52 protein-coding genes and 7 pseudogenes (1 of these 59 only partly in view) are annotated in these 56,145 nt (G+C 56.8%); 28 read left to right on the top strand and 31 right to left on the bottom strand.

Annotated elements, in window-relative coordinates; genetic code table 11:
* Positions 1–846: the 5' portion of an acyl-CoA dehydrogenase family protein gene (locus XM53_RS17760; protein WP_057795769.1), read on the bottom strand. It extends 324 nt beyond the left edge of the window; only the first 846 of its 1,170 coding nucleotides appear in the window; its start codon is at positions 844–846; its stop codon lies beyond the left edge, outside the window.
* A 261-nt stretch (positions 847–1,107) separates the two neighbouring features.
* Here XM53_RS17760 and pcaF point away from each other — a divergent pair, with 261 nt between their 5' ends.
* The 4 genes and pseudogenes from pcaF to XM53_RS22650 all read left to right on the top strand — a co-directional run bounded on the left by pcaF (position 1,108) and on the right by XM53_RS22650 (position 4,196).
* The gene (gene pcaF, locus XM53_RS17755) at positions 1,108–2,313 is read left to right on the top strand and encodes a 3-oxoadipyl-CoA thiolase (protein ID WP_408006090.1); all 1,206 of its coding nucleotides are present in this window, start codon (positions 1,108–1,110) and stop codon (positions 2,311–2,313) included.
* Positions 2,314–2,362: 49 nt separating this feature from the next.
* Positions 2,363–2,935 (top strand): enoyl-CoA hydratase/isomerase family protein, encoded by a 573-nt coding sequence (locus XM53_RS24070; protein ID WP_082631089.1) that lies wholly within the window; start codon positions 2,363–2,365, stop codon positions 2,933–2,935.
* 101 nt (positions 2,936–3,036) lie between these two features.
* Positions 3,037–3,660: pseudogene (locus XM53_RS24065) on the top strand (3-hydroxyacyl-CoA dehydrogenase family protein).
* A 38-nt stretch (positions 3,661–3,698) separates the two neighbouring features.
* Positions 3,699–4,196, top strand: coding sequence for a 3-hydroxyacyl-CoA dehydrogenase family protein (locus tag XM53_RS22650; RefSeq protein ID WP_236544546.1), 498 nt, complete (start codon positions 3,699–3,701; stop codon positions 4,194–4,196).
* 236 nt (positions 4,197–4,432) lie between these two features.
* On the opposite strand, the pseudogene XM53_RS22645 reads toward XM53_RS22650, so the two are convergent.
* The 5 genes and pseudogenes from XM53_RS22645 to XM53_RS17725 form a co-directional block, all read right to left on the bottom strand.
* Positions 4,433–4,722, bottom strand: a pseudogene (locus XM53_RS22645) (transposase); the annotation flags it as partial.
* A gap of 187 nt (positions 4,723–4,909) precedes the next feature.
* Positions 4,910–5,020 (bottom strand): annotated as a pseudogene (locus XM53_RS22640) (transposase domain-containing protein); the annotation flags it as partial.
* A 195-nt stretch (positions 5,021–5,215) separates the two neighbouring features.
* Positions 5,216–5,815 (bottom strand): SMC-Scp complex subunit ScpB, encoded by a 600-nt coding sequence (gene scpB, locus XM53_RS17730; RefSeq protein WP_057795887.1) that lies wholly within the window; start codon positions 5,813–5,815, stop codon positions 5,216–5,218.
* A 213-nt stretch (positions 5,816–6,028) separates the two neighbouring features.
* Positions 6,029–6,682: pseudogene (locus tag XM53_RS22635) on the bottom strand (DUF1403 family protein); the annotation flags it as partial.
* Positions 6,683–6,961: 279 nt separating this feature from the next.
* A pseudogene (locus XM53_RS17725) lies at positions 6,962–7,750 on the bottom strand (DNA-binding protein); the annotation flags it as partial.
* 5 nt (positions 7,751–7,755) lie between these two features.
* On the opposite strand from XM53_RS17725, the pseudogene XM53_RS17720 reads away from it, so the two are divergent.
* Positions 7,756–8,646 (top strand): annotated as a pseudogene (locus tag XM53_RS17720) (Fic family protein); the annotation flags it as partial.
* A gap of 229 nt (positions 8,647–8,875) precedes the next feature.
* On the opposite strand, the gene repC reads toward XM53_RS17720, so the two are convergent.
* The 4 genes from repC to XM53_RS24120 all read right to left on the bottom strand — a co-directional run bounded on the left by repC (position 8,876) and on the right by XM53_RS24120 (position 13,172).
* Positions 8,876–9,931, bottom strand: coding sequence for a plasmid replication protein RepC (repC, locus tag XM53_RS17715; protein WP_057795756.1), 1,056 nt, complete (start codon positions 9,929–9,931; stop codon positions 8,876–8,878).
* 238 nt (positions 9,932–10,169) lie between these two features.
* Positions 10,170–11,138, bottom strand: coding sequence for a plasmid partitioning protein RepB (gene repB / locus XM53_RS17710; protein ID WP_236544545.1), 969 nt, complete (start codon positions 11,136–11,138; stop codon positions 10,170–10,172).
* Positions 11,138–12,337, bottom strand: coding sequence for a plasmid partitioning protein RepA (repA, locus tag XM53_RS17705; protein ID WP_057795752.1), 1,200 nt, complete (start codon positions 12,335–12,337; stop codon positions 11,138–11,140). The genes repB and repA overlap by 1 nt, the downstream gene beginning before the upstream one ends.
* Before the next feature lie 79 nt (positions 12,338–12,416).
* Positions 12,417–13,172: a hypothetical protein gene (locus tag XM53_RS24120; protein ID WP_456238907.1), complete on the bottom strand. Its 756-nt coding sequence runs from the start codon at positions 13,170–13,172 to the stop codon at positions 12,417–12,419.
* Between the two features lie 212 nt (positions 13,173–13,384).
* On the opposite strand from XM53_RS24120, the gene XM53_RS17695 reads away from it, so the two are divergent.
* Entirely contained in the window at positions 13,385–13,726 is a 342-nt protein-coding gene (locus tag XM53_RS17695; RefSeq protein WP_057795748.1) for a type II toxin-antitoxin system RelE/ParE family toxin, read from the top strand.
* Positions 13,723–14,016, top strand: coding sequence for a helix-turn-helix domain-containing protein (locus XM53_RS17690; RefSeq protein WP_057795746.1), 294 nt, complete (start codon positions 13,723–13,725; stop codon positions 14,014–14,016). The genes XM53_RS17695 and XM53_RS17690 overlap by 4 nt, the downstream gene beginning before the upstream one ends.
* A gap of 126 nt (positions 14,017–14,142) precedes the next feature.
* Here the strand turns inward: XM53_RS17690 and XM53_RS17685 are convergent, their stop codons facing one another.
* Positions 14,143–15,027, bottom strand: a complete 885-nt coding sequence (locus XM53_RS17685; protein WP_057795744.1) for a recombinase family protein — start codon at positions 15,025–15,027, stop codon at positions 14,143–14,145.
* A 58-nt stretch (positions 15,028–15,085) separates the two neighbouring features.
* Positions 15,086–16,183: a tyrosine-type recombinase/integrase gene (locus XM53_RS17680; protein ID WP_057795742.1), complete on the bottom strand. Its 1,098-nt coding sequence runs from the start codon at positions 16,181–16,183 to the stop codon at positions 15,086–15,088.
* A gap of 157 nt (positions 16,184–16,340) precedes the next feature.
* Here XM53_RS17680 and XM53_RS17675 point away from each other — a divergent pair, with 157 nt between their 5' ends.
* The 3 genes from XM53_RS17675 (at position 16,341) to XM53_RS17665 (ending at position 18,885) form a co-directional block, all read left to right on the top strand.
* Entirely contained in the window at positions 16,341–17,294 is a 954-nt protein-coding gene (locus XM53_RS17675; protein ID WP_082631086.1) for a DUF1403 family protein, read from the top strand.
* Entirely contained in the window at positions 17,291–17,890 is a 600-nt protein-coding gene (gene scpB, locus XM53_RS17670) for an SMC-Scp complex subunit ScpB (protein ID WP_057795740.1), read from the top strand. The genes XM53_RS17675 and scpB (XM53_RS17670) overlap by 4 nt, the downstream gene beginning before the upstream one ends.
* A gap of 101 nt (positions 17,891–17,991) precedes the next feature.
* Positions 17,992–18,885 (top strand): hypothetical protein, encoded by an 894-nt coding sequence (locus XM53_RS17665; RefSeq protein WP_057795738.1) that lies wholly within the window; start codon positions 17,992–17,994, stop codon positions 18,883–18,885.
* A 7-nt stretch (positions 18,886–18,892) separates the two neighbouring features.
* On the opposite strand, the gene XM53_RS17660 is transcribed toward XM53_RS17665, so the two are convergent.
* Both XM53_RS17660 and XM53_RS17655 read right to left on the bottom strand, forming a co-directional pair.
* Positions 18,893–19,396, bottom strand: coding sequence for a PIN domain-containing protein (locus XM53_RS17660; RefSeq protein WP_057795736.1), 504 nt, complete (start codon positions 19,394–19,396; stop codon positions 18,893–18,895).
* Positions 19,397–19,404: 8 nt separating this feature from the next.
* A complete protein-coding gene (locus XM53_RS17655; RefSeq protein WP_057795734.1) occupies positions 19,405–20,475 on the bottom strand; it encodes a helix-turn-helix domain-containing protein in 1,071 nt (356 codons plus the stop codon).
* 104 nt (positions 20,476–20,579) lie between these two features.
* Between XM53_RS17655 and XM53_RS17650 the strand changes: the two genes are divergently transcribed.
* The 4 genes from XM53_RS17650 (at position 20,580) to XM53_RS23765 (ending at position 23,476) form a co-directional block, all read left to right on the top strand.
* Positions 20,580–20,804 carry a DUF2188 domain-containing protein gene (locus XM53_RS17650; protein ID WP_057795883.1) on the top strand — a complete coding sequence of 75 codons (225 nt, stop codon included), beginning with the start codon at positions 20,580–20,582 and terminating at the stop codon, positions 20,802–20,804.
* Between the two features lie 7 nt (positions 20,805–20,811).
* Positions 20,812–21,798 (top strand): CBASS cGAMP-activated phospholipase, encoded by a 987-nt coding sequence (locus tag XM53_RS17645; protein ID WP_057795732.1) that lies wholly within the window; start codon positions 20,812–20,814, stop codon positions 21,796–21,798.
* The gene (locus tag XM53_RS17640) at positions 21,795–22,994 is read left to right on the top strand and encodes a nucleotidyltransferase domain-containing protein (protein ID WP_057795730.1); all 1,200 of its coding nucleotides are present in this window, start codon (positions 21,795–21,797) and stop codon (positions 22,992–22,994) included. The genes XM53_RS17645 and XM53_RS17640 overlap by 4 nt, the downstream gene beginning before the upstream one ends.
* A 218-nt stretch (positions 22,995–23,212) precedes the next feature.
* Positions 23,213–23,476, top strand: a complete 264-nt coding sequence (locus XM53_RS23765; protein ID WP_236544544.1) for a hypothetical protein — start codon at positions 23,213–23,215, stop codon at positions 23,474–23,476.
* A 317-nt stretch (positions 23,477–23,793) separates the two neighbouring features.
* On the opposite strand, the gene XM53_RS17630 is transcribed toward XM53_RS23765, so the two are convergent.
* The 3 genes from XM53_RS17630 to XM53_RS23145 are packed head-to-tail and all read right to left on the bottom strand — an operon-like array spanning position 23,794 to position 25,689.
* A complete protein-coding gene (locus tag XM53_RS17630; protein WP_057795726.1) occupies positions 23,794–24,816 on the bottom strand; it encodes an endonuclease/exonuclease/phosphatase family protein in 1,023 nt (340 codons plus the stop codon).
* A gap of 1 nt (position 24,817) precedes the next feature.
* Positions 24,818–25,330, bottom strand: coding sequence for a hypothetical protein (locus XM53_RS17625; RefSeq protein WP_057795724.1), 513 nt, complete (start codon positions 25,328–25,330; stop codon positions 24,818–24,820).
* Positions 25,327–25,689, bottom strand: coding sequence for a hypothetical protein (locus XM53_RS23145; protein ID WP_144435594.1), 363 nt, complete (start codon positions 25,687–25,689; stop codon positions 25,327–25,329). Before XM53_RS23145 ends, XM53_RS17625 begins: the two co-directional genes overlap by 4 nt.
* A gap of 316 nt (positions 25,690–26,005) precedes the next feature.
* Here XM53_RS23145 and XM53_RS17620 point away from each other — a divergent pair, with 316 nt between their 5' ends.
* The 5 genes from XM53_RS17620 to XM53_RS17600 all read left to right on the top strand — a co-directional run bounded on the left by XM53_RS17620 (position 26,006) and on the right by XM53_RS17600 (position 33,967).
* Positions 26,006–26,644, top strand: a complete 639-nt coding sequence (locus XM53_RS17620; RefSeq protein ID WP_201455436.1) for a DUF6088 family protein — start codon at positions 26,006–26,008, stop codon at positions 26,642–26,644.
* Positions 26,641–27,684 carry a nucleotidyl transferase AbiEii/AbiGii toxin family protein gene (locus tag XM53_RS17615; protein WP_057795720.1) on the top strand — a complete coding sequence of 348 codons (1,044 nt, stop codon included), beginning with the start codon at positions 26,641–26,643 and terminating at the stop codon, positions 27,682–27,684. Before XM53_RS17620 ends, XM53_RS17615 begins: the two co-directional genes overlap by 4 nt.
* Before the next feature lie 118 nt (positions 27,685–27,802).
* The gene (locus XM53_RS17610; protein ID WP_057795718.1) at positions 27,803–29,293 is read left to right on the top strand and encodes an LA2681 family HEPN domain-containing protein; all 1,491 of its coding nucleotides are present in this window, start codon (positions 27,803–27,805) and stop codon (positions 29,291–29,293) included.
* Between the two features lie 231 nt (positions 29,294–29,524).
* A complete protein-coding gene (locus tag XM53_RS17605) occupies positions 29,525–32,824 on the top strand; it encodes a DEAD/DEAH box helicase (protein ID WP_160321411.1) in 3,300 nt (1,099 codons plus the stop codon).
* A 12-nt stretch (positions 32,825–32,836) separates the two neighbouring features.
* The gene (locus tag XM53_RS17600) at positions 32,837–33,967 is read left to right on the top strand and encodes a DUF2235 domain-containing protein (protein WP_057795715.1); all 1,131 of its coding nucleotides are present in this window, start codon (positions 32,837–32,839) and stop codon (positions 33,965–33,967) included.
* An 87-nt stretch (positions 33,968–34,054) separates the two neighbouring features.
* On the opposite strand, the gene XM53_RS17595 is transcribed toward XM53_RS17600, so the two are convergent.
* From XM53_RS17595 to XM53_RS24060, 4 genes and pseudogenes are all read right to left on the bottom strand, one after another.
* On the bottom strand, positions 34,055–35,002 hold the full coding sequence (locus XM53_RS17595) for an HNH endonuclease (protein WP_057795713.1): 948 nt from the start codon (positions 35,000–35,002) through the stop codon (positions 34,055–34,057).
* Complete coding sequence (locus XM53_RS22630; protein ID WP_082631084.1) at positions 34,999–37,242, bottom strand: AAA family ATPase; 2,244 nt, start codon at positions 37,240–37,242, stop codon at positions 34,999–35,001. The genes XM53_RS17595 and XM53_RS22630 overlap by 4 nt, the downstream gene beginning before the upstream one ends.
* Positions 37,243–37,496: 254 nt before the next feature.
* Positions 37,497–38,213: a tyrosine-type recombinase/integrase gene (locus XM53_RS17585; RefSeq protein ID WP_144435602.1), complete on the bottom strand. Its 717-nt coding sequence runs from the start codon at positions 38,211–38,213 to the stop codon at positions 37,497–37,499.
* A 24-nt stretch (positions 38,214–38,237) separates the two neighbouring features.
* Positions 38,238–38,345: pseudogene (locus XM53_RS24060) on the bottom strand (tyrosine-type recombinase/integrase); the annotation flags it as partial.
* A gap of 427 nt (positions 38,346–38,772) precedes the next feature.
* Here XM53_RS24060 and XM53_RS23140 point away from each other — a divergent pair.
* A complete protein-coding gene (locus XM53_RS23140) occupies positions 38,773–39,204 on the top strand; it encodes a hypothetical protein (protein WP_144435593.1) in 432 nt (143 codons plus the stop codon).
* Between the two features lie 337 nt (positions 39,205–39,541).
* Here the strand turns inward: XM53_RS23140 and XM53_RS22625 are convergent, their stop codons facing one another.
* The 3 genes from XM53_RS22625 to XM53_RS23585 form a co-directional block, all read right to left on the bottom strand.
* Positions 39,542–39,862, bottom strand: a complete 321-nt coding sequence (locus XM53_RS22625) for an H-NS histone family protein (RefSeq protein WP_160321410.1) — start codon at positions 39,860–39,862, stop codon at positions 39,542–39,544.
* A gap of 203 nt (positions 39,863–40,065) precedes the next feature.
* Positions 40,066–40,377 carry a hypothetical protein gene (locus XM53_RS17570; RefSeq protein WP_057795705.1) on the bottom strand — a complete coding sequence of 104 codons (312 nt, stop codon included), beginning with the start codon at positions 40,375–40,377 and terminating at the stop codon, positions 40,066–40,068.
* A 214-nt stretch (positions 40,378–40,591) separates the two neighbouring features.
* The gene (locus XM53_RS23585) at positions 40,592–41,089 is read right to left on the bottom strand and encodes a dihydrodipicolinate synthase family protein (RefSeq protein ID WP_201455439.1); all 498 of its coding nucleotides are present in this window, start codon (positions 41,087–41,089) and stop codon (positions 40,592–40,594) included.
* 490 nt (positions 41,090–41,579) lie between these two features.
* Between XM53_RS23585 and XM53_RS17560 the strand changes: the two genes are divergently transcribed.
* The 4 genes from XM53_RS17560 (at position 41,580) to XM53_RS17555 (ending at position 44,411) form a co-directional block, all read left to right on the top strand.
* Positions 41,580–42,134 (top strand): helix-turn-helix transcriptional regulator, encoded by a 555-nt coding sequence (locus XM53_RS17560; RefSeq protein ID WP_057795701.1) that lies wholly within the window; start codon positions 41,580–41,582, stop codon positions 42,132–42,134.
* A 223-nt stretch (positions 42,135–42,357) separates the two neighbouring features.
* Entirely contained in the window at positions 42,358–42,534 is a 177-nt protein-coding gene (locus tag XM53_RS23460; RefSeq protein WP_160321409.1) for a hypothetical protein, read from the top strand.
* 569 nt (positions 42,535–43,103) lie between these two features.
* Positions 43,104–43,364: a LysR family transcriptional regulator gene (locus XM53_RS24005; protein WP_328586688.1), complete on the top strand. Its 261-nt coding sequence runs from the start codon at positions 43,104–43,106 to the stop codon at positions 43,362–43,364.
* 60 nt (positions 43,365–43,424) lie between these two features.
* Positions 43,425–44,411: a nucleotidyltransferase family protein gene (locus XM53_RS17555; protein WP_236544543.1), complete on the top strand. Its 987-nt coding sequence runs from the start codon at positions 43,425–43,427 to the stop codon at positions 44,409–44,411.
* Positions 44,412–44,639: 228 nt separating this feature from the next.
* On the opposite strand, the gene XM53_RS17550 is transcribed toward XM53_RS17555, so the two are convergent.
* The gene (locus tag XM53_RS17550) at positions 44,640–46,061 is read right to left on the bottom strand and encodes a phospholipase effector Tle1 domain-containing protein (protein ID WP_057795697.1); all 1,422 of its coding nucleotides are present in this window, start codon (positions 46,059–46,061) and stop codon (positions 44,640–44,642) included.
* A gap of 192 nt (positions 46,062–46,253) precedes the next feature.
* Between XM53_RS17550 and XM53_RS17545 the strand changes: the two genes are divergently transcribed.
* Positions 46,254–46,496, top strand: coding sequence for a WGR domain-containing protein (locus tag XM53_RS17545; protein ID WP_057795695.1), 243 nt, complete (start codon positions 46,254–46,256; stop codon positions 46,494–46,496).
* Positions 46,497–46,692: 196 nt separating this feature from the next.
* Here XM53_RS17545 and XM53_RS23135 read toward each other — a convergent pair whose 3' ends face one another.
* A complete protein-coding gene (locus XM53_RS23135) occupies positions 46,693–46,956 on the bottom strand; it encodes a hypothetical protein (RefSeq protein WP_144435592.1) in 264 nt (87 codons plus the stop codon).
* A gap of 470 nt (positions 46,957–47,426) precedes the next feature.
* Between XM53_RS23135 and XM53_RS17540 the strand changes: the two genes are divergently transcribed.
* From XM53_RS17540 to XM53_RS17530, 3 genes are all read left to right on the top strand, one after another.
* The gene (locus XM53_RS17540; RefSeq protein ID WP_057795693.1) at positions 47,427–47,834 is read left to right on the top strand and encodes a hypothetical protein; all 408 of its coding nucleotides are present in this window, start codon (positions 47,427–47,429) and stop codon (positions 47,832–47,834) included.
* A 541-nt stretch (positions 47,835–48,375) separates the two neighbouring features.
* On the top strand, positions 48,376–48,810 hold the full coding sequence (locus XM53_RS17535; RefSeq protein ID WP_057795691.1) for a hypothetical protein: 435 nt from the start codon (positions 48,376–48,378) through the stop codon (positions 48,808–48,810).
* Positions 48,811–49,287: 477 nt separating this feature from the next.
* The gene (locus XM53_RS17530; RefSeq protein ID WP_057795689.1) at positions 49,288–49,725 is read left to right on the top strand and encodes a hypothetical protein; all 438 of its coding nucleotides are present in this window, start codon (positions 49,288–49,290) and stop codon (positions 49,723–49,725) included.
* A 63-nt stretch (positions 49,726–49,788) separates the two neighbouring features.
* Here XM53_RS17530 and XM53_RS17525 read toward each other — a convergent pair whose 3' ends face one another.
* The 5 genes from XM53_RS17525 to XM53_RS17500 form a co-directional block, all read right to left on the bottom strand.
* Positions 49,789–52,041, bottom strand: a complete 2,253-nt coding sequence (locus XM53_RS17525) for an AAA family ATPase (protein ID WP_057795687.1) — start codon at positions 52,039–52,041, stop codon at positions 49,789–49,791.
* Positions 52,038–52,592 carry a hypothetical protein gene (locus tag XM53_RS17520; protein ID WP_057795685.1) on the bottom strand — a complete coding sequence of 185 codons (555 nt, stop codon included), beginning with the start codon at positions 52,590–52,592 and terminating at the stop codon, positions 52,038–52,040. Before XM53_RS17520 ends, XM53_RS17525 begins: the two co-directional genes overlap by 4 nt.
* Before the next feature lie 86 nt (positions 52,593–52,678).
* Positions 52,679–53,170: a hypothetical protein gene (locus XM53_RS17515; RefSeq protein WP_057795683.1), complete on the bottom strand. Its 492-nt coding sequence runs from the start codon at positions 53,168–53,170 to the stop codon at positions 52,679–52,681.
* Positions 53,171–53,578: 408 nt separating this feature from the next.
* A complete protein-coding gene (locus XM53_RS17505; protein WP_144435590.1) occupies positions 53,579–54,985 on the bottom strand; it encodes a site-specific integrase in 1,407 nt (468 codons plus the stop codon).
* 270 nt (positions 54,986–55,255) lie between these two features.
* Positions 55,256–55,696 carry a hypothetical protein gene (locus tag XM53_RS17500; RefSeq protein ID WP_057795677.1) on the bottom strand — a complete coding sequence of 147 codons (441 nt, stop codon included), beginning with the start codon at positions 55,694–55,696 and terminating at the stop codon, positions 55,256–55,258.
* Positions 55,697–56,145 lie beyond the last annotated feature (449 nt).

The following is a 56,145-nucleotide window of genomic DNA, read 5'->3' as shown; positions in this document are numbered from 1 at the left end:
CTGGATCATCTGAAGATCGATGATTTTTCGGCCAAATTGCTCGCGCTCGCAGGCGTATCGCAGGCTTTCTTCGATCAGCCGTGCGGCGATTCCTGTGCATAGCGCCGCGATATGAAGCCGCCCTTTGTCCAGCACCTTCATGGAGGTGACAAAGCCGTTTCCTTCCGCGCCGCCCAGCAGGGCCGAAGCCGGTACGCGGCAATCATCGAAGACCACGTCACAGGTGAGCGCCCCCGACTGACCCATCTTCTTGTCCGGCGGTCCCAGGGTGATTCCGCGCGTCTGCGCGTCCACCAGAAAGCACGAGATGCTGCGTGATTTTCGTTCCGGTGCGGTGCGGGCCATCACCGTAAAAAGCTGGGCGTTGGGTGCGTTGGTGATATAGCGCTTGGTTCCGTTCAAGACATAGTGGTCCCCGTCACGGACTGCAGAGGTGCGGATCGACATGGCATCGGATCCGGAATCCGGTTCGGTCAGGCAGAAAGAGCCGACAATCTCGCCCGAGGCGAGTTTCGGCAGGTAATGCCGTTTTTGCTCTTCCGTTCCGGCAATCACGATGGATTGCGAGCCGATGCCGATATTGGTGCCCGCCGCTGACCGGAAGGCAGGCGCTGTACGGCCCAGTTCGAACACCAGGCGCACCTCATCCTCCATCGAGAACCCCAGCCCGCCATACTCTTCGGAAATGGAAAGACCATAAAGGCCCATTTCCTTCATCTCGTTCAATATATCGTCCGGGATTTTGCTGGTTTGGGCCACAAGCTCTTCGGCCGGAATCAGGCGCTCATTGACATATTTGCGCACCGTGTCGAGGATTTGATTAAGAACGTCGGGATCGGTCGGCATGAACTTTTCCTTAGCTGTAACAGGGCCGGTAGCGGAAGATATGGCATCGCCCTTCCAGCAGCCGGGAGCAATTTCTCCCAGAATTACGTCTCGTCCAGGTCATACGACAAATCTTTTGATCTTCTGTTCCGCATAGCGGGGCATGCGTTGCATTCGGTATGCGGAACTGAAATTCATTTCGGTTGCCCTGCCTCGCCGCAGAAATAGCCTGCGGCCGGTATCGTATTCCGCGCCTCGGCGCCAACAAAGGACACCTCTGTGATGGACGCCTTTCTCGTCGACTATATCCGCACCCCGATCGGCCGCTACGGTGGCGCGCTCTCATCCATTCGCCCCGACGATCTGGGCGCGAATGTGCTGCGCCAGTTGCTGGCGCGCCATGGGGGATTGCCGGCCGACAGGATCGACGAGGTGGTTCTGGGCTGTTCCAATCAGGCCGGCGAAGACAACCGCAATGTCGCCCGCATGGCCACGCTTTTGGCTGGGTTGCCGGAAACATTGCCCGCTCTCACGGTGAACCGACTTTGTGCCTCGGGGCTGGCGGCGGTGAATATCGCCGCAAACAAGATCAAGACCGGCGAGGCCGAACTGATGATCGCAGGCGGCGTCGAAAGCATGTCGCGCGCGCCCTTCATCATGCCCAAGGCCGAACAGGCGTTCAGCCGCGCCTCCTCGGTCGAGGACACCACGATTGGCTGGCGTATGGTCAACCCCCGGATGAAGGCGGAGTTCGGCATCGAGTCCATGCCTGAGACGGCCGAAAACGTGGCCGAAGACTTTGCCATCAGCCGCGAAGATCAGGATGCATTCGCGGCACGATCGCAGGCGCGTGCCGCAAACGCGCAGGCCAGCGGTCGCTTTGCCAAAGAAATCATCCCGGTCACCATTCCCCAGCGGCGCGGAGACGACGTCGTCTTTGACCATGACGAGCACCCTAGGGAAACCACCGTCGAGATCCTGTCGAAGTTGAAAACCCCGTTTCGTCAAGGCGGGTCGGTCACCGCGGGCAATTCCTCAGGGGTGAATGACGGGGCGGCGGCAACGTTGATCGCCTCGGCTGCGGCCTGCGAGGCCTATGGGCTTACACCGCGCGCGCGCATTCTGAGCGGGGCCTCTGCCGGTGTTGCGCCGCGCGTTATGGGGATCGGCCCGGTGTCTGCGGTGCAAAAGCTTGTGGACCGTTTAGGCCTGTCCGTCAAAGCCTTTGACGTGATTGAGTTGAACGAGGCCTTTGCCAGCCAGTCCCTTGCGGTTTTGCGGGGGCTCGGCCTGCCGGATGATGCCGATCACGTGAACCCCAATGGCGGCGCCATCGCCCTGGGTCATCCGCTTGGCATGTCCGGCACGCGGTTGGTCGGCACCGCGCTGATCGAGCTGGAAATGCGTCAGGCGCAACGGGCCCTTGCGACGATGTGTGTGGGCGTCGGCCAGGGTGAAGCCCTGGCCATCGAACGGGTTTCCGCATGACGCGGCCGAAGGTACGCTTTGACGTGAGGGACCGCGCGGGCGTTATCACATTCGACGCCCCTCCCCTGAACCTGATCGACCGACAGCTGCGCGCCGAATCGCAGGTTGTATCGCGGTCGCGGCAGACCACGCCATTGACCGCCTCATCCTGCGCAGCGCCTGCCGTGTATTAGTTGCCGGAGCCGATGCAGGCGAATTTGGCAAGCCGCCCGAAGCACCGCATCTCAACGATGTTCTGTGGCGGCTGGCAGAGCTTTCCATCCCGACCATTGCGGTGCTGGAAGGGGCCGCATTGGGTGGCGGATGCGAGATCGCCCTCGCCTGCCGGGCCCGTATCGCAGGCCCCAAGGCGCAGCTTGGCCTGCCCGAGGTGAAACTGGGCCTTGTGCCCGGCGCAGGGGGTACGCAGCGCCTGCGCCGTCTTGTGGGCATGCCGCTTGCGCTGGACGTGATTGTAACAGGCAGGACTCTGACCGCCAGACAGGCGCTGGAGGCGGGGGCTATCACCGCGATCTCGAACTCGCCGCGCCTGTCCATTCCTCTGGAGATTTGGAAAAGGCGCGTGCGGCTTCAAAACGCCGCACAGCAGGTCAGATCGCCCCATCGCAGGCAATCCAATTGATCGAAGCATCGGCGCGACTGCCGCTGACCGCGGCCCTATCGCAGGAGCGAGAGGCCTTTTTGTCCCTTCGGCAATCGCCGCAATCGTCTGCCCTGCGCCATGTGTTTTTTGCCGAACGCGCGGCGGAGGCGCAGGCGCGCAACTACCCCGACGATGGGCGCGCTTTCAAAACCGCTTGTGTCGTCGGCGGCGGCAATATGGGCGCGTCCATCGCCTATGCCTTGGCCACCGCTGGCCTCGCGGTACAAATCGTCGAACGAGATGAGGCCAGCCGCGCGTAGGCACAGGCAAATTGCGAGGCGCTGATTTCAGCCGCAAGGTCACGCGGCTTGCTGACCGAAGACAAAGCCAAAGCGATTGCCGCACGCCTTGCCTGCATCATAAGCTACGATCAACTGGCTCAGGCAGATCTGGCCATCGAAGCCGTGTTTGAAGACATGCGGATCAAGAAGGGCATCCTGTCCAAACTGGAAGCGGTGCTGCCCGAAACATGCATCCTTGCGACCAATACATCCTACCTGGATGTCAATGAAATGGCCACCGGGTTGCGCCATCCGGGCCGTTTCCTGGGGCTGCATTTCTTTAGTCCGGCCCACATCATGAAACTGCTGGAAGTGATCCGCGCTGACGCAACCTCGGAGGCGACATTGGGGGCAGCCTTCCGCGTGGCCAAAGCGATACACAAGATCCCTGCCCTGTCCGGTGTGTGTGTGAGGGATTCATAGGCAATCGCATCCTGAAACGCTATCGTGAGGCGGCTGAAATGGCTCTTTTGCAAGGTTCATCGCCGACTCAGATCGACCAAGCGATGCGTGACTTCGGTATGGCGATGGGGCCTTTCGAAGCGCAAGATATGTCAGGGCTTGATATCGCAAATGCCAGTCGCCATCGCGATGGTCAGGATCAGGTACTCCGCACCGTCGCCGATATCCTTGTGGAAGATCACAACCGCCTTGGGCGAAAAACCGGGGCGGGTTGGTACGATTACACCGGTGGCCAAGCATGCAACAGTTCACTCGTGGCACAACTTGCCGCCGAGGTTGCACAGAAAGCGGGAATCGTTCGTCGTAACTTGACTAACCCCGAGCTTGCGGAGGTGCTTGTCGAGGCGATGGCCGGCGAGGGAAAGAAAATTCTGAATGAAGGCATCACCCAAAAGCCTGAGGACATTGATCTGGTGATGATCCACGGGTATGCCTTCCCGCGCTGGCGCGGCGGGTTGATGTTCCACCATACAGGGAAAACCGCTGGTGCCAAATAGCGAGTCCAAGAAGTGCTTTCCAAGGTAATCGGTTCGAACGGCGCGAACTCCGGTGCGAAACTTCTCCACGATAGTGTGGGATGAATCACTACAGGCGGCGGAACAGGTCAATTGGAGTCCAAGACTCGCCGATGTGGTCGAGCGTGTGGATCTAATACGGGAACGTCGGCAACTGACCTCTCGGCATGCAAGCGATAACGGGCTGTTTGCAACGCAGGCGCCGTTACAGCAACTTTTAGCCAATAAATGACGAGTGCAGCGAGAGCGATGGCCGATAAGAAGACCTTCGAGGATATATCATACCGGGTTGCCACCCTACGTCAGTCTTTGAGCCTGCCGAACATGATCTCGATCCTGTTGCGCCTTTTGTAGCGGCGCTTGTCAATTGCCTGGCAGTGTATTGCGGCGTATTATTCCAGGAGGAGTACTTCACGGTCTTCTTGCGCTATTTCCGACCAGGGATCCAGGCAGGTATCCCTTTGTCTTTCAGTGCTTCTCTGAACCAATCGGCGTCATAGTCGCGGTCCCCAAAAGGTCAAAGTCCGCATGATATCTGGGTTGACACTTGCGGAGTTGGAAATCTTCTCCACCGCGGCTGCGTCGACATTGAAGTTCAACGCGATGCCATGCACGTCGTGTGGTTAAAAGAACGCGCCGCCGACCTTGCCAGAAGAGCCGACCATGTGTACGCGGTGTCTCCGTTTCACCGGGTATCAACTTGACGGGTTTAAGTTCCAAGGCAGGAGATCGTCGATCTTGCTGGCAGGCTGGCCGGCCGTGATGGCCTCCAACGTCGTCTTTAGGTAGGCGAAGGGCTCGTGGCCTTCCTATAACTGATGAGCAGACTATTTTTGAGGCATAGAAGTTAGCTCTATACCTCACAGCGCGCAACCCGCGTTTCCGCTTTGATACCCATACACTTCAGGTTCGGCCATATCTCCGACTGATTGAAATTCTAAGCCCGACAGATTGAGAGCAGACAGCTTCGTTTGTCCGAAGAATACGACATACTTCGGACATCAAGGTTTCGGCAGCTCCAGCTCCGGCAGGTCCCGCAGACTCTGCAGATCGAACGTCGCCAGAAACGTCTCCGTCGTCACAAAAGTATGCGGCGCGCTTGGCCGCGGCGAGCGCGGCCCAGAGGCGATGAGGTCCTTGTACCGCAGCCGGGCCAACAGGTCGCGGCTGACCTCCTTGCCAAAAATGTCTGCCAGCCCCGCCCGGTCGATCGACTGGTGATAGGCGACGGCGCAGAGCACGCCCATCTCCATCTCGGTGAAGGCCAGCGAATGCTCGCCTAGGTCGGCCGCCGCCTCAATGGCATCGGCGAACTGGGTCTTCGTTTGCAACATCCAGCCACCAGCAACTTGAGTCAGTTCGTAGGGACGGCCGGTCAACTCGGCCTGGATGTCGTCGATCAGCATCTCGACCGACGCCCCCTGCCCCACCACCCGGGCCAGGTCGTCGCGACTAACCGGCTTCGCGCTAGCGAAGAGCACTGCCTCAATCCGACCCATCCATCCGCGCCAACGCAAATCCGGGGGAAGGTCGTCAAGCTCCCGGTCGAAGTGGGCGTGGCCATCATCCGCTGACTTCTGTTTCCTGGTCGCAACACTCATGACGTGCTCCCGTAGAGACGGAAGGTCGACCGCCCGGTCAGTTCCCGCGCCACGCCCAGCTCGACCAGCCGGTCGCAGAACCGCCAGGCCGCGCGGTCGGTCATCGGGATCGTGGTGCCGCGAATGCGCGGTGAGAGCATCGACGCAGGTGCCACAGCATCCTCGGTCAGGAAGAGTTCGACAGCCGGCCTTCGACCCTTTCGCGCGCAACTTCGGCGCAACGGTGCGAAGGGCCTCGGCCCGGCGCGCGAGATCCCGCGCTACCCGGATCGTCTCCTCGATGGACTCGAGAATCCGAGCCTGAATCGCCATCTCGGCCCCCTGCCCTTTTACTGTCAGATCGCGCAGCGCCGTCTTGGTCAGGTACCGTGCCGAAACCGGCAGCATCTGTGTCCAGTTCAGCGCCCGCGCCAGGACGATATCCGAGAGCAGCCAGCCGAACCGCCCCGCCCGGTCGTCAACATCGAGAACGGCACGAACGACGGCCACGCCGCCTGCAAGCGGCCCATGAGTCCGAGCCCGTTCCGCACCCGCATCGAGCCAGAGGCCCACCTCGCCCGCGAAGTCCGGGCCCCGCGCCTCGCCCGGCGGGGTCAGGTGAAAGGCGTCACGGATATCGACTTTCCGTGCCAGCCGCCCTTCCAGTTTCGACGTGGCAGCTGCCGCACTCAGCGCCAGCCGGTTCGCGTGCAGTTTCATCGGCACGCCATACCGAGCATCGCTGACCAGCTGATCGAGCACCGTCAGCGCTGCCCCCGAGCGAAAGGCCACAGTTTCAAGGGTTTCAGCACGTCCGGAGGTGACCCACCCCGGCAGCTGCGGTAGGGTGTTCAAGTCGTTCGAGATGGCTGCGGACTGGTATGTCATGCCACAACACTAGTCTCTCGCGGCGCTTTCGTCTACAATATGATGTGCAAACCGCCCCTCCTTGCTGTTCTCTGCTATGTCCAATAAGTTTGCCATACCGTGCCCTTCGTGAGACAAAAAACATCCGCTACGCGCGACAGGTGCAAAGCCATAGACTGTGTTTGATCTACCCAGACAAGATTCCTTATCCTTAGCACGTAGTTTTGCATTCATCATATTGATATTGTTAATTTTTATTTGACTGAGCGTAAGCTTGCTGCCCTCGGATGGTCTAGACCACTCCGACGCCATTATCAGTGCCTCATCGCTCGCCAAATCGGCGGTGAGGAAGGCGAGCAAATTGGCCTCTTCGACCTGTTCGGTGTCGGAAACACCTTCTGAGGCCCTCTGTCCTTCCCCACTGTCGAGTGACGCCAGATCGCTACGGCGAAGCACCTCCAACAACCAGCTGCTGCTTGTCAACTGACGCTCGGCTTCGGTCGCCATCTCGCCCTTTTTCAGGTGATCAAGGAGTTGCCCGGTGCCCTCCCCTTTCGCCTCACGCACTGCTTCGAGGCGCCGACCCTTGCGCACACGGTTCAAGTAGGTATCGACCGTCGGCTCCCATCCCGCCTCGTCCATGTCGAGGCCGGCCGCCAGGGCAAGCAAGTGGGCTTGCGCCATCCGCCGTGTCAAACCACTGGCGGAGATGCCGGCACGGTAGGCGTTTACCTTCTCGTGGAGTGCGTTGATCCCAAAGCTGAGGCAATGCGCGAGCAAGGACAGCCGGCCCCCTTGATCAAGCGAGGTCAGGTAGTCCAAGAGGGCGGCATCGTCGCCAAGCGATAGGTCGGCCTCCCACTCCGTGTGGCGTTCGTCCACCAGCTTGGCCGCCACGCTGTCCTTTTGATCGCTCGTCTGCGCAGAAATATAGACGTGAAGCACCGAAGCCTCGAGACAGTTGCCCGCCGAACTGGACGTCCTGAAGGTGTCGTTGACGAGCTTCAGGAGCAGCATCGTCGAGGCGACGTCAGGCGAACGCCCGACAGCTTCGCGCAGTGCCAGAGTCCGGTGCGCCGTCAACTCCATCCAGCCGCTCGGGCACCCTGCCCCGCCCCACATCTGTCGAATTCCTGAGCTGAGTCCATAAAGCTTCTACGACGAGATGCTCGACGAGTTTCGGATCATTGAACATCTAGACAGCGCACACGAGCCCATCGTTCCAGAACGCATGCGTCAGGATGACGATCGGGAAGTTACTGTTGGGCGCCACCTACCTTTTTCACCGTCGCGCGTCGCGGCATTCATGGATCACTTTGACAAACGGTTTCAGATTGCGGCGCGGTCCTCGAGCGGACGGATCATCGCGATTGCATCCGCCCATCACCGGCTGAACTACACCCACCCTTTCCCAGATGGCAACGGTCGTTTCAGCAGGATGATGTCTCATGTTATAGCCTTTACAGCTGGGATTGAAGGCCAACGGGCTCTGGTCCTTTTCGCGTGGACTGCCCCGCGGGCTGACCGATTGGGGCGAGTATAAACGAATGATGGATTTTGCAGACAGCCCCCGACGAGGAGACCGTGACGGGCGCGGTAAATTATCCGAGACAGCATTGAAGACATTCAGCGAATGGTACCTAAAGGTGACGCTCGGCCAGATCGCTTTTCGGCAAAACTCTTCGATCTTGGCGAACTGGATCCGCGGTATCGTCGTCCTGTTGCAGAAACCATCGATGACATAGCGAGCGCCGGAACTGATCTCCGCCGTTACTTCGGCACGGCGCCCTAGACAGGGCAACGCGCAGATTGTGCTCAAGACGTCCGAGTGTACTGCTCGCATCACGCTGAACAAACTGACCGCTGCCCGATACCTGGCTTCCACCTCGCCGAAGACGCCCGTTTGGTTGGCGTTTCCGTTGGATTATCGAGAGCGACTTTTTGCAAACCTTTTTGGTGACGGTGACCTGGCGGTGGAGCGCTAGAATTACAACGAGAGAACACTGATCGTATTCTGCAACGATTGGCGGCGGGAACCACTGTGTCCATTTGGTGTCCAATTTGTCCACCGCGGTGGACATCTTCTGTTCCGGGGCAAGCTAATGACCGCACATCGTCCCTTGAGCTGGTCTTGGCGCGACCGCCTTTGTAGCTCTCGGAATGATGGCGCTTTCATGAGCGTGGTTTTCCGTCGGACGTCCACCGCGGTGGACACTAGCCGACACACTCGTTGGTCTTGGACGCGCGTTTAATCAGAGCGGCCGGATCAAATTGGGTTTGACGTTGGCCCAGAGTGATACTGTGAAAGTAGGCTCCAAAATCCCTGATGCGTTGCCCTAGCTGTAGCATGATGAAAATCGCGCACGAAGCCTTCTGTGCTCCTATAGTTTTCTTTGCTTTCTCGAACGTTTCGGGGTGAATGCCCATCATCGGCGCAAGTGTTCGGGCATGGTTTTCAATGTCTAACCAACTTCTAAGTTTCTGTGTCGAGAAAGATGTCGCTTGATTGCAGACTGAAGTTAACAAGTCGGGAGTCAGGGCTTCATTGCCTACGTTGCTTTCTAAATCTTTTTTTCCTTTTTCAGATCTAGATTGGTGCCGGACAATTTGTCCGTCATTGGCGGGCAATTCCATAGTTTCTGGCGGGTCATCCGGGGTGGACAAATTCTGGCATTCTGCGTCTGTGTCGGCGAGCAGTGCGCGGTATTCGGGGAGGCTCAGCTTCCTTCGTAGCGTTTTTCTTGCGTGGTTGATGAATGTGTTGCTGGGATCATGCTCTTCCAAATGGGCGAGCTTTGTAAGGATCTGTTTGCGGACAAATATCCGATCCCGCCGGTTATTCTCCATTTCTTGCGCGATGGTGATAAGCTCGCTCGCACGTTGGAGTAGGGGGGCGAGCGATAATCCATAACTGATGCACTCCCCGCCGGATGAACGAACGCGGTAGCGCTTTCGGTTCGAGCTGTCATTGCGCTTGATGAATCCGAGTTCAACGAAGCGGTTGATGTGTCTGCGAAGTGTCCGTTCGTCGATCCCGCCAACGCGATGGCAAATGGAGTAATTTGATGCAAAAACCGTTTCGCCATGGCCAGGCTTCAGAAAGCTGAGCATTGCTTGAAGGGTCTGGATGTGACCAGGGCGAAGCCCGAAAACGCTGCGCGCGTCTCTCAGTGCCCGGAAGATGGTCCAGATATCGATTTCAGATGAGGGAGTTGAGCCGCGCGATGCATCGGCACCAGCAGCCTCGATTGATAGTTTTGTAAATGCCATGGTTTGATCGCGATGACCGTTTGGCCCACAGCTTCCCTGTCTCTTCCCAAGGTTTCACCTGGGAAAAGGCAATAAAAATCGGTTCACCGAATCGGTGACTCTTGACCGGTTTACTGGAGGTTGCTACATCATGAGTGCTAATCGGATGATGAGGGCTCTCCAGGGGAAACTTTGGGGGGCTCTTTTCTTTCTGGCCGTCGCTTTTCTCCTTTGCTCGGGTTCCTCCTTGTGGCTTGGGTTAGGACCCAGAGCCGCTCTCATTCCGCCACGTATCGAAGAGTTGCAAAAGCGCAGCTTCCGCATGCTCCTCGAGCCACTGGCCGAATTCAGGGTTGTCCTTTTTGGCGATCTTGATGGCGATCGCTTTCTGATCGACTGTCAGCGTTCCGACAGTGTCGCCGCTCTCATTCTTGACGACAGACGTCACGCCGCGATTGGCCGGTTTCTTGTCTGCTCGCGCCTTGTGCGAGCAAGCAGAATAGACCGCCTGAAATCTCTCGGGGCTTGGAGTGTCGTCGGGCAGGGCGGCAATCACCTCTTTGGCCGAATTCACCAAGTCTACCTTGTCCGATAGGGCCGCCAAATCACCCCACTGCCGTCTTCCGATGCCATGTGCCGGCCCGATAAGCTGAACAAGCCCATCAGGCAATTGATCGATAACGACTCGGTGGTTGGACACGCCTTGCCGGGTTAACCCCAAAGCATCCTGAATGACACCAGGTTTATATCCAAGCTCCTGCATCTCTTTGATAAACATAGATTTTTCTATGAACGACGGATCGAGTCGAAGGTTGTTCTCCTGACCCTGTGCAATAAGCGAGGCGTCGTCGTCCAATGTGCGAACGATTGCCTTGACCGGTCCTCCGATCTTGCGGATCGCCGCCAGCCTACGGCGCCCGTAGATCACGCGATATCTGTCGGGTTGGCCCGATGGGCGAACCATGATCGGCACTTGTTGGCCATGCTTGCGAATGCTCTCGGCAAGCTCGTCTATGCTCGTATCTTCCAGCACCAACCGATCGCGAAGGCCATCCATGTCAATCTGATCGGGTTCTATGTCCCGGATCGAATTGGCCGTGATTTCGCGCAACGAGTCCCGTAATCCACCAATAGAGCCGGGCAGCTTTGCAGCTTTTTGCAAGGTAGGGGAGGGAGCCGCGCTCTCTTTTTCGTCCTTCGGAGGTTGGTTGAAAATGTTTCTGGCCATCAGCGACGCCCCCATGCCATTTGAATCGTCTGCTCCAGTTCATCGGCAACGCCGTTCACGCTGGTCAGAGCGCGATCAATCGTTTTCCGGATGAACTGGCCGGGATCAACTTCATAGACGGTTTGCTGGGTCATTCCGGCGTCAGAGATTGCGGTAGACTTCAGCATTGGTTCGGTCATGACCTGGCCGGCGAGAATTGATCTCAGGTAGCCAGCCATTTGGGTCTGTGGCCCGTCTGACGGCTCATATCTAGTGATCAAAAATTTTACGAAATCCCATGTCACACGTCGACCGATCGCTTCTTCCACTGCCTTGACCGTTTCTGACGCAAGTTTCAGGAATTGGCTCATGGAAGCGATGTCCAGCATGCCTGGTACGACCGTCACCAGGAGCCCCGTAGAAGCCGCCAATGCCGTGAGGGTCAGAAAGCCGAGTTGAGGCGGGCAGTCGATCAGTACAATGTCGTAATTTGCCTCTACCTCCTCGAGGGCCAAGGCGAGGCGCTCCGCAAAAATGGGCTGCATCCGACGGGCGAGCGCGTTTGCTGTCTCGGTTTCGTACTCCGAGAGCATCAAGCCCGCCGGGACCATGTCGAGCTTGTGAAAGTAGGACTTCTGGATCACGTCAGCGAGCGGAACTTGATCCTCATATCTCAGAGCATCATAGATTGTTCCGCCTTCGGCGAACTCGAGTTCAGGCCGAAAGCCGAAAAATGTGGTCAAACTTGCTTGCGGATCGAGATCCAAGACCAAAACACGGTAGCCGCGCAAGGCATACCGCTGTGCAAGATGTATCGTCGCTGTTGTTTTTGAAGAACCACCTTTGAAGTTCACGACGGACAGCACCTGAAGCCGGTCGCCATCGCGTCGACCTGGCCGATAAGATTCGGCGTTCTTTCCCGTGCGCTCCAAGATGTTGCGCAATTCGTCTACTTCTTGGGCTGTGTAGAACCGGTGCCCGCGGTTATCAGTATGCACTTCCGGGAAGCTACCGTCCTTGTGCCGGTTGCGCAGGTTAGACGTGCTTACGCGCAGGAGACCGGCAACTTCGGTCGAGCTGAAACGCCGCAGGGCTTTACGCTCTTCGGGTTCGAAGGCGATCTTCATCTGCCGATCCAGGGACTCGGCCAGATTGTCGGCAAACGTGCCGATGTCAGAAGAGCCTATGCCTTGCGCATATCCAACGTTACGATCATCCATATCCTGCCGCCCGCTCTTGGCCTCTATAAAGGCTCTTGATCATTTTGACGACGCACAACGTGAATGACGCAATTTGCCGTCAGAATGGGAATGCCACGATCCAGCGAGTCCGGCAAGAAGAATCTAGATGTAGTACAAAAGTTATCCACAGCACCAATTGCGATCGATCTGTTGGCGCATAGTTAAGTAAATGAAAGTAATAATATAATCTCGATCCAGTAGATCGTTTCTTGCGAAAGCAAGGCAAACTTACCTGCTGAGAAACCGGCTTGGTATCATTGGTCGATGGTTCCGCTGGATCAATGCGAACCGGATGATTCTTCAAAATATTGGACGACAACAGGTTCAGTTGCGATGGCTTGTAGGCATATTTTCCACGCAGTACCGGCACGGCGATGGGTTTGCTCTTGGAGCAAGATGGACGTACATTGAACGTCGTTTCTCCAAACCTTGAGAGGACAAGATGCGAGTCGCAAAATTGGGGAGTTATCTGGCTGTCCGTTTGCCCGCCGACCTTGTGGCTGAACTTGGCTTGAAGGCGGGTGATGAGATTGACCTGGTAAAGGACGATGAGACTGTGCATGTTCGGCGTCAGCCTCGCGCGGATGAAATCTTCAAAGCACTGAAGCGGTTTCAGGGCAAACTGCCCAGTGAGACGCGTCTGTGCCTCGACGCTGTGCACGAGCGCTGAAATCGCAGAAACGAATGCCTTTTTTATCTGATCGCTGATGATCCAAAGGCAGATCGAGCAAAGACATCCAAGGGCAGGGGCCCTGGACCTGAATGAGGCTGCAGTAAATGGCTGGAAGAATGCAGGGTTCAGCCGTGAGACCACCGCATCCTCTCTTCTGGAAAGTTATGACATGGCTGTGTTGCGAAGGAGCAAGCCGCTCGATGCTTTCCAGCAGCATTCTACACTGCCTTAAGCTTTTAGCCGGATGCCCTAGCAATTGGGCTATATCCAAGAGTGGCACAAAGTGGGTTGCTTTAAGCGTACTTCATATGCCATTGACTTATACGCCAATGAAGCATAATTGGTAATTCGAGATGACACGACTGCAGACGGTGGTGGAACTGCCCGAATTCCAAAGGCGTGCCAAAGCAATCATGTCGGAACAAGAGCGCGAGGCTGCAATCAACTTCATTGCTGCTAATCCTAATGACGGAGTGTCACTCGGCGGCGGGCTTCGCAAGGTCCGCATCCCAAGAAGCGGGGGTGGCAAGAGCGGCGGCTTCAGGACGTTGTATGTATTTGGCGGTAACCATATGCCAATCTTTCTGATCACGGTCTTCGCCAAGAATGAGAAGGCCAACCTGTCAAAGGCTGAGCAAGCCGCAGCAGTTGAAATGAGCAAGACGCTTGTCGCTAAGTATGGAGACGGAACATGACTGCATATGAATCGGTGTCGAAAGGCCTGGAAGAGGCGTTGGCATTCGCCGATGGCGACGTGTCCGTCGCCAAGGTTCATGAGGTATCTGTTGGCGATGTCGACGTGGCCGAAGTTCGCCAACGAACTGGTCTCTCACAGGCCGAATTCGCTCGAAGCATAGGAGTAGCAAAGGGCACGCTCTTGAACTGGGAACATGGGCGTCGACACCCGACGGGCCCTGCTCAAGTCCTGCTGGCCTTGATCGCAAAGAAGCCATCGGTGGTTCAGGACCTATTGCGAGGGGCTTGATCCGTGGCGCACGCGATCCCTTTGATACTCCTGTCGAGGATACGCTCAGTGAAGCCTGAGAACTTCTGAGCTCGGAAGCACGGTGAGTGATGTATCATCGGTTAGGAGATAGCGGTAATCCTACATCTACTCCAACATTCCTAGCTTTTCTGCACGTTCAAGCAACATCTTCACCGAAGACGGCTGCCAGCTGGTGCGGCCACGCCGGGTGTGCTCACGCATGGATTCCAGCCTTTCACAAATCGCCTGTAGCGTGATTTCGGGGTTCGCGCCTTTGATGGCAGCCACGATAGCCGGCAGGCGGTCGTCGGTTTCGCGGCGTCCGGCGCGGCCAAGCACTTCATCGGGCAGAAACCCGTCGCGCACATATGCCTTCACGGCGCGGAGCATTCGGCTTTGGGTCCAATGACGATCTGGGGGCAGGGGGCCATTGATGATCCGCAGCACGTCTTCCCAGGCCATATACGGGCGCAGGCGGCGCACATGGGGCACCCAATCTTGCGCGGTCTCGTTCAGGCGCTCCATGTAGCCATCCTGTCGCGCCAGCCGCACCTTGCGCAGCGCGGCGGGGTCTTTGGTGCGAAGCCCAGGATTGCCACCAACGCGCCCTTTGGCGCGCGCAGAGGCGAGCCCGGCCTTTGTGCGTTCACAAATCAGAGCGCGTTCGAACTCGACCGCAGCGTCCAGAACATGCAGCGTAAACTTACCCTGTGGTGAGGACGTGTCGATTGGGTCTTGGAGCGAGCGGAAGAAGGCGCCTTTGGCCTCTAGACGCTCAATCACCTCGAGAAGATGCGACAAGGACCGCGCAAGCCGGTCGATCCGCACGACGACCAGTGTGTCGCCGCTCTGGACCCGCTCAAGTACACGAGCAAGCACAGGACGCGCGCGATTGCCGCCAGAGGCGTGTTCTTCGAATATCTCGACGCATCCCGCGGTTTGCAGTGCCTCAGACTGGGGTAGGGAGGTCTGATCTTCTGTCGATACGCGCGCAAAACCTATCAGGGGCATGAAATCGGGCCGTTTACAATTCAGGGTATCGCCAATAAACGACCGATGAATCGCGCGATCAGAGCCCCGCGGCTTTAGTCAGGTTCACCCGGAACCGATCCCGACGGCGCTGGTAGCGACGTGTCATCTCGGCCGAGGCGTGTCCGAGCTGTTTCTGGACGTAGCGCTCGTCGACCTCGGCCGAACTCGCGAGACCCGCACGCAAACTGTGACCGGAGAACAGGGCGAGGCGGTCTTTCTCCGGCAGGTCGGCCCGGATGCCGGCGCCCAGGGCGGTGCGCTTGATCAGGCGTGCGACGTGTTTGTCGTTGAGCCGCGTTTCCGATGCGCGTTTGCCGTCGCGTGAGGTGCCGACAAAGACAGGCCCGAAGTCGATCCTGGCGAAGTGCAGCCATTGCTCGAGGGCGTGGACCGGGCAGCTCTGCTTCTTGGAGCCGCGGCCGATCTCGACCTCGCGCCAACCGGTCTTGGCATTGAGGGTCAGGAGGGCGCCTTTCTCCAGGATCTCGACCCATCCGCCACTGTCTGGCGTGTCGTCCTTACCCACATCGAGGCTCACGATTTCCGAGCGACGAAGGCCTCCAGCGTAGCCAATCAAAAGGATCGCCCGATCCCGCAGGCCGCGCAGATCGAAGGGAAGGGTGGCGACCATCGCGAGGATGTCTTCGGCCAGGATCGCGGCCTTCTGAACCGGCGGGCGAGCATGCTTGCGCTTGATCCCCGCCAGGACAGTCGCGATGTGGCGGTTCTCGCGATCGAGAGTGAAGCCCCGCTGGGCGTAGTTCCAGGCCAGGCCCGACAGGCGGCGATCAATCGTGCTGACCGCGAGGGCAGGGGAGGGGCCCGACCCGGACGCCAGGTCCGCGAGATAGAGCCCGATCATCTCCGGGGACGGGGGCAGTGGCTCCGCGCCTTTCATCCGGCACCAGCGTGCGAAGTGGGCCCAGTCCTTGGCATAGGCCTTGAGCGTGTTCTCGGACGCCGCCGCCCGGGCGTAATCGCGCGCGGTGTCGACCAGGCGATCCAGCGTGCCCGACCCGGCGACATGGGCGGGCAGGGCGATGCTATTGGGTGCCTCTTGCTCGCTCTCGTCGCCGCGCGCATCATCGACCGCACCGGAGGGCGCTGACGTCGATTTCTCGGTCTCTGAGTCCATTGTTTCCCTGAAAACCCGCTGATTTTGAGACTGTGCCGCAGCGTATCTAGATATGTCCGATAAGGCAAACTTATTGGACATAGTGAGGAACGGTAAGGTGGGGCGGTTTGTGCATCATATTATGGACGAAAGCGCCGTGGGAGATTAGGGTTGTGGCATGACATATCAGCCCGCCACCATCTCTGACGACCTGAGCACCCTACCGCAGCTTCCCGCTTGGGTCACCTCCGGTCGTGTCGAAACCCTTGAAACTGTGGCCTTTCGGTCGGGGGCGGCGCTGACAGTGCTCGATCAGCTGGTTTCCGATCCTCGGCATGGCGTGCCGGTGAAACTGCTTGCAAATAAGCTGGCGCTGAGCGCGGCAACCGCGACCTCGAAACTGGAAGGCCGCCTCGCGCGGGAGGCGGATATCCGTGATGCCTACCACCTGACGCCGCCGGGCGAGGCGCGGGGGCCGGATGGCGATCTTTTGGCGTACTGGCGCGATGCGGCGCGGCTACGGCTGAGCAGACTCGGCGAGATCGCAGACCTGATCGGGCCCGACCGCGCGGAGGATGTGGCCGTTTGGTTGGACGCCGGGCAAGAACGTGCACGGACCCATGGTCCGCTGGCTGGCGGCGTGGCCGTCCTACTCGCCGTGCTCGATGCCGACGACCGTGCGGAACGACTCGCATGCCTGCTCTCGGACATCGTCTTGGCGCGGGCGCTGAACTGGAAGCAGGTGCTGTTCGTGACTGCACGGCGGCTGACAAAGACCGTGCTGCGCGATCTGACCACAGAAGGGCAGGGGGCAGAACTGGCGGTTCAAGCCCGGATCCTCGAGTCCATCGAGGCTGTGATCCTGCTGGCGCGGGACCTGGGCCGCAGCGCCGATGCCCTTCGACTTGTCGCTCCGAAGCTCCGGGCGAAGGGGTCGGATGCCGCGGTCGACCTGTTTCTGACCGAGTATGCCGTGGCCCCGGCGTCCATGTTGTCGCCGCACATTCGCGGTACCTCGATCCCGATGACCGACCGCGCCGCGCGGCGGTTCTGCGACCGGTTGGTCGAGCTGGGCGTGGCGCGGGAACTGACCGGGCGGCCGACGTTCCGGCTCTATGGGATCGCATCATGACCACGGTGACCAGGAAACGAAAACCGGAGGAGGAGGAGGAGGACGCCGTCTTTGACCGGGAGCTCGACGACCTGCCGCAGGAGCTGCGCTGGCGCGAATGGATGGGCCGGGTCGAAGCGGTGCTCTTCGCCAGTGCCTCGCCGGTCGGTCGCGAAGACCTCGCGCGGGTGGTTGGGCAGGGGGTCTCGGTCGAGATGCTGATCGAGGACATCCAGGCCGAGTTGACCGGCCGTCCGTATGAATTGGCACAGGTGGCCGGTGGATGGATGTTCCGAACGAAGACCCAGTTCGCCGAGGCGATCAAGGCCGCCGCCGATCTCGGCGACCAGTCACTCGTCTTTACCGAGATGGAGATGGGGGTGCTTTGCGCCATCGCCTATCACCAGCCGATCGACCGGGCAGGGCTGGCCGACATTTTTGGCAAAGAGATCAGCAGGGATCTCCTGGCCCGACTGCGCTACAAGGACTTGATCGCGAGTGGGCCGCGGTCACCGCGACCCGGGGCGCCGCATACCTTCGTGACAACAGAGACGTTCCTGGTGATCTTTGATCTACAGAGCCTGCGGGATTTGCCGTATCTGGAATTAACGACGTAGTGAATCCCGTATCCGGATGATCGGCTTGTCAAATGATCTGACAAGGAGCTATCGGCAGGCGCAGATGACTGCGTGAGACCAACCAAAGCAAGAGGCTTTCGATGATTGACTATACGGAAATCAGAAATGGCGACGATTGGGAGCTCTTCTGCCGGGACTATCTTGTGGCGCAAGGCCTGGTAGTCGAGGTGCCGCCTGGGCCAGGCCCAGACGGTGGTCGCGACTTGCTAGTCAAGGAGCAACTAAAAGGAAAGCTCGCGACACGGTCGTTCACATGGCTTGTGTCATGCAAGCACTTTGCCGCTGGTGGCGGGTCCGTCGGGACCAATCATGAAACAAACATAACGGATCGGCTGGCGCACCATAATGCGAATGGATTTTTCGGGTTCTACTCTACGACCGCCAGTGCTGCGCTGATTACCCGCCTAAAGGAACTTCGAGGTAATGGCACAATTGAGTCTTTTGAAATATTTGACGGAGCTCGTATTGAGAGCGGGTTTCACGATGTTGGGTTGTCTGGAGTCTTGCTTCAGCATCTTCCTGCTAGCCACACGGCGTTGCGGCCAATCCATCCTCTTCTCGGTGAGTATGTGCCGCTGGAATGCGAGGTTTGCGGCAGGGACCTCCTGAAGGAGAGCACCAAAGGAAATTTCAAGGGCGCAATCAACTTCGCAGTCAAGGATGATATCACGCACTCGGTCCACTTCGTATGTAAAGGCGAGTGCGACCGCAGGTTGACGTCACGCCTGAATCACCAAGGCTTCATGGACTGCTGGGATGATATCCAAGATTATTGCAATCCTCTGATCTTCTTCCGACGACTGACGGGCTACATGGCTGGCCTCAGAAACAATCCGCAAGCCTATACCGATAAGGCTCATCGGCAAATGATCGATCTGTATCTCGCGGTGAGCCAGCGAACATTGAGGCAAACAAATGAGGAGGACCGCCAGGAGTATCTACGCGCTCGGGAGGCGGAAGAAATAGGTGTCTGATGTTCGACTATCGCACCCGACGCAGCAGGTTATCGATGAGCTGATTTGGCAAGAATACTGCCTTGTCGTCCCGCCAAAGCTTCAATGCCGTTTCAAGTAGCTTGGTATCGCAAAGGCTCTCCCGCAGTAGTTGATCGACCACCCAAAGAACGCCATGCGCGGGGATCCCGTTATCCTCGGCCACGCGCCTCAGCAAACGGTCTCCGGTGAGCAAAATCGCTTCCTCATGCACCTCTGCCGTCACGAGGCAAAAGCAATCGTTCGCCGATAGACGCCCGTGCCGTTTCTTGATGTCGAATGCCTGGCCGACCTGGGCAGGTGGCAGGTCATACGTTGCCATGCCGCTTCCATCGAGGAGCGCCCATTCCTGAGGTGTGAAATCCAGGATCTCGCTGGCGCGCACGGGAAGTGGTACGATGAACTCGTAGGGTAGGCCGCACAAGACGTGCAACAACCGACCCTTCCGAAGATCGATCAAGCAGCTGGCATCGTTGACGATCACGCGGGCCACGAGACGAACTATCCCCTGATATTCTCTTCAACGGTGGACAGCGATAGGTGCAGCATCTGAGCGGCGCGTACCGGCGAGATCAATTCCTCACCGAGGGCTCGCCAGACCAGGCGCTCAAACCGCTGCGGATGCTCGAAAGCACCGAACCCCTCATCATCCCGTATCTCGTCCGGCTCGCTGGTGCGCCAGCGCCGTGCATAGGTCCGAAACGCGTAGTCGATCATCGACTGGGGCAGGATGCCAACCTGTCCGAGACGCATCAGCATCGCGGCTGCCGACACGCCATAGAGCCGCTTCAGTCGCATGATCTCCATATAGGTCATGCCGCTGCGCGAGGGACCGGCCTCCTCGATCAGGTGATCGGTGGGTATCAGGAACGCACCGGCGAAACGGTTCATCGCCTTCTCGAGCTTGATCGCCGAGTTTCCGGTCGCCCGAATGACACGGTGCGCCAGTTCATGGGCCAGATTGAACCGCCTGCGCTCGACATTGGTGCGGCTTGAAACCACGACGACATCGGTGGAGCTTCGACCCTCGCTGCGTCGCACCTCGCAGGCCAGCCCATCGAAGCGCTCTGCGAAATCGGCTTCGATGACCTTGATGCCCTTGTCCTCGAGCAGCCGCGACATGCTGGGAATTGGATCGTTTCCGAGCTTCCAATGCCTTCGCAGCTCTCGCGCCAACAGGTCCAGCTCTTCGTAGCTCTCGACGACATCCCTAACCAGATCGCCGAAAGGGTCATCCGGCGGTGCGATCTCCAGGATGTCCTCGATCGCCAGGTAGTCCTCCAGCCGCTCGATGACGATGGCCTCCGCATGAGCGCGGTCCCTTGCGGAGGTGCTGGAATGCTTGCGGAATTCGACGCCGACCAGCTCTTCGACCTGACCTCCCATCAGGAAATCGAGCGACACACCCAGAGCCTTGCTCAGACCGACCAACACCGAGGAGGACGGATTCATCTTGTCCGCCTCGTACTTGCTGATGGCCTGTGCGGTGATCCTTGGCGAGGTGCGGTCGGCAAGCCCCTGCATCGACAAACCCGCCTTCTTGCGGGCCAGTCGCAACCGTTGCCCAAACATGGTCTGCTCCCGTAAAAACGTCGGTTGATATACGACATTTATTGCTGTACTTATCAACACAAGATTGACGAATCGTCAAGGAAAAAAGGCACTTGGAGGTCAAAATGACCAAGAAAAATCAGCATGTTGTTCCCCACAAGGACGGTTGGGCCGTGAAAGGCGCCGGCAATGCGAAGGCAACGGCCATCCACCCGACGCAGCAATCCGCGATCACCCAGGCGCGTGACATCGCCCGCAATCAGGGCTCGGAAATGCTCATCCACGGAACCAACGGTCGCATCCGCGAGCGCAACACCTACGGCAAAGACCCCTACCCCCCGGAAGGCTAAGTGAATCATGAGACGTATCCTGTGCATCGATGGCGGTGGCATCAAAGGCACCCAACCGGCAGCTTTCCTGGCGGGTTTGGAAGAAGACCTTGATGAACCGATTGGCCGCTACTTCGACCTGATTGCGGGAACGTCAACCGGGGGCATTCTCGCGATCGGCCTCGCCCTCGGCATCCGGGCCAAGACCCTTCTGGAGCTCTATGAAAATCGCGGGCCGACGATCTTCGGGCAAGCGGGAGACAGGAGTTGGCTCGGACGAAAGGCCCGGAATGCGCGCGCGTCGTTGCGTCACCTGGTCAAGCCGAAGCACGAGGCATCGACTCTTCGGGACGAGCTCCACGCCGTCCTTGGCGACAAGCTCATCGGTGAGGCGGAGACCCGGTTGCTGATCCCGGCCTGGGATGCCGATCAGCGCAGCGTCTACATCTACAAGACGTCGCATCATCCGCGGCTCACCAAGGATTACCGGAAGCCCGCGCTAGACGCCGCGATGGCGACGTCGGCCGCCCCGACCTATTTCGCGCGCCACAAGACGGTGGATGATGTCGGGCTCCTTGATGGCGGCACCTGGTGCAACAATCCGGCGGGCGTCGCGACCGTAGAAGCGATCTCGATGCTTGGCTGGTCTCCGCAGGATCTGCACATCCTGAGCCTCGGCTGTGTCGACGAGGTCTACATGCTGCCTGAATCCCCCGGCACGGCCGGACTCGGATTCAAGGCGCTCAGTCTTTTCATGGACGGGCAGTCCCGCGGTGCGCTCGGCATTGCCCGTCATCTGACAGGCGATCCGCATGACCGGACGGCTGTTCACCGGTATTCGCCGAGCGTGCCGGAGGGTTTCTTTTCCCTCGACGACACCACCAAGATCCAGAGGCTCAAGGGGCTTGGCGCCTCGAGCGCCCGGCACGCGAGCCCCACCCTGACCCCCATCTTCTTCCAGCAACCTGCCGAGCCGTTCGTGCCCGTGCATCAACTCGAACGGAACGCGGCATGAACCAGATCTTCTCGCACCCCCTCACCGATACCGCCATTCAGCGGCGGGCGCAGGTCTTCACGATCCTCGAAGAAATCTGCCAGGAGCTGGAATGGACGCAAACCCAGTTCGAGAAGGCCCGCACCAGCTACGAAGCGGTCGCGGACTGGTTGGCCGGATCGAGTGACCCGATGCTTGCTTCCCTTCATGTCTACTTGCACGGCTCTGGCGCACTCGGCACCTCGATCAAACCGATCGGACGCGACGAGTTCGATGTCGACCTGATCAGCTTCATCCTCGGCCTCGGCCCGGAAATCGCACCGATGTGCCTGACGGCTGCAATCGGCCAGCGCTTGCGCGAACATGCCTACTACGCGTCGATCCTGGAAGAAAAGAAGCGCTGCTGGCGCCTGAACTACGCCGGTGACTTTCACCTCGACATCTCCCCGACCATTGCCAATCCGAACTGCGTGAATGGCGGTGAGCTGGTGCCCGATCGCAAGCTACGGGATTGGCACGCGACAAATCCCCGGGCCTATCGGGCCCTCTTCGACGAACGGGCGGCCCTGGTTCCGAGGATGACGCAGTCGATCGTCGCGGCGCAGCGCGATGCGGCCACGACCGAGCCCTTCCCAGTCCGTCAGTCCGTCAAGGGCATTCTGCGGCGGACCGTGCAGCTCCTGAAGCGTCACCGGGATCTGGAATTCCTGCATGTTCAGGAAGAAATCGCGCCGATCTCGATCATCATCACGACCCTGGCCATGCGATCCTATGAGATGTGTGTCAGGCGCCACGTTTTCGTAGACGAACTCCAGGTGCTGATCGACACGATCCGCCTGATGCCGATCTTCATCGAGCGGCCCTTGGTCAATGGCCGACAGATCTACGCGGTCTGGAACGAGACCACCCAAGGCGAAAATTTTGCCGAGCGTTGGAATGAAGAACCCGCGCGGGTAGAGGCTTTCTACAAATGGCACAGCAAGGCGCTTGCGGATTTCGAATCCCTGCGTGACCTCGTTGGCCTCGACGCGATTGTAGGCTCCATGAAGGACAGCCTGGGCGACAAACTTGTTGCCCGGACCATGAACAGGCGGATGGATGCGCTGAACGAGGGGCGGAAGACGGGCGCTCTTATGCTTGGTGCGGGCGTTGGCCTGACTACCCAAAAATCGGCCGCTTCGACGCCCGTTCCCAGGAACGAGTTTTTCGGGGACTAGACGCGATGGCGGGATCGACCACAAGAAACCGGCTGTCACTGCCCCAGCAGTACCTGTTTCTGCAGAGGTCCAAGACGATAGCCGGCGCGGGGGTGCTTGGTCCGCGCCGGTTGGAATGGCGTTTTCAGGCGCAACCGACGCCGCTTTCCCGGTCGTATCAGGTCACTCTTGTCCTGGAGAGGGACGGGACGCCGGATGTTCGGGTCGTAGAACCTAACTTGAGGTTGCTCGCCGGTGGACGCGACCTGCCGCATATCTACCATGACCCGGATCGGCTCTGTCTCTATCTGCCCGGAACCGGACAATGGGACGCCAGCAAGCGTCTTGACCTCACCATCATCCCCTGGACCCACCTCTGGCTGATCTATTTCGAGGAATGGCTCGTGTCGGACGACTGGAAGGGCGGGGGAAAACACCCTGGAGAGGATGACCCAGACGAGGGCAACCGCGCCTTGCGCCGCAGCCTGCGCCGAATGCGTTGAGTTTCGCGCCCGCGACGTTCTCAGCTTGGCTCGCAGACGTGTCGGTTAACGATCGTCAGAGCTGGTAGAGACTGGAGATCAGGCCGAGGCCAGTTTCTCGATCAATGGGAAGCCGAAAGAGTGCGGGTCAAAAGCTGGCAGCTCGTTCACCTTTTCCAAACAGGCCCTGAGAGGCTCGGCGCGCCCGCTTCTGAATGTGAATTCGCGAGTGTCAGGAGAGCTTCTGTCTCCCATTTCCATTGGGAGACTCAGTGTGGTGAAGCGGACAAGTAATGGTCCAAATGATAGATCGACTTCGTTTAAGGTAAGCTCACTTCTTACCCACCAACCACAAGCCGCACAGGACAATGGTCACTCAAACGTTGACGAGCTCTTCCTGCATACTCGGGCGCTTCGTCAAAGCCGAGGCCGACTTTGTCAAAGCTTGCGGTCGCGAAGCGGGCTAGGAACTCTGTATCGGAGACGATCAGATCGATATGTTCGTCGAACCGGTCTTCGTGGCTTGGCCAGCATACGTTGTCGCGACCCTCTGGACCTTTCCTCAACATGAAGTTTCCGGGCTGCCCGTCGTTCAACTCGGCCCAGAAATCTTCATACCGGGTCGGGTTGCGATATGCGATGTTTAGTCGCCGGTTGAAGTCTCCTGCGACGACCACACGGACCCCGAGCGCATGTTGAACCTCGATCCAGTTTTCGAGGATCGCCAACTGCGCCTTAAGGGTCCTGCAATCAAACCTCGAACCGAAAGACTGCTGGTTGAAAAAGTTCTGATCTTCGACATCTCGGAGAGGATACTGATGGCAGGAAGACTTGAGGTGCACGTTTAGGAACGACACCTGCTCCCCTTCGAGCTCGAACTGGACATGAATTGCTGATCGGGTCGGTCGAATATCTGGCGCATCCAATGCTTGGTTCAGATCGATGTGCTGAATAGAAAACGCGCTAACAGTCTCGATCGACGGCAAGTCAGGGAAGGCCTCTCTGGACAGGGCGACAGCCGTGAAGATATCTCGCTCTTCCGGCGGTTTTTCCTCGTCACCAACTTGGTAACGGTCCGACATGACAAGATGGTAAGCATCGGGAGAGAAAATTCTCTCCAGAGCGGCCAGAGATCCGATCTCCTGAAGACCGATAATGTCGGCATCAAGCTCGTTGGCTACGGCCGCAAGCCTTTCATAGTCTACATCTTCGCGCGGTAGGGAGCCTTCACGAAGCGGAACGCCCGTCTCGTGATGTAGATTTGCGATGTTCCATGAGGCGAATGTGAAGTCTTCCGCGGTAGCTGGCCATGCGCCGGCCAGAAACGCACCTAGGACCCCAGGCATCAAGCGAATACTCATCTTACTGTTCTTCCTTCTCACTTGTGGTCACCCGCCAAAACATTGAAGCATCGCACAGGTTTCCCATTTGTTGCCGGAACCTTTCAAAGGCGGCCTCATTCCCCAGGAGGTCGGCGTCCGTGTATGCACGTGCGCAATGCGCTCGGATATCCCTATGATCTTCGGGCTTGGCCCGATATTGGGAGCCGGACGCGTAACCGATGAGCAACGCAATCGAAAGCGCAGCGGCGCCAAAGGAAGCAATTATTCCGCGCGACTGGTCCACACCGAAAAGGTAGACTCCAACGACACCCAACAGCCCAAGAAATGCAGGGATAACATCGCCAACAGCCGAAGCCCGGCTCATACCTCCCGCAAACCCCGCGCAGGCCCCCACGAGGGTCAGTGCAAGTAGGAGCGGACCGACGGTTCGCCAGGATTCGCGCTGAAATGCCAACGCCCCCAGAAACGGAAGCAAGAATCCGACACCGGCCGAAACGAAGAAATACCCCGCAATCGATCCAACGAAGCTCATTGTGTTAGTGCCCCACCGCCCACGATCAAACCATCGATTGCGGCATCGGCATCGATGACCGAACCAGGAGAAAGCAGGTAGGCGGTATTCGGATCGATCAAGGTGCGATTGCGCGTCAGAAAGTCGGCCAAGTCGGTCTGGATCTCGGGCGATCCTGGGGAAACGATAAGCGCACCATTTCGGATGACCCCGAAAGACCGATTGAAATCAACATAGCTGTCCGTGAAAGGTGCGACTGGTTTGAAAATTGGATCGGGTGGATTGCCTGGAGGACTTCCACCCGATCCAGGGCCAATGCACTCGAACAACGGGTTGGGGCATTCGGCGAGGTCCTGGGCGGACGCTTGGAAGATGGTCATGCATGTAAGCAGTAGACTCGTGTGGCAAAGCCGAAATAGTTGCATGAAATTGCTCCAAAATGTGACTGGTTTCGGGTTCAATCGCAGTGTGGCAATGTGGTTCAACTATAAGGCGATTCTCGGTTTGCGATAGCCTCGTTATTTATTGTCCCCTCTTCCAATCTCGGCGTCGTCTGAACCTCACTTCGTCGAAAGCCAATTTTGAAGAGTGAGTTCACGGTCTACATGTCCGAAATATGTAGCAAACTTCGGACTCGCTTGTGTCCGAAATATGTGGTAATCTTCGGACATGGCGGATGCTAGATCACATGCTGCTTTGCCGACTCAGATCCTCGATCGGGTCAGTGCCGAACCTGCCAAGGTGTGGACGCCGGGAGATTTTGCGGATGCCGGCTCGCGCGAGGCCGTCGACAAGGCCCTCCAAAGGCTTGCCAAGTCCGGCGAGCTCCGTCGTATCGAACGCGGCCTCTACGACAAGCCGCGACTCAACAAGCTGACCGGAAAACTGTCGGCACCGGACTATCGCGCTGTCATCGAAGCTGTAGCACGGCGGGACAAGGCGCGCTTTGTGGTAGACGGAATGACCGCGGCCAACACGCTCGGACTGACAAACGCCGTTCCTGCCAGAATCGAGGTCCTGGTCGATGCCCGCCTGAAACCCATCGAACTGGGCAACCAAAAGATCGTCTTCAAGCATGCTGCGCCCAGCCGACTCTACTGGGCGGGACGTCCTGGTATGTATCTTGTTCAGGCACTGCACTGGGTTCACGACACCATGCGGACTGAGACCGAGCGCTCGAAAGTCGAGCGGACCATTCGAAAGCTCCTTACCGACAGTGATGGGGGGCCAAAACTCACCGAGGATCTTCGCATCGGTCTCTCGGCCATGCCGATATGGATGCAGGACATCCTGCGCAAACCGATCATGTCGGCAGGTGCGGAGAGATACACATGACGACAGAGGCGTTCTTGGAGGTCATCCGCGCGGAGCCCGCTGACCGCGCTGACCTCTTCCTCACGACGGCCCGGCGGCTGGGTGCCCCCCTGATCAACATCGAGAAAGACTTCTGGGTGTGCTGGACGCTCAACACCCTCTACCATCGGCTGCCGAAGGGCGGCCCACGCCTTCTCTTCAAAGGTGGCACGTCGCTATCAAAGGCCTATGGTCTGATCAACCGGTTCTCAGAAGACATTGACGTCACCGTCTTCAGGGATGACCTCGGTCACCCTGGGAGCACTGCTGAGATCGCGGCACTTTCCAACAAGAAGCGGAAGGCTGCTCTTGACGCGATTGCAGCGGATTGCAGCCGCTATATCACCACAGAGCTTCTGGAGGCCGTCGCCGAAATTCTGGCAGCCGACACAGGTGGGGCGGGTCGCGTCGAGATCGACGATAGCGATCCAAATTCTCAGACGCTGTTGGTCTGGTATCCGCGGGTGGATGCAAATGAGACCGGATATGTGCAGGCTGCAGTCAAGATCGAATCAGGCGCGAAATCCGCACTCGATCCGAACCGACCAGTCACGATTGCTCCCTATATCGATGCCGATCTCGAAGCACTGGATCTCAGGGTGCCTGATGTCACGACGATCCACGCCGAGCGAACTTTCTGGGACAAGATCGTGATTGTTCACGGTCTTCGCAGCTGGTTCGAGCGGCGCGGTGAGCTTCGTCAGGACGGTCAGCGGATTTCGCGGCACTACTACGACCTGCACTCGCTCTTGACCTCGGATGTTGGCGCCTCGGCTGTCGCGGATTTGCCGCTCGGTATGGACTGTATCGAGCACGCCCGAACCTTCTTCAACAGACCGGACTACAATCTTACTGCCGCGGTACCTGGAACATTCGCTCTTCGACCGATCGGCGACATGATCGATCGCTTGGCCAGGGACTATGACAACACGCAAGCGATGATCTTTGGTGATGCCCCCGATTTCGGGGAGATCCTGTTGTCGATCAGAGAGATCGAGGATACTCTCAACAGAAGCGCGTGACGGGGATACGGCAGCATTCGCTGAGCTGTCGCAACAATCCTGCCTTCTTTCACAAGTTCCACGCAGTCAATGATTGGGCACGTCGACCGAAGCCGACAGAATATAGGGACTGCGGTGTATGCAAGATGAAATGAACATTGAACTCGACGAACTCGCGCTCCGAATTGATGACGCGGCGTTAGAGGGACGATCAGAAGAGCTTCGACGTATCGACGCCATTTGCAAGAAGAAGCTGGCAGCTTCAACAGACTTGGACGCATTGCTCCATTACTTTCGAGCCAATATCTACGCGGCTTTACAAGATGCGGAGGAGCCGCGGAGTTGGGCTTGGCGGCAACCAAACAGGGAAAGGCAAATCCTGTACCTCCGACGCGCACGGACCGCACGGACCTTTGCTCAGATATCGCTGACGCGACGGGCCCAGATCGGGACGAACCTGGCAAACAACATGAACACCTTCGGTCGGCCGGTCGAGGCACTCAGGATCTATGAAACCGTTCTGAGAGAGAGCCCCAACTTCGCCATGGCGATCGCTAATCGAGGTCTTGCACGTCTGACGCTGGCGCGCATGATCTACGATGACGGTCATCGAGCCGTTCTCGCTGCACATGCTTGGCAGGACTTCGAACGCGTCCTGAACGGGGATGTAGAGTGGGACGGTGATTACCCTGAAATGCGTGCGGCTGTCTCAGAGCAGGCCGCACAAGTTCGAGACGCAGTCGACGTGGAAGCAGTACTTGCTGAAACCGATATGCACGCTTGGCAAGTTGGACAGGGAGAAGAGCGCATCTATCGAGAGCGTATGCTAGAGATGGGCCTCTTCCTCAACCCTTTGGTTGTGATTGGTCCATATCCCATCGCGGCGTTAGATCCGCTTCACTTGCCGTCGCACACCTACGGACTCGAAGAGCCGCCGCATTATCTAAGATGGTATAACCAGCTAAAGCAGGAGTTTGTAGCCGCGCGTTTACTATTCCACGAAGCGGTGGAGGGTCCGCCATTCGAGGATCGCGGAAGGCACTTTGCCGATGACGGCACCCATTTAATTGATACGTTGGATTACCCGGAGTTCTCCATAGGTGCAGAAAAACTGCGGTTGTCCTTTAGAACAGCTTATGGGCTGCTAGATAAGATAGCGGGATTCTTGAACACATTTTTCAAGTTGGGGAGGCGACCGAACCAAGTCGACCTCAGAGGCATATGGTATAAGGACCCAAGGAGAAGAGATGCCCTCGCGGTTCCATTTCATGATCGTCCCAACCTTGCGCTGCGCGGTCTTTATTGGCTCTCCTTCGACATCCTGGGGTCAAGAGGCTCACACGATGACTCGATCGAACCGACTGCTGCCCATCTAAGCAGCCTTCGAAATTTGCTCGAACACCGTTGTCTTGTTTTATGCAGTGAATTCGCCTTGCACGACGACAGCCCAATTGATCGGGAGGAGCTGACCGTGTTCCAACGTCACACCGTTCGAATGCTACAGTTGGCGCACGAAGCCCTTATTCTCTTGTCGTTGGCGATGTACGAAGAGGAACGGCGTCGAGATCGGGGAAGCGATGCAGTATCGGTCCCCCTCTATCTTCCAAAGTACGATACTCGACGACATTAATCCCATTCCGATTCAGAAACATGGCATTTTTTCAATGAGACCTTTTGTGATGCATTAGAAATGCAATTGGTTTGCATAGGCTATCTACCCGACAGGGCTGACGGCCCGAGCCACCGTAGGCGACAGCTCAAACTCAGATCTGAAAGCAGCGCCTGTCCTCCGTACACCAACCGTTGCCATTGCTACTTGTTGTGGCTAAGTCAGCATTTTCACACTATTTGTTGGGATCATATGGTTGACCTTTTTGCCCAGAGCATCCTTTTCGCGGTTCCGGAACTCATTGGGGTTCACGGACGCATAGGTGGCGCTCTTGTAAAGCAGGTTGCGATGCCGCCTCGCCAGCGGAAGCTCTTTTTGAGCGAGTTGCGCCAACGACAGTTGAAAGGCGTGCTTGGTGAGGCTGATGACGGTTATCGAATTGCTTTTGTCGACCGACGTACCAACGCATCGATTGAAGCCGATGAGGTCTTCATCATCGAAGATGCCTCATCGGTCGACGCCTGCATCTCGAGCCTTTCGAGAGGAACTGCCGATAGACTAACACCAAAACCTCTCAACCCTACGCGGTGCGAACCGGAACTCCTCGCCAAAACAACCAAGGCAGTCCAAGCCGCTTGGGACGGCAAATTCGAGTTGCGCGAAGAGAAGCTCGCGTCTGACGCGGTAATGTCCGCCGGCCTTCGTCCCCCTCAAGTAGGTGCTGTTCATGCATCGCTCGCTCATTGGAGTGTATCGGATAATCCCGGTACAATTGTCATGCCGACAGGGACCGGAAAGACAGAGACCATGATCGCATTGGCCACAGCGGTTGTGGCCCCGCGTTTGCTGATCGTCGTACCCAACGACGCCCTCCGAACTCAGATTTCCGAAAAGTTCATGAGTCTCGGAATCCTCCCGGCCTGTGGATGCTTGCCGGAGTTTGTTGCGAGACCAGTCGTCGCTACTCTCAACAGAAGGCCAAAGTCAGTCGAAGAGGTCGACCAAGTCTTTCATGCAGCCAACGTAGTTGTGACTACGATGAACGTGGCCGGACAGGCAGCAAGCGCTGTTCAGCAAAGAATGGCCGAGCTCGCGAGCCACCTCTTCGTGGATGAAGCTCATCACATCGGCGCCAAGACCTGGCGACGTTTCAGGTCCTACTTTTCAAAGACAAAAGTTCTGCAGTTCACTGCTACTCCCTTTCGGCGGGACAAGGTGCGAGTGGATGGCCGCCACATTTATGTCTACCCGCTATGGAAGGCTCAGGAGGAAGGCTACTTCAAGCGCATCAAGTACCTCCCAGTCAGCGGCGCTGACGACATCGATACTGACGAGCAGATCGTCGACTTGGTCGGTCAAGTGCTGGAAGAAGACAGACAGAATGGTTTTGATCACCTAGTGATGGCTCGTTGCGCTCGGCAGGCTCGAGCAGAAGAGTTGATACACCTGTATCGAGCCAAGTACCCGCAGCATGAGCCCATGGTGTTACACAGCGGACTTTCTGATTCAGAGAGAAGGGACGCGATCGAACGATTACGGACCCGACAGTCGAGGATCGTACTGTGTGTAAACATGCTAGGTGAAGGCTTCGATCTACCGGACCTTAAGATCGCCGCGCTTCATGACAAACACAGGTCTGAAGCTGTGACGCTCCAGTTCATTGGTCGCTTCACGCGCGCGCGCAGTGACCTCGGTGACGCAACCGTCATTGCGAACGTGGCGCTAGGTGACATCAACGAACCGCTGAAAGCGCTTTATGCGGAGGATGCTGACTGGAACCGTCTGATTAGCAACATCGGCCAGTCAAGGACGGAGCGCGAAGTTCGCCGAGAGGCTGTTTTTGAGGGGTTCACGGCTGCGCCAGAGCGGTTTCCGCTCGAAACGCTTAGTCCTCGCATGAGCACCGTAATCTACAAGACTAGCGGGGTTGTCTGGCAGCCAGAACTGATCGAGGAAGTGTTCCCTCCGACCTCTATCGTGGAGGGCCCGCACATCAACCCGCACGAAAACCTAGCAATCTTCGTCAAGAGAGATCAGGATCAGCCGAAGTGGACAACTTCGCGTGCCGTCCATAACACCGAATACAATCTCTACATGGTTCATTGGGATGGAGAGCGAGACCTGCTCTTTATCCACTCTTCGCGTCTCAAAGACATGCATGAGCCGCTGGCCAAGAAGCTTTGCGGCGATGGTGTCTCAAGGATTGGTGGGGAAGAAGTCTACAGGTGCTTGAACGGTGTTCGCAGGCTCTGTCTCAATACGCTCGGATTGAGTGAGACCCAACGGCGTCCCGTGAGGTACTCGCAATTCATGGGTACCGATATCACTGAGCATATCGATACGCTTCCGGGCAACCGGAACAGGTCGAAAACCAATTTGTTCGGGCAAGGCTACACCGACCAAGGCAAAGTCACTATCGGGTGCTCCCGCAAAGGCAAGTTCTGGTCCTACGATGCCACCAACAATTTTGGAGAGTGGATCGATTGGTGCCACGATCTTGGGCGAAAGGTGCTCGATGACAGCATCCCGACGGACGCGTTTCTGAAAAATCTGATCCGCCCGGTACGACAAAAGAGAATGCCAAGCCTTACGCCGGTCGCCATCGTGTGGCCAGAACGAATACTCGATCAGGATGAGGAACGGGTCGAACTAACGGTGAATGGCAGACGGCACCCAATCTTAAACTGCGACATTGGAGTTGGTCGCTTTTCTGATGAAGGGCCCGTCCGTATCTTGATTTCTATTGATGATAGTTCCTGTGAGTTCGAGATGACAATCGAGGATGGATTTGCCGTCTATCGCCAAGTTGATACCGTTCCGATCTCAGTTTCATTGGGTCGAAGAAGCTTGACAATCCAGGAGTGGTTCAAGGAAGACCCACCACACATCTACTACGGAAATGGCGACATGCTCGTGGATTCCGAGTTGTTCAAGTTGCCTGATCGCGAAAGCATTGAGCCGTTTGACCCTGGGAAAATGATCGAACGAGATTGGGGCGGCGTCGACATTCGCGTGGAGTCACAGGGCAAGCTGAAGATCGAGAATTCCATCCAACGCTCGATGATAGATGAGTTGATCTCATCTGGGCGGTTCGACGTCGTATTTGATGACGACGGAACCGGTGAAGCTGCGGATATCGTGTGCATAAAGGAAGACGGTGATACTATTTTCGTGCATCTCTTCCACTGCAAGTATTCGAGCGAAGACACGCCGGGATCCCGGATCGATGATCTCTACGAAGTGTGCGGTCAATCCCAGAAATCGCTTCGTTGGCGAGAGAACCCTAGGTTCTTCTTTCAACATCTCCGCAAGCGCGAGGGTGATCGGCTCCGAAAGGGTGGGAATTCCCGATACGAACTCGGTGATGCGTCTATCGTCAACAACTGGCTTGGCCGCTGGTCGGAGCTGACCTACCGTTTCGAGGTGAGCGCCGTGCAACCGGGCTATTCAAAGAAGCTCGCCAAGAAGGATCACATGGAGCTTCTCGCTGCAACCTCGAGCTTGCTAATGGAGACGTGGAGCATTCCGTTTGAGCTTATCTGCTCAGAGTAGTGGGGATATTGAATGGCAAAGAACATTGTGATCCTCTTCGACGGGACCTCCAATGAGATTTCAGCCGACAGAACAAATGTCCTTCGGTTGTACGGGACACTCAAGAAATCGGAGGATCAAATCGTCTGGTATGATCCAGGCGTAGGCACGATTGGTCTTGCCTGGCTCGGAATCTGGCGAAAGTTCATGGAGATCTTCGGTTTGGCGACGGGCTATGGTCTCGATAAGAACGTCAAGGAAGCCTATCGGTTTCTGGTTGAGAACTATCAGCGGGATGAAGACGGCAACCGCGACAGGATCTTCATCTTTGGGTTTTCGAGAGGAGCCTACTCCGCGCGGGTCCTCGCAGGTTTCATCCACGCCTTTGGCCTTATGGAGAATCGGAACCTCAATCTACTTGACTACGTCTATCGCGCTTACAAGCGGATCGGGGAGGGCGGCAGGGAAAACGCATTTGCCGAAATGCGTTTGTTCGAGCGGGCCCTCCGAGCGGACAGACCGCCAATCAGAATGCTTGGTCTCTTCGATACAGTCGCGTCGGTCATAGAGACCGGTAGGTTCGGGCTTCGACTGAGAAGCAATGCCCACACCTCGACCAATTCATCGGTTCAATCGATCCGCCATGCGGTTGCGATTGACGAACGCCGAACGATGTTCGAACCGATGCTCTGGCCTGAAACACAAGACTACAGTGCGAACCGCTTCGACGCTTCGAAGTCCGAACCACAGGATGCGAAGGAAGTTTGGTTTCGGGGCGTTCATGGTGACATAGGAGGCGGTTACCCTGAAGCCTCGTCGGCGCTTGCGAAGGTCCCGCTTGCCTGGATGATCACCGAAGCGAAGGAAACGGAGCTTCAATTCGTGACACGGACTGTCAACGATCTGGTGCTGGGCCGTGCGGAGAAGTACGTCGCTCCGAACGCCCATGCGAAGCATCATGACTCAATGACCCTTGGCTGGAGCTTTGTGGAGTTTCTACCACGCAGGCTTCGTTCCCATTCGAAGCGCCTTAGACTTTTCGGCCTGAGCGTTCCACTCAAAGAACGGCGATGGATTCCACCAGGTGCAAAGATCCACCGATCAGTCGAGCAGGCGCAGCATCGCCCTCCGAATTTGCCGGACACGTTTGACTTCGTCGACTGAACCGACAGGCGGCGGTGCACCCTTAGTGAAAAACTGCAGTGTGGCCAGATAGCCGTTCACATGACTTCGCGAACGACAGATGGGCTGCTATGCCGCTTCGAGGCGGTTTTGAAAATCGCGCATCCATGCCTTAGCCATCGCCGAGTACGGCTGGTCTTCAGCGCACATGCCGACAAGCTCCGCCAGTGTTCGGTCGCCGAATGCGTCCACCTGTTGACCAGCGCGAACGACCTCCGGGTCCGCCTTCTGTTTCAGGTTTTCCGCCAGCTGTTTGAGGTCTATCGCCAGATCGGCCAGAAACTCGAGCCGCCGCAGAAGCCGGGTCCGCGCTTGCACCAGCCTAAGCCGGTTCAGTCCGTAGACATGTACTGACGTAGCGCCCTTCAGGCTTAACCCGTCGTCGCCCGAAAAATCCGGATCCCCGGCGAGATGTTTTGCGAGAACGAAGGAAACCGGGTGCTCTCTATCAAAGAAGTACGTCAGGTGCTGCTCAGGATCGTCCTCGCACGGATTGAGCAATAGCGGCTTCTCCGCGGCGATTGGATCGGTGCGGCTCCTGGCACGTGCACCGGTTGGCGCTATTGGAAAGCTGTCCTTCTTCCCAGATCCGACAGTGACGGCGGCAGAGAAGCCGACGGTGTCCTCGAGTAGCCGAACTTGCGACGTCTCGCCCTTAGGTGTGATCTGATTCCGCTTCCTATTGCAATCGATGCAGCTGGGCAGAAGATTGTCCCAGTCCGCCGCAAGCCACCAATAGCCACGGTGCCCGGTTTCTCCGGCAACCGCACCTTTTGGACGGAAATGCTCGACATCGAGTGGCTGCGTACTGGCGTAGAACGTTTCGCAATAGGCGCACTTGCCGTGGAAAATCCGTTCAAGCGCGTCTTTCACCGACTTCAGTTTGTAACGCTGGAACGAAAAACTATCCGGATTGGGAGGGTTGCTTTCGAAGTGCTGGATGGCTTTCTCAAGTTCCGCCGCCCCTTTCTCATTGAGGTCCTCCGGAATTGCCTCACTGCGTTCGACCCGTCTCATCCCACGCTCCTGAGCGCGTTGAGGATAGATCGTCGGGTTTGCTCCCTGAGACCACGTAGCTTTTCGTCGCTTGCTTGCCGACGTTCGCGCAGGAAATCGGCTATTGCCTGCTGCACAAGCCTGTGCACTTCGGTGTGGCCGATAGGCAGGTCGGCCGAGAGCTCCGCCAAGTAATCCCGAAGCTCGGGGTCTTCTGCAGGGTTTGCTCCTTGCGCCAAGCGGTCCTCCATCCGCGCTGCTCGCCGCTCCGCCTCAAGGCTCTCGGTCGATCGCATCTGAAAGAAGTCCGCTGTGAGAAGCTGCTCTATTGTCCAGTTGTCGTTGTCGGGCAGATCGACGAGGCTGTGGGTGAAGACTGGCAGACTGGTGCTTGCCTGATCGCCCGAGATCCTCTCGAGGACCATTACTTCACCCTTCTTCATGCCGCGCAGACACAAAGGATCGTGCGACGTAGCGATAAAGGTCACCCCCGGCAGCGCTTTTCGCAACCCGGTCATGATCGACATTTTCCAGCGCGGGTGCAAATGTGCCTCCACCTCGTCGATAAGCACAAGCGCCGTGGCATTCTCGAGCGAGGTGAAACCATGATTGACACGCTTGTCCATAAGGCCCTGCATGATGTCGCAAAGCATGGCCAAGACCGCGCGAAAGCCGGAGGATACAAGTTCAATCGGGGTGCGAAGCAATGGGCCGTCCGTGGTATTTTCGGGACTGACCACCACGTAGATCCTGTCACCGTCGCGTTCCAGGACTTCAAACGAGCCCTCGATGTTAAAGACCTCACGTAGGGCGCGTACCACCATGTTGAATTCGGGCCCATCCAGCTTCAAGAGCCAGCGTTCCGGATTCGGCAGCAGTTCATCGGGATGAAACAGCGATCTCACATGTATGTGGGCAACAAATCTGCGGTCGCCCTTCAAGTATTGGCGATAGGCGCCATAAGCGAAGACGGGAAGTACAGCCTCACCAATTTGGGAGAACTGACCGAGCCCGTCGCGCGATAGCGTGACAGAGATGGCGGTGTCATCGCCGAACCTGGCCTGTAGCTTGGCTTCCACAGGAGTCAACTGATCGGGTGCACCGAGGAAGCGCGGGTCAAGCACCATCTTCGCGGGCTCTAGGCGCAACTTCGCCCGCGCGGTCTCAGGCATCACCGCGAGCGCGATCGCCTCCAATATCGTGCTTTTTCCGGTAGCGTTCTCACCCAGGATCAAAAGGGCCGGGGCTGGCTTGCCGGGCTCCGGTACATCCAGATCAAGTTCGATTGCCTCAAGGGACTTGAAGTTCCGAACCGAGAACGATGTGAGCACAGTGCGTCCCTGCGATGGCCTGGCGCTCGCGGCGTCGGGCAAGTCCTCAATGATACGCGCGTCGACTTCTTTGATTGCGGCGCGGAGCCGATTTGCCCCATCGTCCATCCGCGCCAACCGGGCGATCTGACGGCTCCGATCTCTCGGGCCCGTTCGGCCAAGGGCTTCAAAGAGGACCTCACGCAGGAAAAGCTCGCATGCGCCCTCGTGGCCAAGATCGACGCGCGGGGGCTTTAACGGATCGCGCAAGATCTCGCTTTCTGTCCGGCTAACCGCTTCTTCAATCGCACGCCGCCGGCTCTCCCACAATTCTTCTCTGTTGAGATTGAAATGCTGGACGGTCTCTCGGCCGCGTCGACTGGTGCCAACAACCTCTCCAGTGGACCGAAAGTACAGGCTACGCCAGAACTGCTCGTTCCAACATGGGTCCAAAAACTCTGCAGATTCCTCGAGAGGGAAGTCCGGCCACCGCCCATCGTTGCGATCGGCGAAGCGTTCGAGAAGCGCGACGTCGGGTAGCCGCGCGCGTCGACCTTTCACCGGGAAGTAGGAAGGATCGCTTGGCATGCAGCCCCGGCAAATCGGATATAGGTTCTGCCAAGCCTCCGCGAGCCAAACGTAGTAGAGATGCGATACGCTGTAGTCTTCCACCGGCTCGGCATTACCGTCGGGTCGGAAGCGGTAGACAATAGGATCTTTTGTCGTGCTTTCGCAGAAGGCGCATCTTCCCGTGAAAAGCTCCGACAGTGCTTTGCGCACCTCTTCAGTCTTGCTGGGAGCTTCCTCGTCCAGAAAGACGGTCCCGCGCGACTGAGCAAGCTTCTGAGTGTCTCGAGAGAACAACTCCAGCAAAGTGCGACGCCCCTCCTGCGCCGATGGACGCGAGAATGCTGCCGGCGGGGCAATAGTCTCGCGGTTTACAAATCGCATTGTGTCACCCTTTAAGTTGCGTCGTCTCTTTTGTTCTTTTTATCATTATCTACGAATATCCACGATATCACATTGGTTAAGTGACTTCGGTTTCTCCCTTAGCGTATCGGCTGATCACATAAGGGTTGCTTCAATCTCTCTGTCCGCTCTACCAACCGCCAGCTGTGCCAGCATATTGCAAACGCAGCGAATATCGGGTCTGGCGGGCGGCACCGCAGCGCAGACTTGATTGGGCGAGTGTCCCGATTGGTCCGTCAAACCGAAAGCACATCCAGAATGTTTACCCGCTCCAACGCTCGTCGCAGCGCGTGGTTTGAAACCCTCACATAGATCTCGGTGGTCCTGAGGCTGGCATGTCCGAGGAGCGCCTGAACCATGCGGATGTCGATACCCTCTTCGATCAGCAGGGTCGCGGCCGAGTGCCGAAACCGGTGCGGGGTCAGGTGGGGTTCGATGCCGAGGCGTTTTGAGAGCGCCCGCAGACGCTTGCGGAAGGTGGCCGCGCGAAGCCGGCGTCCCACCGTGTTGAAGAACAGCGGTGCTCCGATCGAACCGTGTTCGGAACGCAGCTGGCAGTAGCGCTGAAACTCCTCCTGCAGCTCCCGGTTCGGCACGAAGACGATCCGTTCCTTGCTGCCCTTGCCATTTACGAGGATCTGGCTTCCGTCCGGCGAGACGTCGCGGACCCTTACATTGGTCAGCTCGCTGATCCGGAGGCCGGTCACGATGAGCAGTTTGATGATCAGGATCGTGACATCGTTTTGTGAGGCAGGCGTAGCGTCGTCAGCGCCCGGCTTTGACCGCACAGCGAATGTGGCTTCACCCTCTTGGAGAACCGCTCTGAGGGTGTCTCGGTCGATGGGGCGCGGCAGGCGTCGCGGGATCCTCACAGAGATGCGGACATCCGCGAACGGGGAGGGCAGGGCGCTGTTTCGATCTTCGCGCCAGGCAAAGTAGGACTTGAGCGTCATGAGCCGCCGCTCGATGGTCGCGGGTTTGGCGCCCAACTCATCGCGCAGATGGCGCTGGTAGGCGAGGATGTCGTCTTTCGACAGCGGGTTGCTGAGATGGTGGGCCTCGGTGAAGCGGGCGAAGGTGCGCAGATCCTGGGCATAGGCCGCAAGGTGTGATGTCCGACGCCGCGCTCATCGCGGCAGGCATTGACGAAAGCGGTGTGATCGAGGTGGGGCATGCTGAACTCCTTTGGTGGGGTTCAGCCAGTTCAGCATGTCGTGACTTGGGTCTCTAAATCCGCTTCCGCTCCGGTAACGATAATGGCCCGCCTTATCAGTCCCCAGATCTATCCCCAGAAATTGTGGACAGGTCGGAAAGCCCAGACGCAGGCCCTAAATTGAATGGAACGTTGACGACAGCGGCCGAACCCTCTGGAATTCGCCACTTTCCCGGAGGAATTATTTAAAACCTATTAAGAAAAATCGCGTTTAATATTTTGTTAACCAGAAACGATTGATCGGTTTAATTGAGCAGCCTAAATACTTTATATCAATTTAGTTATAGGAGATAATTGATATGAAGATTAAAATTAACGAAAACAACCGTCAAAAGATTGAAGCCAGTATTGGGCGAGTAATGGGCAAAGCCAAACGTTTTGTACACACGTCGAGTGACCTGAAAGAGCTCGTCGAGGAGGCGGAAGCCGATCTCGCGAAGTTTGGCTTGGCAAAATCCAATAGACCTGGCGCCTGTCTCACAGCCCGTCTGCGAGGACCTGCCAAGAGCTACAAGTATAATGCTGTTGCCTCGACTGTCGTGATTAAACGTGGGCCTTCCGGCTGGTTCTTGGTGAACGTCGTCCGTGATGAGGTCTCTCCAGCGCAAGGCCGTCGTTACGAGCTCGTCCTTGAGGAAGAGCATGTTCGTGCCGCTGTTCCCACCTGGAAACGCTGCTACGGCATTCAAATCAATTGGCAAGGACATGAGGGGCAGGCCGGCACGGTCTGAGTCCTGGAAGTGGGTCAATAGGTCCCAGCCGGACCGAGATACACCGGCAGGACAAAAAAGCCTCCATCCAATAGATGAATTCGACGTGGTTCTTTAGTAACTCTTGGTGTCGGAGCGCCAGGCATCGATTGAATCACGCCTCTTTTGTATCGGACTTCCCTCACGTTCAATTTGGTTGGGGCAGCCTATGCTAGGATGTTGCCTGTCCGGGAATATTCGAACACCGATCTGCGGCGTCACATGCGCCGCAGGTCAATTCTCAAACCGGCAGGCCGGAGAGGCATAGAATCGCGCACATCCTCATGCGGGACTGAAAGTCACCGATCAAGAAAGTCTTCTAGCTTTTCACTTCTAGGTCTTCCAGTTTGCCACCTTGCTTCAAGTATTCGGTTATCCATTGCGGTCTTCTGCCCGGGCCATAGATCCATTTCTCTTTCGGATTCTCAGGGTTTTGGTGCGTGGGCTGCTTTTTTGATTTTCGGGGTTCCGCACCAAACAATTCCGATGCATTGAAGCCCAACTCCCGAGCGCGTTCCTCAAGATCCGCCTTTGCCCGTTGGCGTGCCTCTTCTTCTTTTTCCCGAATTAACCTTTCGACATAGACTTTGATGTCTTTGAGTTCTGGTAGATCAAGGCTCTCCAACTGATTTTTAATCACCACTTATCTCCAATTTTCTATTCTGTATTATTATGAGAAAATATTGTTTAGGAAATTAATATTTTTTCCGAAATGGGAAGATTTGCGGCAGTAGGGTGACTTGTCGTTCTACAATGTCAAACGGGCGCGCGATGATCATCCCGCGCACCCGTCTGCATCTGAGTCTGTTGCCTTTGGAGTCGTTATCGACTTGAACCTGAACGTCAGGCGATTTCCAACCAATCAGAGAAGTGGTCCTCGATCACCGAGTACTTGCCATGCTTTTCGAGCCAGGCGATCGTCTCGTCGGACGACATCGGCGTGAGTCTGCGTCGTCCTTCCCTGATACCGTCCTCGAGTTCAACCGCGTAGTGCGAAAGGGGACCTCCGTCGCCGACGATGAACCAAGCGCCATTCCTGGAGCGATAGAGGTCCTCTAGAAACCACGCCAAGTTATTCGGAGTCGCATAGCGAACAGAGGTGATTTCAGTGGCTTGGTCGGTATCGTAGATCTTCTTATTGAAAATGATCTTCATATTTTGTTCCTTGTCTTGTGATGACCGGAACTTAGAGAATTCCAGTTTAAGAAACGTAAAAGAATTTGCTTTTCTGATAGCGGCATCTTGTTTCACCATTTTTGGGTAACTGCTTTCGGCATAATCAAAAGCCGCTCGCTTCGATCTTTTCTGGATATTTTGTTCCGCGGAGTAGCGAACCCTGGCGAGAATTTGTGCTAGCAAAATCGTTTGGTCAGACGGTGACTTGGAGCAACGGCTGCAGGGCGACCTCCACCCTTTTGTGGCGCGCTTGATCCAGCGGCAGGATCGGGCGCGGCGGCGTGATACCTCCGAAACCGAGGATTTCCGCAATCGCGAAAATCACCCGGAAGCTCCCGAATTCCCGGAACAGGGCCCAGAGAGGAGCGAAGGCCTGATTGATGCGCTCGGCTTCGGCCGCAGTCCCCTGCTGGGCCGCGCGGGTGAGGGCGGCGGGTTCCGGCAGAAGACCGGCCACCACACTATACCAGCAGGCGGCACCGGCGAGCAGCGCATCCTTCGCGCCCCAATCGCCGCTGTGGCCGATGGCAAACCTTTCCGGTGTCACGGCCCGCAAGCGCCGCATCTCGCCGGCAAAACCCCCGTCCGACGGCAGCGGCATCTTGACCGCTGTCACGTTCGGCTGCTCGGCCAGGCGCGCGATCAGGTCCGGGCTGAAGGTGAATTTCGTAGTGCCAGGATTGTTGTAAATTCAAAGCAGCAATTCATCAGCCGCGGCGACGGCTTCAAAATGGCGAAAGACCTATTCGTCTGTCAGCGGCTGGTAGGACATGCTCGCAAGAAGCAGGCCTTCTGCGAAAACGCGCCTTGCGTCGCGCGCGAGATCCTCGGCGACATCGGTCGCCAGAGCGCCGACTCCGACAATAAGCGGCGTGCGTCCCGCCAAACACTCTACGGCGGCTCGCGCCGCGCGCTTGCTCACCTCCGGTGTCAGGCAGGCGAAACCAACGCGACATACTCTGGATCCGACGGGCCGAGAGCTATGGTCCGGCACGCGTGACTGTCAATTCTGTTCAGACGGGGAACTATCTGGGTGCAACCGCCTGGAAATGCCGGACTGTATATCCGTGATCTCGTTATTTTCCACAAACGTTTCAAGATGGTGAAACAATCACCCTATTGTTGCCGCATTACTGAGTTAGTGAATTTAGCGCTGTCGGTAGTCTTGGAGAATTTTTGAGATGTCGCGCATTTGGATTTTCGGCTGTGTTCTCGTCACGGTGGTCGCGGCGTTGAAGACGCTGATTGTTGCCGAGCTGGCCTATCCGCAGGCCGGGCCGGGCATGGGCATCCTTTCCGGACTTTTTGCGCTGTTCTTCGCATTGACCGCGATTGTGGCCTATGTCGCCTGCACGCAGCTTAACCGCCACGTGGTGCAGCGGCGTCGTGAAAAACTGGCGCCAGGAGTCAGCGAGCCCATCGCCAAGGAAACCGTGATCCTGCGCCATGCACCGGATTGGGGTCTGTCGCAGGCCGAAGCGGATGTGGCAATTTTCGTGGCCAAGGGCTTCTCCAACAGCGAGATCGCCGGAATGCGCGGCAGTGCCATCACCACGGTGAAATCTCAGCTGGGCCGCATTTACCAAAAATCCGGGCTTGAAACGCGCTACCAACTGATCGCCTACGTTACCGACGAGGTGGTTTCAATGGCCAAGGAAGCCGATACTCCAGATGCAAAGGTGGATACGGCGAACGTCCTGCCGCTGGTCGGGCGCCGCAAGCAGACCGCGGCCTGATCCCTTGTCATTGGATTGAAGCCGTCGAGAGTTTTCATCGCGATACTGAGCTGAATTGCGTGCTCAGCGTGAAATACAGCAGGGACCCTGTCGTGCCAATCAATAGAGGAGCGAGCTGCGATACAACCAATACTGACATACGTCCGATCCTACGCAGTGTCTGGGATCTTTTTCTTGCGTCAAGGCGGTTGCAGGGCAGCGCGTCGCTGCTACCGTGACCTTCATGGAACGCCGTATACTCGAAACGAAGGTTGTTCATCCTGAGCAGGGCGAGATCACCCTGTTCGAGGTCGTCGACATCGTCGGGGGTGTCGAAGTCTATCCCGACGAACGTCCTCTATTCACGACGCGAGACATGGCGCAGGCCTGGATCGATCAGAGAGTAGAAAAAGGACGCTGACGCGGTCGCAATCTAGTGGGATGCAGGACGGACACCGCGCCTGCGTCCATCACTCATACGCCACATATCGATGTTGCCAGAACAGCCAAGCAAACACAACCAAAAGGCGAGATAGCTAACATATGCAGGCGGCTGCATGGCCACTCACCACCCAGCCGCCCGGCCCCAGGCTGGAAGGTAGCAGGGGCAAGTTTTTCGCCGACCCGTCCCTTTTGGGCGAGCGAGTCGACGGTGGCAGGGATAAAATACCACACGAGAGACCGCGGGGAGCGGACGCCCGCTCGAATACTTTGCACTCAAGTTGCTCGCAGGCGCAATGCGAGACTTTGCAAAACAACGATTCTATGTCGCCCAGTATCGGCAGTTCAAGGTGTCTGCTGGTGGAGGGTGGGCGCCCATCTGAGCGACAGATCTAAGGACGCTCCAACGAGCCGAGGCATTCGGAATGATGCTGCAAGCTTGTCGTGCGGCACATCCTCATCCCATGCTCCAACAAGATCAAAGATTTCCACCTGCGGATTACGCTATTAACTTGGTGGTTTCGCCGCAACTCGGCTCGACAGCCCTCGATGGCAGCTTGCGTGAAGCATATTCAAATTGATTTTGCGGCAATGGTTTCTCATGCTCGACCGATGGATATTGCCCTTATCAAAACTTTCCTGGAGGTGGCTGCGACGGGATCTTTTGTTCAAGCCTCGGACCGCCTCTTTGTAACCCAGTCTGCCGTTTCGCTAAGGGTGCAGCGATTGGAGGAAAACTTGGATCGGCCTGTGTTTGCCCGCTCGAAAGCTACGCGCGAGATCATGCCTAGCAATTTTAAATTTTGTTAGGTATACTGTGCCAAGCAAAACACGAAAGTGATAGGCATGACTTCCCTCAGCAGCATCGCAATGAGTGCATATACCGATCTTGTACGTCTCTTAAGGGATGAAGCAGTCTCCGGTGCGAAAGGCAAGCCAACGCTGAAACAGCGCGGCGACAAAGCATATTGGTACGCTGCGCGCCGCGTCGGACACGACACGCGTTTCTTCTATATTGGGGAAGATAACGAGGAAACGCGTGGACGAATCGACCGCATCGAAGATCTGCAAGAAACTGGAAAAGAGCGGCAGGCCGAGCGATCTCGCCTGGTCCGATTGCTGCGCGCCGAAGGCATGACACCGACCGATCGGGCGACGGGCTCAATCCTGTCTGCGATGGCTGAGACGGGAACGTTCCGACTGGGCGGTACAATCGTAGGCACGAACGCGTTTCGACTTTATGAAGGTGAGCTCGGCGTACGTCTGCCCTTAGGAGGCATGGCCAACACCGGCGATATCGACATTGCACAGTTCCAAAAGCTCAGCGTCGCCTTGCAAGATAAGGTCGACCCGGGCCTCGCGGAGACGTTCTCTGTGCTCAAATTCGATCCCTTGCCTGGTCTTGATCCGGGGCGCACCTGGCGATGGGCGCAGGGCGGCAGCGGCCAGTTGGTCGAATTCCTTACACCCGCCTTTGGAGATGAAACCATTCGCGACTTACCAGCGCTTGGCGTCAACGCGCAGGCATTGAACTATCTCAATTTCCTTATTGCGGAGCCGATTTATGCAGCGGCCATTTATAGGTCAGGGATACTGGTCCAGGTGCCGCGTCCGGAGCGCTACGCAATTCACAAGTTGATTATCGCGGATCGCCGGCGTGACGGGGCAGGGAGCCTAAAGGCAGTCAAGGATAGGGAACAGGCTGCGTTTCTCATAGAAACGCTCGCCGAGGATCGGCCGGACGATTTGTCACAAGCATATACCACGGCACAGGACGTCGGTCCGCGCTGGCGGGAACATATTGCAAAATCACTTGACCGCATGCCTGAAACGCGTGCCATCCTGAGCAGACTTTAACGCCGACCATCGTAGTGACGATCTACGTACACCATTGGCGCGGCGATCATCGCCATGGTGATCATCCCGATCTCATACCGCAACAACCACGGTGATATGAGATGGTCATCCAAAGCTGTGCTGATTGACAAGCGCGAAGCCGCTCAGGGCGCGAGTTTGAAACAAACGGTCGCAACCTGATCAGAAGGCCATTACTTCTGCAACCTCTGCTGTAACCAGAGCTGACCATCACTGTTCGTAAAATGAACTGAGACCGGTTCGCGACCTAAGTTGCTCGGGACGATACGACTTCACATCGCCGCTTTGCACAACTGCAGCGGCTTTCATACGCGTTTTTACCGACGGGTGCAGAAGGAAGTCGTCTCCCACTTCCCGGACGCCCTTTTTCCAAGGGATTCGCAACGCACCGAAAGAGACCATGGCATCTTCGCGGTGTTGCAGGCCGAGAGGATCAGGGGCGCGATTGAGCATGTGCTCGTTGATCTGGATAGAAGGCACGCACTCCTGGAGCTCCTTAACCATCCAGTCGAGAGCGATATCACTGAGCCGCGATTCAGCTTCGGGGTAGCTGCCACCAATGTCACTATGACATCCTGGGAACCAGACCTGTTTGAGCCATTCAGGGCGTCTCGCCTTGGTTTCGACCGCGGCAGCGACCGAAGCCCATCCAACCCTTGGAAAGTCAGCGCGATCTTCGTCAATGGCCATCGCGTGCCGAGCATGCTGAACATCCGGGTCCAGCCACTTGTCATAGTTTTTCTTGTTCCAGGCTGCGAAATGGCCGGTCCCCAGAATTTGCGCCCAATCCGAGAGACGCCAGAGCTTCAGCTTGCGGTTGGGATCCTCCGAAAAGAACTTGAAGTTGTCGACCAGAAGCTTGGCCAGTTGCCAGGTCAGAGCTGCTCCCGTTAGACCGAGCAGTGCAGTTGCGACCCACGGCCAGTCACGCGCGAGGGACGCGACGAATGCGGCGCCAACGGCAATGGTCACGCCCCATACAAGCGTTCTTACGACGGCGGTTCTGAGCGAAGCGACGGTATCGAACACGCCGATGAAATGCGGCTGTACGTTGCCCTGGACATCCTCGCCCTCGATCGGGGCGCTGGAATATTTCTGCCGGAATCTGCGGCCCAGCTCTTCGCGACGGTCGTAATAGGGCTGCTCGGTTCTCGGCTTTCCCGCGCCGTGGTTGTAAACGAACGTCACCGCATCCTTGGCGATTTTCCTGAGCCCCGGGCCATAGCGTGGGACGGGGCTTCCATCCGGCATGCGCGTCGGGATTCCGCACAAGTTCATGACATTGGCCAGGGCCCTAACCGTGTATGCGCCGCGAGAGAACCCGAAAAGCAGGACCCGATCTCCCGGCTCGTAATGTGCAATGATCTGTTCGTAGCAATCGATGATGTTGTGATCGATACCAGTGCCGACTGAACTTTCGAGGACTGGCTTGATGCGACTTAAGACGCCGCCGCGTTCTCCCGTGCCGAGACCGGGATCATAGAATGCGACCTGATCCTTCGGACTGATCGGTGAGTCCGGACCGGGGCGCATCGCACGGTACATCTTGTAAACGTTTGAAAGGTGTTGATCCGGCCGGGCCCCGCCCATCTGTCCGGTACCATCGGAAAAAATACAGATGTTTTTAGCCAACTGGATGCTCCTTCTGTTCTGTAATCAAATTGATTTGCCCGGGTCTGCGGTCGCGCAAATGCGAACCCAATGCTGCGAGCGAAAGAGGATTTGAACCACAGTAGAACATGCTGGAAACGCAGGAGTCCACCTGATATTGTGGTGATAATAAAGTAAGTCGCAATATGTATGTGACTGCACGGGAAATTTTACATGACCCCGACCAGTATTGACCTCAAGCGCATCGATCCGTTGCTCAACATGCGCCGTTTCTATCGCATGAGCCTGCAGCCTGACTTATTCGGCGGTGTTGACCTGATCCGCGAATGGGGCCGGATAGGGTGTCGAGGCCAGTTGCTCATCGAGCGACATTCTGACGACGCCGCGGCCATAACATCGATGCAATCACTGGAAGTCTCAAAGCTAAAACGAGGGTATGAGACCGCCGCGCTGTGAAGAACCGCTCTGCCGCGGCGGACACCTGAGCGCCCACATTTCCAGCGTGCCACCGAAGCGTCGCAACTTTTGGTACCAATGATCGTCGCCAATAAGACGATTTCCATATCCAGAGCATGCATGAACAGGCTTAAGCCGCCTTCAGTGACAGGCCGGAAACTGTACAAATTCGAAACTGCGAAAACCACATCACAACTTAATCAAAAGATCCGCCGGGATCGAGCTCTGCCAGTTCCTTTGGCCACATTTGCCTGTCGTGCACGGGCCGCATGGCAACACAAAGGCCGCCAAAATCCAGAACGGTTTCTGCCTTTTCGAAGTTCAGTCCAAAATGACTGGCAAGGTCTTTCGCGGCAAGATTGACCGCATGCTCAAGCCGGTTCCGATGCACATCAAATCGCGGGTGTTCTGACGCGGATAACGCCGAAAGAACGTCGTTAACATTTAGGTACTTCGTCATAGGTGTCCTCCGATATAGAGCTTGCTTAAGGTGGCCAGTCGGCCTTGGTCGGCATCTTCCGACTTTGCCAAGCTTCGACAATTCAGGTTTGGTGGTGTCAGTTGTTTATGGATATCGCTTTGCATTGATCTTCCTTTCTCATTCGAAACATGGGTGCGAATGTTAAAGAAACGTTAATTGTAGCTATGGCTCTACGCGTGAGGTTAATACGGCCTTTCCAAGCAGGTGCAAAATCTGTCGGCACAGTCGAGACATGTCGCCGGCGTCAGATCTTGGAAGATTCTGTGTACCGGGGTTCCATCGGTTTCGGCATTGCCTCCAGGATGGTTGTTCTTGACCTAGCGCATATGGTGTTAATCGCCGATCCGAATAAAGGGCATCGATCTGTATAGATTTATTGGGGTTTCACCTCGATTTACGTCATTTTAACTGCGCTACCGTAGTTTCCTCTGTAGCAAACGGAGTGAAGAATGCCTGAAATCAAAACGTATTTTGCAATGCCTCTCCCCTCTGACCGTGACCGTAAGTCATGCCCAATCAAATTGCTGAGGAGAATGCGGAAAGAAGGTAAATCAAAGCACGATCTGCGCAGTTTCAAAATTGTGCGCGGTCTCTCGAGTTTCTGTATGCGCGATGTCGGGGGGAAAGGCGATTGCGAGGGAGCCATAGCTTTCATAAAGCAATTTTGCAAAGAGGCCAATCTCGACGGGAAATGGGAATTTAACTACCACCAGATCTGGCAAGACGGAATCTTTGTTCAATGCGGCGGAGGCAGCTACTCGTTCGACATGGCAACTGGTGAACAGGTAGACATGACGAAGACCGAAATGTCGTTCTGCAATTCCGTTCGCGATACGCCCGCAAGCGACGCAACCTAAGCGTTCAAACGGAAATTACAGGACGCGGTGCGGGTAAATCTTGATCCGCATTCGCCATGGTGCATCATGTGGAATCCTCGAGGCCGAAAGGAAATCTTTCTTCCCGTCATCCGCGTGTCCGTTTGGAGTGTGCCTTCGGGGCTGACTGCCACGCCAGGTTTAGAGCGCTCGGTGCGTAAAATCGTGATCTCCTCACATATACAGGGAGGAAGAGACGCTATTGTAGAACGGTCCAGGCGGCTTGGATCTTTGCTTTCTCCGCGGCACTCCGAAATCGACTTTTCTAGCCTTGCCCAACAGCGACCGGTGCATACCACTCTCAGCGTCTGCGATCCCGGTCCTAGCAAAGTAGCTTCCGCCTAAATTCCGCAATGGGTAAAGCCAAGAGCCACGCTGATCCGCGCACTCCAACGGAATTTAACCGTTGGCAAGATGGAACTCCGCGAAGGTCAAAATTTACCAAAGACCAAAGAAATTTTCCTGATTTAACATTCCCTTAAGGATCTTCGCGTACATAGGAATTCTAACTAAAGGATAAAATATGTCTGTAGATACCATTAAATTCTCGTGCACCCTTGATCTCAGGGAACGCGAAAACGTTTTAACCGCCCTCGAATTGCACGAAACACTTCGCAATGAGCATCATCGACCCATCTGCATGTTCAGCTTCAGCGTGTCAGTTCTCGAGCCATCAGAGTCTTCAACCGTCATCTGGTTGCGAGACGTGGATGAACAGGCTGAAATAGATGCGGTACGTTATTTCATAGAGCGTCTTTGCGACGAAATCGCCCTCACTGGGATTTGGGGCTTTGAATATAGCTGCAACAGTTTCACAAACTTGGTTCCTGAATTCGGAGGGGGAGTCATGCTCTTCGACCTCAACTCGGGTGATGTCGTGGAATGGCAATCGACCGACGAGTTGATGGAGAAAGCACTTCAGGATCCGTCCTCGATTTCGACGCCGGCTACAGTCTAGCGAGCGGCATCCAGAGGCCGGGTGCGATTGGCGCCCCGGCCTCTATGATCAATCGACCTTGGGTTCAAATCGCATAGCCTCTTTCAGGGAAACTCGTGCACGCCCTTTTGACGACGTCAATCTCCTTAAAAATATAGGGATCCAGGAAAGCTCTTTTTGGGACTGCCCAGGCGGCTTGGATACTTACTTTCTCCTCGGCACTCCAAAATCGCCTTTTATAGCCTTGTCCAACAGCTATCGTTGCATACCGCCCTCGGCGGCTGCGAACCCGGTCACAGCGATGCGCGCTTCTACCCAGATCCCGAAACGCGTATCAGCCGGAAGCCAAACTGAATGGTGTTCTCCAACAGAATTCGACTGTTTGTCCATTGATCTCGGTAAAGACCATAACTTGACCAAATCAAAGAAAATTCCCTGATTTAACATTCCTTTAAGGGTGCCCGTGTAAATAGGAATTGCTTTAACTGGAGAAAATTAATGAGCAAATATACAATCAAATTTTCATGCACGTTCGACTTCATTGATGAATGGTACGCGTACGAAGCTGTGAAACTTCATAAGTACCTGCGCGAGGTGGATGACCCATCCCTGGACATGTTCAGCTTTGACGTTTCAATTCTTGAACGTGATGATCTCTCTGCAGTCATCTGGTTGCGAGACTCGGCGGGACAGGCTGACATCGGGGCCGTGATTCATTTCATGCACCGGTTTTGTTTCGACTTCGAATTCAAAGGCGCTTGGGGATTTCAGTACAGCCGCGTCTGTTCCACCGGTCGTGCCGATGAATATGGAGGAGGCGCAATTCTCTTCGAAATGAAGTCCGGTCGGGTCATAGCCTGGAATTCGACTCAAGGCTGGCTGCAGAATGCGATTCAGGAGCAGACCGCGATTTCGACACCCGCTGCATTCTACTGAAAACAGCCAATTGAGGCCGGGTGCGATTGGCGTCCCGGCCTCTACGTGCAATCTGTTCTGGGTTCAACTCGCATAGCCTGCTTCAGGGGAATGCGTGCACTCCCGTTTGACGGCTTCAATGTCCTCGCCGTGGATTTCTCGCTGCTGGATCAGTGTCTTGGTAAGGCGGAGAAGAAAGCCCTTGTTTTTGTCGACCAGATCAAGTGCTTGGTCTTGTGCGCGACGCAAATGGGTCTCGACTCGATCCCGGACATCTGACGGCGCACGCCACACGTCTGCAGCTGCAATGCCGTCCCAGAGTAGTCCGCTGTCGCCGAACCCCCATTGTCGTTCGATAGCCAACGCCAGGCTTGTCGCCTTTGCCAGGTCGCTTTGCTCCCCCGCACCAGCGCCAGAACTTGCATCCCCGAAGATGCAGAGCTCCGACGCTCGGCCAGCGAGCAAAACTTGCAGCCGCTTTTGGGCTGTCTCAGGCGTCAGCGAATTGACGGGCACGTGCTCTACCCGGCCCCCTTGTGTGGAGAGCGAAACGCGCTTCGGAAGCGGCAATCCAAGCTGCAGCATGACCAAGACATGTCCAGCCTCATGCACCGCTGCGCGCCTGAAAGTGTCGTCGTCGAGCTGGGGCGCAACCTGATCCGCGGCAATCTCCAGATGCCGCTGGGCCACATGGACAGCATCGGCCCTCGCGCGCCCAAGAGCATCGCGCGCAACTGCCTCGGCGTCTGCGCCGGACATGCCGACCAGGCGGTCTGCAATTGCGGCGATATCAACATCCTCGGCGATTGCGGACCCGATTTTGGCTCTCAGGATTGCCTCAAGCCCGGTTTTGTCAGGATACGGGACATGAATCTTGAGATCGAAGCGGCCGCTGCGGATGACTGCCGGGTCCACGGTGTCCAAGTAGTTCGTTGCGCCGAACAGTAACAGGCCGCCAACATCTTTCGTCCGATTAATTTGTTCCAGCAGTCCGTTTACGACGCCTCTGAGGTAATCGACATTGTGCGCTCTTGCGTCCCGTTGCGAGAAGCTGTCGAGCTCATCGATGAAGAGTACGGCTGGGGCAGACTGCTTTGCATCGACAAACGCGCGGTCGAGAGCTCCAAGCATGTCGCCTTGGTGCCCGTATTTCTGACAATCGCTATACGATGTCGCGATGATCGGAATGCCCGCCGACCCTGCGAACGCCTTGGCCAGCGTTGTTTTCCCGGTGCCCGGAGGCCCATGGAAAACCGCGCTCGAGGCAACATCAGACCACGGCAGATCACCCCGTTGCCACAGGTTCAGATCGTTCAACATTCGATCAAGGGACTTTCGCACTTCAGCGAGACCGAACACCGCATCGAGCGTAACGGTCGGCACTTGGCGCGTTAGTTTGGCTGCGATCTTGGCGAGGCCATCGGCAACCTTGAGCGATGTCGGCGCGGCGAAAGCCGCGTCGATCTGCGCCGGCTGAAACATCGCTAGCTTCCTGCCTCCCGGCAAGCGATTGCGGATTTCAGCCTCGGACAGTTGGCCCGTCGCAGAATGCGTCAACCGGAGCGTCTCCAGCACCACATCTGACGAAAGACCGTGCCACGTCACCTGACGCGTGACGAGTGCATTCATTGCATCATCGAGTTGCCCGGCATCCGTTGTCACAAGGAGGACCGCCCCGCCTTGGGAGAGGCTTCGCTCCAGCCGAGCCCCCCACATGCCCTGTTTGAGAGGACTCAGTCTTAGGCCGCGCTTGTCGTCTTCGTCCTGCACGAAATGACGCAATTCCGCGTTCTCCGGGTCGCGCAGATGGCTTTTCCAGCGCTTTTCTGCGCGCTCGAGAATCTGCTTCATTTGCCACAAAAACTGTTTCGGACACACGAAATTCGTCACGCTTCCGGGTGCAAAAAGCTCATGCAAATGCTCGTCGCTGTCCACAAGCATGCTCAGACCCAAAGCCGCCGAGATGATGGACGCGGGCGGATCGTCTTTCTGCTGCATTCTGCCTTCAGCAAGCGAAGACTGCGCCCAAGGGTCGCAGCCGTTGCCGATTGCCTCTGCGATTTCGCCCTCGGTCATCGATTGAGCCAAAGGGGTCTTTGGGTGTTCCCAGGACCGTTTCGCGGCAGCCTCAGTCACATCGTCAGGCAGGTTCGCGATGAATTCAGGGTCTTCATCATCCTCGAACTCGTCTGGATCCGGGGAGTGGTCGACAGTGACGAAGCCGAGCCACTCGGTCTCGAAAAGACTCAAGACGGTTGATCGAGCCAGGCGTTCTGCGAATTCCGATGAGGTCTCAGACGTGGAGTATGAGGGTGTTTTCATATGCTGCTCCGTCATCCTTGTCCTCCAAGCGTGTTGGTTGCGGCCATGCTGTCCGACAGTCCCAGGTCCTTCATGGCGCGGTCAAAACTTGCGCAGGGAGTGGCACGCAAACTCTCGATCTCGGAGAGCGCAATGCGGTGGGACTGACGTCGGTCTGTGGTGAACTTCACGACATTCTCGGACAGGGCGACAAGTCCGACGATATCGAAATCTTCTTGATCGTAGTGCCGAACACCGGTTGGCGACCGGTGGTATCCCTTCATCAAACTGAAATGGAAGTACCCGTTCCTCGGCCGGCAGGCGGTTTTGATCTGCATGCGTAGTCCGACACCTGCACAATACACGATGCGGTCGGCCGGAAGAATTTCTGGCAAATCGGAGGAGGGGAGACCGAAGCGGAACAGAATGCTGTCGACGAAATGCTCTCCGGCGAGCCCGAACCACTTTGCGTTTCTGGTGAGGGTATCTCGCGACAAGTTCGGGAAGTCTCGCAAGTCTTCACTGCACGGCGACTCTTCAGATGCAAACAGCTCTTCGAAGCCGCGTAACGGCGGTTGTTTCTTCATTTTCAATATCCTTATGAGTAAGCTTGAGCTGCCGGTCGGCGAGAACACCGAACGGGCAAAGCGACTGGCTTTAATTGAGGCGGTAGTTACGCGGCGAGCGGCAGAATGCTGCCATCCACCCAGTGTGCTTCACAGGCATGTGCATGCTCGAACATCTGTTCGAGACAGGCCTCGGCCTCAAAGGCCAGATCATAGACTGCAGTTGGAAGCGCTTTCGACGCCTGCAACCGGCATTTCATGGCCTTGGCATGGATATCGCAGATCGCGCCTACCGTTGTCGCCGAGATGGCACGTTTCATCAAACCTGCCATCCTGCGCAGCAGAAGATCACTCGATGAAAGTGGTGAGACACGGATCAGCTCGTCGGCTTGAAGAGCGACCAGTTTCCACGCGGCATCTGCGTCTGCGACGGATGTGCGAAACGCAATGTCCCACCCGGCCTCCTGGGCCCATTCTTCTTCCTCGAGCGCGAACAACACCCGGGTCAAAAGTTCGCAGAAACCGTCAAAAATACATTTTTCTGGCTGAGCGCCCGCTTTCGGAGCCTGGATGGAAGTGATATTAATATTTTTAGTCATGGTGATCTCCTCTGTAGATCGCTTTGGTTAGAGCAAGGCAGGAGGTGCAACTCTTGCTTTGCTCGCTACATTATGATATTAAATAATATCAATGTCAACCCTGATTCTGGATTTCTGCATATGACGCAGCGCGGGCGACCGAAATCTGACACAACCGGCGTGATGTTACGTCTCCACGAGGACATGCTTCGCATTATCGACGCGGAGCGCGAGAGGCGGCCGGACATGCCCTCTCGCCCGGAAATGATCCGACGGGTGCTCGCCGAATGGGCGGAGAAAAAAATACAAGATTCCGAAAAATAGACAGATCGAAAGCGGTTGAATGCTGCAATCGGGGAGGGCAGACGATGCCAGTCAAAAGTGGTACGGAGCCGATCCTCCGCCTGATCATTTCCGTGTCCCTGCATATCATTCTGGAGTCGCATCGTACTTTTGCCCGATCCGTGCGCGCTCGAATGCCCGGACCGGTGAGGTCGCTGACACATGCGTGATCTGCACGGCCCGGCTCCCGTTCAATCCTTTCGAAGTATTCGGACTTCCATAATGTTGTTGCGTCTTCTCGCTTTGATGCCCGAGTGCTGACGCGATACCGCAGCGGTTGAATTGGTGGGCTGACGCTCGCAGATCGGACGCAAGAGCATGCCGGAACACGTACGGTGACAGATTGCAATTCAACCTTGGAAAGGCAACCTTCCCGAGCCGTGCGATCAGCTTGCCAAGCTGGTCGGACACTCGACGCCGGCGTTCAGTTGCCATCAATTCGATGCCTTTCCGGTCATATGTCGGGGCGCCGAGAAACAACCGGACTGCACGATCTGGCTGTTCGGCAACATGGTCGAAAAGCCATGCAGCTTCCGGTGTTTTGCATACGATCTCTATGTACCGCCGCTCCTGACCTTTGCCCGGATGAATTGCGCCGCTTTCTATGCACTTTGACCCGGCGATCTCGAACGCAAGGCGTTGATTTTCTTCCAAGCCAACGGCATCGACCGTCACTCCAAGGTCATCGCAGAGCTCTGAGGGCCGGCAGCCAGTGAGCATCATGGCTGCGATACACGCGCGCCTGCGGTCGTCGAGATGTGTGTCGGACATGACCGCCGCGTTCCAGAAATGGCTGCGCCAATCGTATGCGGAAAGCACCTTGGCCCTGCGTCGCTGATGCTGGTTCAGCTTGTAGAGAGTGCTGTTCTTCGAAGTGGAAGAGCCCGATTTGGTTTCCGTTGACGACGGCTGGCGAGATCGGTGCCGCAGTGCTGTGTGGTCAGGATCGGGTTGAACTGTGATGATGAACTCGACCGCGCGTTCGAGCTTACGCAATTGGACATTGGAAAGATTGCCACTCGCTTGCTGAATATGATCCCAGGTTTCTCCGTCAATGTATGCTGAAATCGTTCGCTCCAGATCGCGTTTTTTATCTTCTCCGGCTGCGAGGTTCAGGATTTGATGCCACAACGGGGGCGCCAATTCGAGGACATCTCGTGCTGCGAGGCGAACGAGCGCGGACCTGTAGCTCTGCCGGCTGTTCGAGCTCAAAAAGGTGCCGTGCTCATCACATATAAGGTATGCGCGAAACGGATCACGTGACGGGTGCTTTCTTGCGAGAGACTTGGCACGCTGTTCGTATTTTGCCCAAGTGCCGCTTTCATAGAGCTTTGCCATCGAAACGTTCTTTTGCGAGTGGTTTGCAAGGTCGTGGGCTTGCAAAGAGGCTTCCAGCAGGTCTGTGTTGCAGCCTTCGAAATTCTCTGAAGGATTACCTGTTGTGGTAGGACTGCTCTGCGAAGAGCGTGAGAGATCGCGATCGTATTTGGTCATTTGTGATGTCTCCTGAAACTGAAAAATTGGTGATCTGAAATTTGTGCTGGAAGAAGGGAGTGTTTCTTGAGAGTCCGCCGCTGTCCGTAGTGGTCCCCCTGGACTTGAGGGGGAGGATGGTTATTCAGCACGTGAAAGTTGGCGAAAAAACCGAAGGCGTCAGAAGCCCCGTGTCCGATATCGCGATAACGCAGCCGTAGCCTGTGGTCGCAAAAATGCGCGTGATGGTAACGGAATTGTTGAAATTTCGGCCTCGGGCTTTTAGTCGGATTATGCATGGTCTCGAACGATCTCCAGGTGGCAAACGTAAATCCTCAAGCCGTCGGCGGAACGCGCCGGCAGAATACCAATGCTCAGAGTTGCCCCCGTCAGACTGATAACGCCTTGGGCCCGGTAAGGCGCTTCGACATCGCGGCAGAAGTCAAAGCGGCGATGGTTCTTGGAAAGGCGTAACCCAGAAAGCTGGCCTTGTATGTGGACATTGCCACCGGTCTTCGGCACAGAGGTGAACTTGACTTCCAGCGCCCGCTCAAACCCGTCGAGGAGGATGGTCGCCACGAATGTTGGGTTCTTTGCGCGCTCGACTCTGTGAAACACGCCTGCGTAGTGCCGGGCCCTTAACCCGGCTAAAGCAAATGAGGTGTAATCTCGCTTCATCTCTTCGGCCGAAGCGCGCCACGTGCCGCTCTCTGAATTAAGGCTGTTACTCATGTCCTTCTCCCTGTCTTGGGAGAAGATGGAGGCCTATATTGCTAGAACGTTAATCCCGAGCGGTGGACTTGCATTTTGACCACGGCGAAGGAAATGCTGGTCCGTTTGAAATGTCGACCGCTCTATGGCTGCTCTATAAGAAATGCCTTAGACGCAGAAATACGTTCGCAACCGCGGTAAGGGTAGGGGGCATGGATCTACTTTACTCTGCCGTGCCGCGCAGGATTTCCAGATTGGACCCAGATGACGTCTATTGATCAACCGGCTTCGCACGGAGAGAGCCACAGATATGGCGTGCTGTTCGTGTTCGCAGCAGGCGTTCTGTGGTCGACGGTCGGTCTTGGGATCCGCCTGATCGAGGAGGCATCTGTCTGGCAGATCCTGCTGTATCGGTCGGTCAGCATGTCATTGTTTCTATATGTCGTCATTCGTGTCAGGTCAGGTGAAAG

This window comes from Roseovarius atlanticus (assembly GCF_001441615.1).
Taxonomy (GTDB): Bacteria; Pseudomonadota; Alphaproteobacteria; order Rhodobacterales; family Rhodobacteraceae; genus Roseovarius; species Roseovarius atlanticus.
This window is presented reverse-complemented; position numbering and strand designations above follow the sequence as displayed.

Excerpts from the sequence above, each read along its gene's own strand:
- XM53_RS17615 (WP_057795720.1), top strand. The coding sequence starts at position 26,641 with ATGACGACAGAGGCGTTCTTGGAGGTCATCCGCGCGGAGCCCGCTGAC.
- XM53_RS17555 (WP_236544543.1), top strand. The coding sequence starts at position 43,425 with ATGAGTGCATATACCGATCTTGTACGTCTCTTAAGGGATGAAGCAGTC.
- XM53_RS17665 (WP_057795738.1), top strand. The coding sequence starts at position 17,992 with ATGATTGACTATACGGAAATCAGAAATGGCGACGATTGGGAGCTCTTC.
- XM53_RS17595 (WP_057795713.1), bottom strand. The coding sequence starts at position 35,002 with ATGAGACGGGTCGAACGCAGTGAGGCAATTCCGGAGGACCTCAATGAG.
- XM53_RS17600 (WP_057795715.1), top strand. The coding sequence starts at position 32,837 with ATGGCAAAGAACATTGTGATCCTCTTCGACGGGACCTCCAATGAGATT.
- XM53_RS17630 (WP_057795726.1), bottom strand. The coding sequence starts at position 24,816 with ATGAGTATTCGCTTGATGCCTGGGGTCCTAGGTGCGTTTCTGGCCGGC.
- XM53_RS24005 (WP_328586688.1), top strand. The coding sequence starts at position 43,104 with ATGGCAGCTTGCGTGAAGCATATTCAAATTGATTTTGCGGCAATGGTT.
- XM53_RS17680 (WP_057795742.1), bottom strand. The coding sequence starts at position 16,183 with ATGGACTCAGAGACCGAGAAATCGACGTCAGCGCCCTCCGGTGCGGTC.
- XM53_RS17570 (WP_057795705.1), bottom strand. The coding sequence starts at position 40,377 with ATGAAGATCATTTTCAATAAGAAGATCTACGATACCGACCAAGCCACT.
- XM53_RS17500 (WP_057795677.1), bottom strand. The coding sequence starts at position 55,696 with ATGAGTAACAGCCTTAATTCAGAGAGCGGCACGTGGCGCGCTTCGGCC.
- XM53_RS17585 (WP_144435602.1), bottom strand. The coding sequence starts at position 38,213 with ATGACGCTCAAGTCCTACTTTGCCTGGCGCGAAGATCGAAACAGCGCC.
- XM53_RS17650 (WP_057795883.1), top strand. The coding sequence starts at position 20,580 with ATGACCAAGAAAAATCAGCATGTTGTTCCCCACAAGGACGGTTGGGCC.
- XM53_RS17625 (WP_057795724.1), bottom strand. The coding sequence starts at position 25,330 with ATGAGCTTCGTTGGATCGATTGCGGGGTATTTCTTCGTTTCGGCCGGT.
- XM53_RS17690 (WP_057795746.1), top strand. The coding sequence starts at position 13,723 with ATGACTGCATATGAATCGGTGTCGAAAGGCCTGGAAGAGGCGTTGGCA.
- XM53_RS23135 (WP_144435592.1), bottom strand. The coding sequence starts at position 46,956 with ATGACGAAGTACCTAAATGTTAACGACGTTCTTTCGGCGTTATCCGCG.
- XM53_RS17560 (WP_057795701.1), top strand. The coding sequence starts at position 41,580 with ATGTCGCGCATTTGGATTTTCGGCTGTGTTCTCGTCACGGTGGTCGCG.
- repA (WP_057795752.1), bottom strand. The coding sequence starts at position 12,337 with ATGGATGATCGTAACGTTGGATATGCGCAAGGCATAGGCTCTTCTGAC.
- XM53_RS17610 (WP_057795718.1), top strand. The coding sequence starts at position 27,803 with ATGCAAGATGAAATGAACATTGAACTCGACGAACTCGCGCTCCGAATT.
- repC (WP_057795756.1), bottom strand. The coding sequence starts at position 9,931 with ATGGCATTTACAAAACTATCAATCGAGGCTGCTGGTGCCGATGCATCG.
- scpB (WP_057795887.1), bottom strand. The coding sequence starts at position 5,815 with ATGAGTGTTGCGACCAGGAAACAGAAGTCAGCGGATGATGGCCACGCC.
- XM53_RS23140 (WP_144435593.1), top strand. The coding sequence starts at position 38,773 with ATGAAGATTAAAATTAACGAAAACAACCGTCAAAAGATTGAAGCCAGT.
- XM53_RS23145 (WP_144435594.1), bottom strand. The coding sequence starts at position 25,689 with ATGACCATCTTCCAAGCGTCCGCCCAGGACCTCGCCGAATGCCCCAAC.
- XM53_RS17605 (WP_160321411.1), top strand. The coding sequence starts at position 29,525 with ATGGTTGACCTTTTTGCCCAGAGCATCCTTTTCGCGGTTCCGGAACTC.
- XM53_RS22630 (WP_082631084.1), bottom strand. The coding sequence starts at position 37,242 with ATGCGATTTGTAAACCGCGAGACTATTGCCCCGCCGGCAGCATTCTCG.
- XM53_RS17505 (WP_144435590.1), bottom strand. The coding sequence starts at position 54,985 with ATGACCAAATACGATCGCGATCTCTCACGCTCTTCGCAGAGCAGTCCT.
- XM53_RS17640 (WP_057795730.1), top strand. The coding sequence starts at position 21,795 with ATGAACCAGATCTTCTCGCACCCCCTCACCGATACCGCCATTCAGCGG.
- XM53_RS17645 (WP_057795732.1), top strand. The coding sequence starts at position 20,812 with ATGAGACGTATCCTGTGCATCGATGGCGGTGGCATCAAAGGCACCCAA.
- scpB (WP_057795740.1), top strand. The coding sequence starts at position 17,291 with ATGACCACGGTGACCAGGAAACGAAAACCGGAGGAGGAGGAGGAGGAC.
- XM53_RS17520 (WP_057795685.1), bottom strand. The coding sequence starts at position 52,592 with ATGAAGAAACAACCGCCGTTACGCGGCTTCGAAGAGCTGTTTGCATCT.
- repB (WP_236544545.1), bottom strand. The coding sequence starts at position 11,138 with ATGGCCAGAAACATTTTCAACCAACCTCCGAAGGACGAAAAAGAGAGC.
- pcaF (WP_408006090.1), top strand. The coding sequence starts at position 1,108 with ATGGACGCCTTTCTCGTCGACTATATCCGCACCCCGATCGGCCGCTAC.
- XM53_RS17515 (WP_057795683.1), bottom strand. The coding sequence starts at position 53,170 with ATGACTAAAAATATTAATATCACTTCCATCCAGGCTCCGAAAGCGGGC.
- XM53_RS17675 (WP_082631086.1), top strand. The coding sequence starts at position 16,341 with ATGACATATCAGCCCGCCACCATCTCTGACGACCTGAGCACCCTACCG.
- XM53_RS17545 (WP_057795695.1), top strand. The coding sequence starts at position 46,254 with ATGACCCCGACCAGTATTGACCTCAAGCGCATCGATCCGTTGCTCAAC.
- XM53_RS17540 (WP_057795693.1), top strand. The coding sequence starts at position 47,427 with ATGCCTGAAATCAAAACGTATTTTGCAATGCCTCTCCCCTCTGACCGT.
- XM53_RS17535 (WP_057795691.1), top strand. The coding sequence starts at position 48,376 with ATGTCTGTAGATACCATTAAATTCTCGTGCACCCTTGATCTCAGGGAA.
- XM53_RS17525 (WP_057795687.1), bottom strand. The coding sequence starts at position 52,041 with ATGACGGAGCAGCATATGAAAACACCCTCATACTCCACGTCTGAGACC.
- XM53_RS17685 (WP_057795744.1), bottom strand. The coding sequence starts at position 15,027 with ATGCCCCTGATAGGTTTTGCGCGCGTATCGACAGAAGATCAGACCTCC.
- XM53_RS17695 (WP_057795748.1), top strand. The coding sequence starts at position 13,385 with ATGACACGACTGCAGACGGTGGTGGAACTGCCCGAATTCCAAAGGCGT.
- XM53_RS23460 (WP_160321409.1), top strand. The coding sequence starts at position 42,358 with ATGGAACGCCGTATACTCGAAACGAAGGTTGTTCATCCTGAGCAGGGC.
- XM53_RS22650 (WP_236544546.1), top strand. The coding sequence starts at position 3,699 with ATGGCTCTTTTGCAAGGTTCATCGCCGACTCAGATCGACCAAGCGATG.
- XM53_RS17655 (WP_057795734.1), bottom strand. The coding sequence starts at position 20,475 with ATGTTTGGGCAACGGTTGCGACTGGCCCGCAAGAAGGCGGGTTTGTCG.
- XM53_RS17530 (WP_057795689.1), top strand. The coding sequence starts at position 49,288 with ATGAGCAAATATACAATCAAATTTTCATGCACGTTCGACTTCATTGAT.